The sequence below is a fragment of the Novipirellula caenicola genome (genome assembly GCF_039545035.1).
GTDB lineage: Bacteria > Planctomycetota > Planctomycetia > Pirellulales > Pirellulaceae > Novipirellula > Novipirellula caenicola.
The window spans coordinates 1-41822 of record NZ_BAABRO010000034.1 but is presented as its reverse complement, the minus strand read 5'-3'; the positions used below and the strand labels follow the sequence as shown (position 1 = coordinate 41822).

18 protein-coding genes are annotated in these 41822 nt (G+C 55.8%); 10 read left to right on the top strand and 8 right to left on the bottom strand.

The window, feature by feature from the left end:
* Positions 1-380 precede the first annotated feature (380 nt).
* The 3 genes from ABEA92_RS30375 (at position 381) to ABEA92_RS30365 (ending at position 2984) form a co-directional block, all read left to right on the top strand.
* Complete coding sequence (locus ABEA92_RS30375; RefSeq protein ID WP_008690868.1) at positions 381-797, top strand: bifunctional nuclease family protein; 417 nt, start codon at positions 381-383, stop codon at positions 795-797.
* 256 nt (positions 798-1053) lie between these two features.
* On the top strand, positions 1054-1908 hold the full coding sequence (gene panC, locus ABEA92_RS30370) for a pantoate--beta-alanine ligase (protein WP_345689475.1): 855 nt from the start codon (positions 1054-1056) through the stop codon (positions 1906-1908).
* Positions 1909-2015: 107 nt separating this feature from the next.
* A complete protein-coding gene (locus ABEA92_RS30365) occupies positions 2016-2984 on the top strand; it encodes a UDP-glucuronic acid decarboxylase family protein (protein WP_345689473.1) in 969 nt (322 codons plus the stop codon).
* A gap of 345 nt (positions 2985-3329) precedes the next feature.
* Here the strand turns inward: ABEA92_RS30365 and ABEA92_RS30360 are convergent, their stop codons facing one another.
* The 3 genes from ABEA92_RS30360 to ABEA92_RS30350 all read right to left on the bottom strand — a co-directional run bounded on the left by ABEA92_RS30360 (position 3330) and on the right by ABEA92_RS30350 (position 14128).
* The gene (locus tag ABEA92_RS30360; protein ID WP_345689471.1) at positions 3330-4550 is read right to left on the bottom strand and encodes an HD-GYP domain-containing protein; all 1221 of its coding nucleotides are present in this window, start codon (positions 4548-4550) and stop codon (positions 3330-3332) included.
* Positions 4551-4721: 171 nt separating this feature from the next.
* Complete coding sequence (locus tag ABEA92_RS30355) at positions 4722-7676, bottom strand: ATP-binding protein (RefSeq protein WP_345689470.1); 2955 nt, start codon at positions 7674-7676, stop codon at positions 4722-4724.
* 17 nt (positions 7677-7693) lie between these two features.
* On the bottom strand, positions 7694-14128 hold the full coding sequence (locus tag ABEA92_RS30350) for a DUF4347 domain-containing protein (protein ID WP_345689468.1): 6435 nt from the start codon (positions 14126-14128) through the stop codon (positions 7694-7696).
* A gap of 479 nt (positions 14129-14607) precedes the next feature.
* Here ABEA92_RS30350 and ABEA92_RS30345 point away from each other — a divergent pair, with 479 nt between their 5' ends.
* From ABEA92_RS30345 to ABEA92_RS30315, 7 genes are all read left to right on the top strand, one after another.
* Entirely contained in the window at positions 14608-16425 is a 1818-nt protein-coding gene (locus tag ABEA92_RS30345; protein WP_345689466.1) for a TolC family protein, read from the top strand.
* Positions 16422-18341 (top strand): preprotein translocase subunit SecA, encoded by a 1920-nt coding sequence (locus ABEA92_RS30340; protein ID WP_345689464.1) that lies wholly within the window; start codon positions 16422-16424, stop codon positions 18339-18341. Before ABEA92_RS30345 ends, ABEA92_RS30340 begins: the two co-directional genes overlap by 4 nt.
* A gap of 198 nt (positions 18342-18539) precedes the next feature.
* Entirely contained in the window at positions 18540-19457 is a 918-nt protein-coding gene (locus ABEA92_RS30335; protein ID WP_345689462.1) for an efflux RND transporter periplasmic adaptor subunit, read from the top strand.
* Positions 19458-19477: 20 nt separating this feature from the next.
* The gene (locus tag ABEA92_RS30330) at positions 19478-20983 is read left to right on the top strand and encodes an efflux RND transporter periplasmic adaptor subunit (RefSeq protein ID WP_345689460.1); all 1506 of its coding nucleotides are present in this window, start codon (positions 19478-19480) and stop codon (positions 20981-20983) included.
* A 3-nt stretch (positions 20984-20986) separates the two neighbouring features.
* The gene (locus ABEA92_RS30325) at positions 20987-23158 is read left to right on the top strand and encodes a site-2 protease family protein (RefSeq protein WP_345689458.1); all 2172 of its coding nucleotides are present in this window, start codon (positions 20987-20989) and stop codon (positions 23156-23158) included.
* Between the two features lie 541 nt (positions 23159-23699).
* On the top strand, positions 23700-27059 hold the full coding sequence (locus ABEA92_RS30320; RefSeq protein ID WP_345689456.1) for a mechanosensitive ion channel domain-containing protein: 3360 nt from the start codon (positions 23700-23702) through the stop codon (positions 27057-27059).
* Positions 27060-27969: 910 nt separating this feature from the next.
* Positions 27970-28350 (top strand): endonuclease domain-containing protein, encoded by a 381-nt coding sequence (locus ABEA92_RS30315; RefSeq protein WP_345689454.1) that lies wholly within the window; start codon positions 27970-27972, stop codon positions 28348-28350.
* Positions 28351-29981: 1631 nt separating this feature from the next.
* Here the strand turns inward: ABEA92_RS30315 and ABEA92_RS30310 are convergent.
* From ABEA92_RS30310 to ABEA92_RS30290, 5 genes are all read right to left on the bottom strand, one after another.
* Positions 29982-31394 carry a DUF1501 domain-containing protein gene (locus ABEA92_RS30310; protein ID WP_345689452.1) on the bottom strand — a complete coding sequence of 471 codons (1413 nt, stop codon included), beginning with the start codon at positions 31392-31394 and terminating at the stop codon, positions 29982-29984.
* Positions 31395-31557: 163 nt separating this feature from the next.
* Entirely contained in the window at positions 31558-34695 is a 3138-nt protein-coding gene (locus ABEA92_RS30305) for a DUF1553 domain-containing protein (RefSeq protein ID WP_345689450.1), read from the bottom strand.
* A 377-nt stretch (positions 34696-35072) separates the two neighbouring features.
* Positions 35073-35921, bottom strand: coding sequence for a peptidase (locus ABEA92_RS30300; protein ID WP_345689448.1), 849 nt, complete (start codon positions 35919-35921; stop codon positions 35073-35075).
* A 76-nt stretch (positions 35922-35997) separates the two neighbouring features.
* Positions 35998-36708 (bottom strand): PEP-CTERM sorting domain-containing protein, encoded by a 711-nt coding sequence (locus tag ABEA92_RS30295; RefSeq protein WP_345689477.1) that lies wholly within the window; start codon positions 36706-36708, stop codon positions 35998-36000.
* Positions 36709-36759: 51 nt separating this feature from the next.
* On the bottom strand, positions 36760-41822 hold a 5063-nt coding region (locus ABEA92_RS30290; protein WP_345689446.1), incomplete at its 5' end, for a beta strand repeat-containing protein.

Here is a 41822-nt window from a genome sequence, read left to right as displayed (position 1 = left end):
TCACGTCACCTAAACACAAATAATCCACAAGCCGATATTTAAGGCCTTGTCCATAAGAGCCATCGCTATCGGTCTGCCCGCACCCAGCAAATTACCGGATGCCGTTTTCGGAGCAGCGTAGCTACAGCAAGTAAATGTTGTGATTTGCATCAATCTTAGGGTGCAGGGGACCGTCTGGCCGAGTCAAAAATCTTTGCGAATTCACCGTTGGACACGGTAACACGCCGTGGCCTCGCCAAGGTATATTGCGTGTGGATAGGAAGCTTGCGAACGCCACAACCGTTTAGGCCGAGGCCAATCGTCGGCCAGTGAGTTATTGGAAACCCATTGGCCCCTTTTCCTTTTCAACTTCGACACTTTTCGTTCTCGTGTGTTTACCCATGCCTGTCAAAATGCAGCTCGCTCGGATCATCATTTCCGAACTCACTGAAAACCAAGTGATTTATCTTCAGGAAGAAGATGGAGATCGCGAGTTCCCGATCCTGATCGGCATCTTCGAAGCGACCAACATCGATCGCCGCGTGAAGGAAGAATATCACCCACCGCGTCCGTTAACGCACGACTTGATTGTCCGCGTTGCCGATTCGTTAGGCGCGAAGATCGAAAGTGTGGTGATCACCGATCTGAACGACCACACGTACTTTGCCCAATTGAACCTTCGCAAGCAGGACGGCGAAGTGATCACGATCGATTCACGGCCAAGCGATGCGATTGCGGTCGCCGTGACGTTCACTCCGGCGCTGCCGATCTATGTCAGCGAAAAGGTGCTCGAAGAAGCAACGTCGACGCCGTTTTAGTGCTTTGTCCAAACTGAAAATGAAGGTTTGACCGTCGCGGAAGCTGTCAACGGCTTGTTGATTTAGTGAAGTTTCCTGCGGCAGGGGGCGTATGATGGACTTCCTAGTCCGGCATTGGTGTATTCGACGGACTAGGAAGTCCGTCGTACGACTAAATCAACAAGTCGTCAAGGTTTTCGACATTCTCCCTTCCCAACGAAACTTCACACACAAGTTTCGCTACGCTAAAAACACATCTGGACCCAGCACTCGCAACATGGATCGACTCGATACTCCCGAGGCCGCACGCGATTACGTGCATGCTGCTCGTCGCAAAGGGCAACGCGTTGGCATCGTTCCCACGATGGGCGCGCTTCATCAAGGTCATTTGTCATTAGTCGCTGAGTCACAGAAACATTGCGATACGACCATCGCAACGATCTTTGTGAATCCGACTCAATTTGCGCCGCATGAAGATTTGCAGAAATACCCGCGAACGCTTGAACAAGATTGCGAGCTGTTAGCGTCGCAGGGAGCATCGGCGGTGTTCGTTCCCGAGACGAGCCTGATCTATCCGCCAGGCTTCAGCACCTACGTGGATCCGCCCGCAGTGGCCGCGTCATTGGAAGGCGAGTTTCGCCCCGATCATTTCCGAGGTGTTGCCACGATTGTATTGAAATTATTCCAGATTTTGCCGGGCACGCATGCGTTTTTTGGACGCAAGGATTATCAACAACTCAAAGTCATCGAAGCGATGGTGCGTGACCTGAACGTCGGCATCGACGTGGTCGCCTGTGACACCGTTCGTGAACCCGATGGCTTGGCGCTCAGTAGCCGCAACCGTTATCTGGATCCCCAGCAGCGTCAAATTGCCTTGCAAATCTCAAGGGCGTTGCAGAGCACACAGCGGCGGGTCCAGGCTGGCCAGACGGACGTTGCGACGCTGCAAAACGAAATGCGTCACGAATTGCTTGGTGGCGGCGACCCGGCCAAAGCGGTTGACAAGATTGATTATGCCTCGATCGTCGACGCCGATTCCCTAGCCCCGCTAACAGAACTGGATCGGCCCGCGGTCGCGTTGATTGCCGCATTTGTGGGTCCGACGCGGCTGATTGACAATTTGCTACTGTAGACGCGTCTTTTCTGAACGTGTCTTTTCGGACTGGGGCTCGCCCAACGCTCGGCAAATAAGTTAGGCTTTGACAACGAATACCCGTTCACTTTCAAAGCGTAATTAGCATGATTCAACGAATTCTTGTCACCGGGGGAGCCGGCTTCCTCGGTTCGCACCTGTGCGAACGATTGGTTAACGACGGACACGACGTCATTTGCTTGGATAACTTTTTCACCAGCCAAAAATCCAATGTGGCTCACCTGTTGGACCGTCCCAACTTTGAACTGATTCGACACGACATCACGCTGCCGATCTTTCTCGAAGTGGATCAGATCTACAACATGGCCTGTCCCGCAGCACCGGGGCACTACCAATACAATCCGATCAAGACGATGAAGACCAGTGTGTTGGGGGCAATCAACATGTTAGGCGTCGCCAAGCGATGCGGCGCACGGATCTTGCAAGCCAGTACCAGTGAAGTCTATGGCGATCCGGAAGTTCATCCACAAACCGAAAGCTACCGTGGTAGCGTCAATCCGATTGGTATCCGCGCTTGTTATGACGAGGGCAAACGTGCAGCGGAAACGTTGTTCATGGATTATCACCGCAGCAATAATGTGGACGTACGAATTGTTCGTATCTTTAACACGTACGGTCCTCGGATGCATCCTTATGACGGACGCGTCGTGTCCAATTTCATTCGCCAAGCCCTCAGTGGCGAAGACATCACGATCTTTGGCGAAGGATCCCAGACACGATCGTTCTGTTACCGCGATGACCTTGTCGATGTCATCATCGCAATGATGAACAAAGACAATTTCACTGGACCGGTTAACATCGGAAATCCCGACGAGTTTACGATCCGCGAACTGGCTGAAAACGTAATGTCGCTGGTGGGATCAAAAAGCAAATTGGTGACGCGTCCGCTGCCGTCGGATGACCCGACCCGCCGTCGTCCTGACATCAGTTTGGCGAAAGAGCAGCTTGGCTGGGAACCAAAGGTGCCGCTTGCTGAAGGACTCAAGCACACGATCGATTGGTTCAAGACGATCAAGTTATCCGACTACCGTCCACCGACACCCAACTTTAGTTAACCTCAGCGGGAGGGGAAACTAAATTCACCTCCCCTTTGGGGAGGTCAGAGTCGGCGGCAGCCGGCTCTGGGTGGGGTTCGCAGTGTTAGAGATGGAACGTTCCAGCATGGTTTCACCAGCCCTCCCCGACCGCATCCTGCGGTCGACCCTCCCAGCGGGAGGGTAAAGCAGAGTTTACCTCCCCTTTGGGGAGGTCAGAGTCGGCGGCAGCCGGCTCTGGGTGGGGTTCGCAGTGTTAGAGATGGAACGTGCCAGCATGGTTTCACCAGCCCTCCCCGACCGCATCCTGCGGTCGACCCTCCCAGCGGGAGGGTGAAGTAAATGGCTGTTGCTGACTGAATTGAATTAGGCAGGTGCAGGCGTGCAGAAGTCCATGAACTCAACTTGAACTTGCACGATGTCTCGCGAGGCTCGAAAGAACGCGTCCAGTACCGCGGGATCAAAGTGCTTGCCACGCTGTTGGTCGAGGATCTCGAAGCAGGTGGTCCGCGGTAGCGACTGCTTGTACGGTCGGTCCGAAGCTAATGCGTCATAGGCGTCGGCCACCGCAGTGATCCGACCTTCCAACGGGATCGCTTCGCCAACCAATCCGGCCGGGAAACCGCTGCCGTCAAACTTTTCATGATGGGTCATCGCGATGCTGGCCGCCAATCGCATCAGCGAACTGCCGTCCTGCAACATCTTTGCACCGATTTCAACGTGCCGTCGCATGGTTACCGCATCCTCGCCAGAGTGCGGCTCGATGCTCGGGCCGTCGTTGCGAATGTGATTTTTGATCAGTTCGAATTCTTCGGGTTCGATCCGTCCCGGTTTCAGCAAAATCGCATCGGGAACCGCGATCTTACCGACGTCATGCAATTGGGCCGCTAACTCGACATCTTCGACATACCAATTGGGCAATCCAAGCTGCTCGGCAATCAGTCCGGCAAATCGTCCGACTCGAATCACGTGGTTTCCAGTGTCGTTGTCTCGCAACTCGGCCGCACGCGCCAAGCAATAGATCACTTCGCGGCGTGATCGCTCGAGTTCTTGTGTACGCTGCTGGACTTTTTCTTCTAACTGCGAAGCGTGTTGTTGCAGTTGGTCTTGAAACGATTTCGTCAACAAAGCGTTGCGTACGCGAGGTGCAAGTTCCATGGGATCGACGGGCTTGACCAAAAAGTCGGTCGCGCCCAGGTCCAAACACTTCAGCTTGACTTCCGCCTCGCTGTTGGCCGTCAGAATCAGCACCGGCAAATGGCGAAACTCAGGACGCTCGCGTAATTGGCGAAGGATCGTGATCCCATCGACGTCGGGCATGTTGATGTCAAGCAGGACCACATCGGGACGGTTTGCACAGATCAAGTTGAGCGCAACCGAAGAATCCGTGGTCATTTCGAACGAACTGTACCCAGCTTGCTCGAGATGCTTTTTGGCGACCAAGACGTTCGCAATTTCGTCGTCGACGATCATGATTTTGCCCGACAAGTGCGTCGCATTCTTTGCGGCAACATGCGTACCAAGTGGGACCGTTGCGCCGGAAAGCGGGTGGGCGTGCGTGGGCGAGGAAGCGGTTGGGCTGATCATGGCCGGGGTCACAATGCGTAAAAGAAATTTTAAGCTCTTATAGCATGGCTTACACCTAAGCACGCCTCGGCGATGCAGACGCGGTGGCGTCGGATTCGTCGTTGGATCAGGTTAAATGAAGCGGTGGTTCTGATTATGCCGACCGCCAACGCCGCGGCGTCGCGTAACAACTCATTCCAACACGGGGACCACTAATCGCTGGCGAATCGACGCGATCACGTCGATGCACTTTTCGCATTCGGTTTGGCTACCCGATCGTGCGGCTTCGGCCAAAGCGGACGCAGGCGATGTGAACTCGCTGTATCCGACGGTTCCTCCGGCTCCCTTTAACCAGTGTGCCAGATCGACCAATTCATTCATCGCGTCGACTGCCGCCAACCGCCGCATCTCGGCAATCTGAGGATCCAATCGCCGTACAAAATCGATGATGATTTCACAAAACTCACGATCATCCAGCGGCAGTGTCGAATAGATCGGATCCCCAACCGGTTGGTCATCCGGGGATTGAGGTTCAGGAACGGCCAATTTTGCTGGTGGTTGCGGCGGATCGGCACAGTCCACGGCCGGGATCACGATTCGCCGCTGCAAATCACGAATCTCGTCAAGCAGACGCTCCAACTGAGAACGCTCGAATTGGCCGGCTCCGTGTTCGAGCTTTGCCGCAGATTCGGTGAACACCCCCAAGCCAACGGTTCCACCGGAACCTTTCAACCAGTGTGCTTCGGCTCGGAGCGTTTCGAAATCGTCGTTGGCAATGGCGTCTTCCATCGCCTGCAACCGTTTGTCCAGCCGCGAAACGAAATCAGTGGTGATCGCCCGATAGTCGGGATCGTCCATCGGCAACGTGGGATGGATTGGTGATGCGCCATCGTATCGCAATTTCGTTGCCTCGGTCGACGATTCGGCCGATGATGAATCCTCGGTCGACGCTTCGCTAGTCGGCGGAACCGATGGTTGCTGATCCGTTGACACTGCGTCCGCGATCAGCGGATGGGCCGCGGTTGAGGCGTCGGTGAATGAGGATGTCTCTGGATCGTCGGCATCGCACTCGCCAAGATAAGCTTGCGCGTGGCTGAGCAGTTCGTCGATGTTGACCGGTTTGGTCAAGAAGTCGTCGCAGCCCGCTTCGAGACATTTCTCGCGGTCGCCCTTCATCGCGTTTCCGGTCAATGCGATGATCGGTGTCGTCACCCCACATTCACGCAAACGTCGTGTGGCGGTGTAACCATCCAGCACCGGCATTTGCATGTCCATCAACACAAGCGAGAAATCAGATTCACTGATCAATCGGATCGCTTCAAGACCATTTTCGGCACTTGTCACCACCGCGCCGGCACGAGTGAGCACCAATTCGATCAGTCGCCGGTTGGCTTCGCCATCGTCGACGACCAGCACCGGCAATGCGGGCAGCCGGATCAGTCCATTGGCCGATACGGCCGCAGCACTCTGGTTTGCTTGTGACAGGATTTCTTCCGGAGTGATCACATCCTCCATCGCATCAGGCTCGACTGGCAACGTGATCGTGAACGTGCTGCCGACATTGACTTCGCTGGTCACGGTCAGATCGCCTCCCATCGCTTCGGTCAAGCGGCGGCTAATCGACAATCCCAATCCCGTACCGCCATATTTACGCGTGGTCGAACTGTCGGCTTGGACAAACGATTGAAAAATCTTGCTTTGCTGTTCGGGCGTCATCCCAATGCCGCTGTCGACGACCGCGATTTGCAGTGTCGGCGTCGATCCATCTTGGTGCACCACTTCGGCAATGATTTTCACTGCGCCTTCGTCGGTGAACTTGATCGCATTGCCAATCAAATTGGTGATGACCTGCCGCAACCGTGTCGGATCGGTTTGCATGGTACGAGGCATTGGTGAATTGAATTCTACTTGCACTTCCAAGTTCTTCTCGAGCGCACGCTCTTGCAGCACACTCGCCACTGTCGAGATCGTCTCGTGAATATTGGTGTCGATCATTTCGACCTGCAAACGACCTGCTTCGATCTTGGAAAGGTCGAGGATGTCGTTGATTAACTTCAGCAGATGCTCGCCGCTGTTGTGGATCATGTTCAGGTGTCCGATCGCTTCGTCCGAATTGGTAACCAATCCACGACGCAGCACGTCGGTAAAACCGAGTACGGCGTTCAGCGGCGTCCGAATCTCGTGACTCATGTTGGCCAAAAACGCACTCTTGGCTTCGTTGGCGTGCTGTGCTTCGTCGCGAGCATTCGCCAATTGGACCTTGTTCTCTTCGATCAACGTGATGTCGTCAAACGTCGCCAAAAAACCTTGTCCCGTGATCGGCGTGCAGTTCACACTGAAGGTCAACATGCGACCATCACGTTCAAAATGCAAAATTCGATCATTCACTGAATCATTGGATTCCTTGGCATCGTTCCAAGGCAGCGTTTGTGACGAATCCGACGGCAGGATCCACTGCAGTTCGTTGGTTCGTTTTCCGACCAATTCGTCCGACGTACAGCCCAGAAGCGTCGCTAGACGCTGGTTGGCAAACAGCACACGATCGCGTGAATTCAACAAGAACAATCCGACCGTAAACGTATCCAACGCCTTTTCGACATGCGTCGGCACCGCTCCGGAGGGATCAAGGTTCTCGAGTGTTTTACGCAAGAAAAACGAAAATTGCAGCAAACATGCGGGGATCAAAACGATCAACAACCAAGCCGGTGCCCAGTGATCCAACCCCAATAAACCGCCGGTCGGTTCAAAGGCAACTTGCAATTCGCCCCACTGTTTGCCATAGCGAAAGATCGGCACCTGCATTTGGTTCATCCCGTTTTTAACTTCGGGATCCCACGTTTCATCGTGCGGGCCTGCGGAAACCACCGTTTGGCCATCGATGTTTTGCAATCCAATCGATAGCACTTGCGGGTCCCTTTGGACGATCGACGCCAACGTCACATGCAGCGAATCGACTTGCCCCGACGCCGCCATTGCGGTACCGCTAATCGCAAGCGATTCACACAATTTGGCACGGCCTCGCAAGATCTCTTCCTGTTCATTGGGAAAGAAACCGACGGCGCTGGCGACTAGCAGACTTCCGGTCATCAGTCCGACAAGACCGAACGAGATGCGGATACGGATTGGTATACGTTGTAATAGGTTCATGTTTTTCCCGTGCTTTCCTACTCGTCAATCTCTTGGTTACGGCGGTCCATCAATTCTTCGAGTGATTCCCCATCGTCACTGACCCCGACGCCTTGCATGATCAGCAAAGGGTCGACCGCTCGCCATGCCGGCATGTGTGCAAGCAGTCCTGAAACCAGGAAGCCGCTGCGAAGTGCCCATGCCACAATCCCGACCGTAAAGCTCGATGCCGCCGCTCCGGCGGTTCCTACGACAATCAAGTCGCCTTGGATTTGGCTATCGAGTTGCTTTTGATAGTTGTCTAGCTGATCCCACATCTCACCGGGGCGAGTCAGCAACGCATAGTCGGCCACCGAAATCGGCTGGATCGCCAACTCGCTGAATTCCGCATCGGTGCCGGTTCGTTGATTTAGCGTCGATGCATCGGTGCGATACTGGCCACCCTCGTCGCCTTCGGCATCGATCATGATTTGGTTGGTGGACTGAACCGTAAACACGGCAACATTGTCCGATGGTTCATCGTCGGTTTGCAAAAACTCGATCACGTTTTGCGTTTCACTCGTGTCGCTGAACCGCTCCTCTTGTTCGCTCTGCATTCCCGCCATGTCAACGTTGCTGACATTGGCCGTTTCGCTTTCGGAATCGTTGTCTGCGTCGTTTTCGCTATCGCTATTACCATCGTCCACTTCGGGTTCCGGCCGGGTGTCTGGTTCGGGCGTGGTGCTCGGCGGCGGTGGCAACGGAATCGCTGCGGGAAGCACGTTGATCACCACCGTCGCAACGTTGCTGTCGCTGGCTCCATCGTTCGCCTTCCACTGAAAACTGACCGTTCCGGTAAATCCCGAGTCCGATGTGTAAACAAATTGGCCACTCGGATCGACGGTCAAACTGCCGCTTGCCGGCGGCGTCACCAACACGGCCGTCAATGCATCGCCATCAATGTCGACGGCATTGCTTCGGAACACGTTGGATCCAAATTCCGATCGCTGGCCCGAAACCACAGTGACGTGCGTATTGGTCATCACCGGAGCGGTGTTGACGCCCACCACGTTTGCGGTCGCGTTGCTGACCAACGGTCCTTCGGCGGATCCGAGGGCGTCTGTAAAACTAACCGAAACTCGCATCGCATGACCAACATCCGCAGCCGAAAGGGTGTAGGTGCTTGCGGTGGCACCGGCAATCGCGCTGCCGTCACGCGTCCATTGATAGACAAAGCTGCCTAAGCCATCTGCATCGGCAATGCCGCTGGTGTCGGCGGACAATGTTTGTCCCTGAGCTGCGACTCCGACGATGGCAGGTTTTCCCGTGGCGACATCGTTGATGGAAGTGGCGTCCACGACAATGTTTTTCGAGTGATCCGTGGATGCATCGGCCACGGTAATGTTGATTGTGGTGGAGGTCGCGGTGCCGACGGCCGCTTGGTTTTCGGTCGGATCAAATACCAATTGGCGAATCGCGGATTGGGCCGCTGCCGCCGTGGAAGCGGTTCGCGAGTAGACGCCGCCACCATCATCGCTGAATCCGCTGACCACCAGTGACGCTGTGGTAAAGGATCCATTGGTGTTTCCGCCGCTTAGTGTGATGGCGATCGTCACATTGTCGCCGTCCACATCGGTGATCGTGAGGCTGTCAAACACCGCCTTGGTGGCGTTGTCGTTCATCGTATGGTTGGCCGTTCCGCCGATCACCGGTGCGTCGTTCTGGTTGGTGATCGATACCGAATAGGCGGCAAAGTCGTCTGGATTTCCCGTGATGGACGTGTCATCGACACGCACGGTGACATCAAGCGAGGGATTGGTTTCAAAGTCGAGCGTCACACCCGCTTTTAAGTGCAATTCGTTACCGCCGACGATCTCAAACATGGCGGCATCGTCACCCGTCAGCGAAAGATCATTCGTACCCGTTCCATCATCGGTGATGGCAATGTCGGCGACTTTCGTGCTGCCCGAACTGGTGTCGGTATTCTCGCCCATTGTTGTGACGACGGGAGTCAGCGTGACCGTGGGCGCTTCGTTGACATTCGTAATCGAGATGGAAAGTGAATCCGAATCCTCAAACGTGACGCCAATTTGCGAATCATCCACTTGGACCGTTACCTCAAGCGAGGGATTGGTCTCGAAGTCGAGCGTCACACCCGCTTTTAAGTGTAATTCGTTACCACCGACAATCTCAAACATGCCGGCGTCATCCCCCGTCAACGAAAGCACATTGGTCCCGTTGCCGTCGTCGGCGATCACGATATCCGAAATCTTGATACTCGAGCCGGTGTCGGCATCTTCCGCCAACGAGGCGAGTTTGTTGGTCAGCGTGACGGTGGGAGCGGTATTCGTCCCTGCGGTTCCATATTGCCGAGCGAAGACGCCGCTGGAGTCAACTTCACCGGTTTGATCCCCAGCCCCACTCCATGCGACGACGAAATTGTTGACATCCAGCATCGCAACCGAAGCCCTGCTCTGCGTGCCAGAAGTACTCTCGTTCACTCGGAATTCGTTACCAATTTCTGTGCCATCGGCAAGGTACTTCTGGCCGAAGACTCCCGACGAATCGGATTGTCCGGACTGCGATCCGTAGCCCTCCCAAACGACGATGAAGTTTCCATTTTCGTCCATCGCGATCGAAGGATCTTCTTGATCAAAGCTAGAGGTGGTCGCGACCGTTTGCGTCGAGCCAACCGTGTTTCCTGCACTGTTGTACCGCTGCAGATAAACATCGTTAGGAGTCAGGGTGCCTGATTGCCGCCACACGATGACAAACGACCCGTCGCTGTGCATCGCCAAGGCAGCGTTGCCAGCGTAGGTGCTACCTGATACCGTTTCTTGGCTGCCCTGTTCACTGCCGCTGCTGTCGAATCGTTGGAAATGAACTCCCGACGAATCGTCCCAAGCGATGACGAAGTCGCCGTTGGTATTGACCGAAATCGCAGCATCGTATTGGGTTCCGAACGTGCTGCTGTTGACCCGGAATTCGCTGTCGACTGCGGCTCCGTCGGCATCGAACCGTTGAGCAAAGATGCCCGCCGAATCGCTCTCACCGCTCTGGGTTCCGTTGCCCTGCCAAGCGATCACGAATTCGCCGGTGAGGCTGTTCATGTCGATGATCGAATTCTTTTGAGTTCCCGATGTGGTGGTGTTAGCAACCAGTTCGCCTGTCAACGCCGTGCCATCGGCAGCGAATCGCCGGTAATAAATGTCGTCCCCGGTCGCTCCTTGATTGCTTGTCCACGTCACCACAAACGTGCCGTCGAACGCCGATGCCACGCTGGCCCATTGTTGATCGTTAGTGATCGTTTCGTTGACGCGAAACTCGGACGTGATCGCCGATCCGCTTGCGTCAAATCGCTGGGCATAGACCCCCTTGCCTGATCCGTCTTGGTTCAGACTGGTCCACACGACGACGTAACTGCCATCGGCGGCCATCGACACCGCCTGTTGATTGCCACGGTCTTCGGCGCTGGTGATCTGTTGATCGCCGACTTCGTCGTTGACCAAAAACTCATTTGATGCCGACAATGTTTCGTCGGCATCGGTCACGGTCACGGTGATCGCTTGGCTGTCCGAATGGGTGCCATCACTGACCGAAACCGTAACTTCGTACACATTGTCGCCGCCAACGTCCCCGGGAACTTCATAGTTGGGTGGTGTCACGAAGCTCAATTCACCCGTCGAGCTGTTGATCGTAAATTTCGTCGCATCCGCTCCACCGCTGATCGAATACGTCAACGTTTGCGCCGGAACATCAGAATCCGTTGCTGCGACGGTTGTCACCGCGACGGTGTTTTCGATGACGTTGATCGCTGCCGTTGCACCGCCTCCGTTGCTACTGATCACGGGAGCGGTGTTCGCATCCGCCATAGGTCTCGACAATGAAAAACCATAGATCTTCTCGGACGACGTATTCAACCCCACATCCGAACCATCCATGACAAGCGTGGCGGTAAAGTTGGATGACGGGGATCCCAAGTCGGTGGTAGTCACCGAGAGCGAAAAAATGTCGTTGCCAGTCACTGCAACGTTGTTGCTGCCTACGGTGCCGCCATCTCTGAGCGAAACTAAAATTTCACCCGCGCTAAGCGTATGCCCGCCGACATCAACGCTCTGTTCGATTAGTTCCAGCCCTTGAATCTCGCCGTCCAAAATCGATGTTTCGCTGATCAGCGTTTGTAACGTTCCCGACGTGGATCCGTTTCCGACGTTATCCGGAGTGTAGTATCGAATTTTATGTTCATGATCCTCATCGGAATGCGCCAATAGGAAGCTCCCTTTGGCGAGCATGACGTCACCGACAAGTGTGTTCTGGGTAATCAAGGTGACCGCGTGGAAACTGTATCCCGTCGGATTGTCTAGCAGGATTTGGAATGTCCCTTGACTGTAATCGCCGACAACGTCAGGACGAAAGATCACCAAATCTCTGCTTGAGACCGTTAATGAATTCGTGCTAACGAGATTCTCGGTGTTGGCTGTGGCAAATAGAACGTCGCCTGCTTGCAACGTAATCGTGGTGTTTTGGCCAATCGTGATGTCTTCGGTCACGTAATGCAGCGCCTCGATATCGGCGCTGCCGGTGACGAACGAGGACAGATTGAAGTAGCTTGAAAAAGTGCCGTCGGTCGTGCCTGCCACAGGATCGAGGCTATTGATGCTTCCAAAATCAATCACCTCACCCGCATCCCAACCGGATAACCCGGGGGCTCCGCTGCCCGACACGGTTTCATCGGTGCTGAGCAGGATGCTGGAAACCGCGATGTGCTCATAGGCTCCGATATCAATCGTCCCATTCCGGGATACGCCGCGCTGATCGACTGAAGGGGCACCGGTTGCGGTGCCTGCGTTGTAGGCGGCACTGCTTGTACCAATTGCATGCGTGTTTGTCGGCCCGCCGTTGTTTGCGAGCGCGGCGAGATTGGGATTCACTCCAGTGATATCGGAACCGAATCCAGTCGCCGAACCCACCGTTTGAATCAAGTTGAATCCGTTGCTGGAAAACGCCCCCATCACATCGGCATTGCCGTTGACTCCGGTGTTTCCCGCCACGATCGTGTTGGATATCGTTACCACCGCACCACTGTTGAAGATCCCTCCGCCTTTATCACCTGTGTTCAATGTGATCGTTGAATTGGTGATCGTGATATTGGTATCGGTGTACAGGCCACCGCCATCGCTGCTAGCCGTATTACCACTGATGGTAACGTTGGTTAACGATCCACCATCGGCGCCGTGGAAATTGATCGCCCCCCCTTTGCCCGAAGCATTGTTATTGAACAACAATACACGTTGTAAGTTGGCAGTTCCATGGACGTGAATCGCACCGCCATCATTACTTGAATTGTTCTGCAGCACAGCGTCCGATAGATTCAACGTGCTTGAATCATTGACGTAGATCCCGCCACCGTTGCTCTCATCGCCACCTTGGATCGTCATCGACGACATCGTGACCACACTGGTTCCTTGCAGTTCAAAGACGCGTTTGCCTAACGCACTGCCGTCGATGATTGTCGAACGCGCATCCGCGCCGGTAATCGTCAAGTTCTTGTTGATCTCAAGCGTGTCAATGGTCAGATTGTAAGTGCCTGCACCGAGCACAATGGTGTCCCCGGCGGTCGCTAATGTGATCGCTTCGCGAAACGAGGTCAGACCATTGGCGATTTGCTCGTCGACCAATGTGTCGACCGTGATCGTGGCCAACTTGCCGACCCAATTCTGTTGCACTTCGGCACTAAACGCGATATCTGACTCGATCGCCCCGGTGCGATATTCCAAGTCCCAATCGGCACCAAAGTCGGCATATCCCGTGTCGTCATCGCTGGCGGCGACATCGGCCCCGGTTAAGGTGCTGACTGCGTCAATCAAGCTGCGGCCGCTCTCACCGGATGCCAAGTCACATCCATAAAACAGGATGTCGGCATCACTGGTCAACGCGGAGTGCCATCCCGCAATCGTTCCGGCATATCCGTCTAAATTCTCGCTGGCCAGCCAAGTGTTGCCCAACCGCACGGCAAAGTCTTCGGCGTGCGAGACGATGTGCAGCGACGATACATTCGTACGCGAACCCAGGATGTCGCTGATTTGATCGACGCCGTCACGCTCGGCGTCCAACACAAAAAATTCGATATTTCGCTCGGATTGCCCCAAATCCTGGAGCAGTTGGTCTAGATTCTGGACTCGTGAATCCAGAACCACGATCTCAAACGCGGTTTGAGTGGTTTGATTTTGCGATGCCCCATCCGCAGCGGCTGAATCAGTCGCCCCGGCGTCAACCTCGGCTACCATCACCGCGGAATCGTCGACCGATTCCATTGCAGCCACGTCCATGGGCGCAGCACTAAACAAAATACGGGGTTCCAGCGGCGCTAGATCGATTCCACGCTGCCACGAGCGGCGAGACACCGGCCCCTTGATGATACTCCGAGTCCCATCCGTCAACTGATCAAGCGTCAACAGCGTTCGCTGCCACCAATTGCGGGTTGATAGGGACATCAGGTGTGACTCGTATCGGTTACGTGAAAATTCAAGCATTGATTTGTAACGCTAACTGACCATTGGAAGGCTACCCGATGGCTAACGGTCAGGACGGATTTGCTCGACAAGATAAACATGGGTGGATAGTTAAGGTGTGACGATTGTGCCGGCTAATCAGGTGTTAACGCCATTCAGAGCTCGTCCACCGATTTTCGGTGCATCCGTCTGTTTCCAATCTGCATGTTGTGCCGATCCAAAGGGATGGTGGGATCATTCCGCTCCACTGCCGATGGCAGCGACAGCCACTGCCGCTGGCGGTGACTGCAGCGGTGGAAACGATCCCCACACAAACCGATATCCATTCCCGGGCGACCCGCGTGCCGCAGACTCGTATGAAACGGTTCAACGAAACGACTGGACAACGGAGCATCCGATCCCTCGGCCGTCTCCTGTTGCCTCGGATTGCAATGCGATCCTGGGGGCTGGCGTTCGCTGCGATGACATGCACCCTGGCGCACGCACAATATCCGGTCGATGCGCGAGTCGATGCACTGCAAAGTGCGACGGAAAACCATGCCGTCAGCTCGCTGGATCCCTATCGAGCCCGGGCGACGCTGCTGCCCGATACCGTACCGAATCAATTTGCTAGCGACACGTCTGACATTCCTGTTCAACCCGTGGCGCCGATGTGGTGGGAAACGCCGGTGGGTGATTCGATCGGGTTGGCCGAGAACACGATGCCCGTCGACATCCACTCGCTGATCGAGATGGCGTTGGTCTCGTCGCCCTACATCCAAGCCATTCTGACCGAGCCGCAGATTCAGCGTACCGAAATCACCATTGCGGACGCCGAATTTGATTCGCTCAGTTTTGTCGAATCCAAGTTCGCGGATACCAATGATCCGGTCGGCAGCCGATTGACCACCGGAGACAACTCGGACCGATTCCGTGACGAAACGCTCAGCGGCGCCGCAGGTCTTCGCCGGAAAATGCGAGCGGGCGGGCAATTCGAAATGTCACAACAGGCCGGTTACCAAGCAAACAACTCAACCTTTTTGACGCCAAACCCGCAAGGCACAACACGGCTTGAATTCAGTTTTACGCAGCCGTTGATGAAAGATCGCGGAACAACGTTCAATCAGACGCGTATTCTGTTGGCGCAATTGGAAGTTGGCGAGATCAATGCCGAGGTCCGAGCTAATCTCGAAAACCATCTTGTCGATGTGGCTCGCGCTTACTGGGACCTCTTTCAAGCTCGCGCCGATTGGTTGCAGCGCAGCCGACTACTCGAATCGGCGAACCATCTGTACCAAATTCTGTTGTCGCGAAAAGGCGTCGATTCACAACAACGTCAAATCTTGCGCGCCGGTGTCGCGGTGGCGGGACGTCGATCCGATTTGATTCGAGCCGAAGCTCGCATTCGCAATGCTCAATCGCGGCTGCGAATGTTGACCGGCAGTGAGCAACTACGATTCGCCGACCAGCAAGAACTGACACCCCAGGATCATCCCTTCACGATCCCGGTGGAATTGTCGCTGCGTGAATCGGTCTTCACCGCGTTAGAGCACCGAGCGGACATCAATCAGTCGATTCGCAAGATCCAAGCCACTTCGGCACGTGTGGGAGCCGCTCGCAATCAAGTATTGCCGCGATTGGATTTGATCCTTAGCAGCTATGTCGCGGGACTTGATGGTGATCGCAGTTCGCTGCGAGCGTTTGAAAATCAGTTTAGCGATGGCCGACCCACGTACGCAGCCGGATTCTTGTTTGAATTGCCGGCCGGAAATCGTGCCAGTCGTGCTAGGTTGAATCGCAGCCGGCTGGAAATGACGCGGGCGATGTACGAGTTCCAACAAACGACCGAGGTGGCGTTTGCCGAGGTCGAGATCGCCGCGCGTGAAACGCAAACCGCGTTCGCCGAGATGGTGGTGAAACAGCAATCGATCGTTGCGCAAAAACGCGAGGTCGATTATCTGCAGCAGCGATGGGAATTGCTGCCCGATCCCAACGAATCCGCCATCTTGTTAATCGATGACCTGCTTGATGCTCAAGAGCGACTTGCCGATGAAGAACGTGCCTATGTCAACGCCCAGGTTGCCTATGTGATGTCATGGGTGAATTTGCGAAAAGCCATGGGGATGTTGCTGCGATTCGACCATTTTTCCACCCAAGATGTCACGGGTGAAATCGGCGCGGCCGACTCGTACCTTGACCGTGACTCCGCGGACCAACTGTATGGCAACGAATCGTTTGACGAAGAGACGTTGATGGGCAGTTGGTATGAAACGAGTGGTCCGTCAGAGAGGGCGCCATGATCGCTTCGTTTTGGAATCCCACCAGTCGAGCGAAGCAGGCGGAAGCGACGTCGCGACGGATTGGCTGCGAAAATTGGGTGCGGCAACACATCGCCGCCGCACGTGAACGATCGCTCGAATTGAAGGATGCTTCGCGCGAGGACTTGATCGCGTTGACCGATCAGCTTCGCTGGGCTGCCCGCTCACAACCGATCGAAACCTTGTTCACCCCCGCCGCCGCAGTGGTGATCGAATCAATTCGCCAAACCTTTGGTATCGAACTGTTTGACGTCCAACTGCATGCGGGATTGGTGATCGCATCGGATGCGGTTGCTGAGATGCAGACCGGCGAGGGGAAAACGCTGTCGGGCGTCTTGCCTGCGTTTTTGAAATCGCTGACCGGACGTGGCGTTCACGTGATCACCCCCAACTGCTATTTGGCCCAGCGAGACCAAGAAAAATTGAACCCTGTGTTTTCACGTTTAGGAGTCACCACCGGAATCTTGACCGAACAAGCGGACTCGTCGGCCAACCGTAAAGCGTACCAAGCCGATGTCACCTATGGTCCCGCTCACGCATTTGGATTCGATTATCTGCGTGACCAAATTGCAATCGGGGATGGTTCGTTTGCGGTGTATGACCGGATTCGAAACCGGTTGCCAATGAGCGAAAAGATTCAGCGACCGCTGCATGCCGCCATCATTGACGAAATCGACAACGTGTTGATCGACGATGCGGTTTCCCCGTTGATTCTTAGCAGCCGTAGTGATCAACCGGCGACCGATGCCGAACTGCACCGGATCGCCTGTGTCGTTGCGAAACGACTGGAATGCGATCGTCATTATGTTGTCGATGCGTCGCAGCGGATCGTCCAGCTAACCGAATCCGGATTTCAAACGGTATACAAAGACCGCGATTTGGCGGTGCATCCACATCTCGTTCGTCCTTGGCACGAATACGTCACCCTTGCGATTCGCGTCAAATCTTTTTTTCGGCGTGATGTCGACTACGTCGTCTGTGATCGAAAGATCAAAATTGTCGACGCATCCACGGGCCGCATCTTTGATGACCGAACGTGGTCTGGCGGATTGCACCAGGCGGCCGAGGCGGCCGAGCGACTTCCGATCACCACCGAAACACGGTCATTGGCGCGTATCACTCGGCAGCGTTACTTTCGCTATTACCCATCGATCGCGGGCATGACCGGTACCGCGCGGGGTTGTGAACGTGAATTTGCATCGGTTTACGGATTACCCGTCCAACCCATTCCGCTGCGAATCGCCACCCGGCGTGTCATGCTGCCTGACTGTGTGACCCGCACGATGAAGGAAAAATGGCAGGCGATTGCCAAGGAAACGCAACAACTGCATCAGCTCGGACGACCTGTGTTGATCGGCACTTCGGCGATCAGCGAGAGCAATGCGGTGGCCAACGCACTAGAAAATCTTGACTTGAAGTTCGAACTGCTCAATGGCGTCCAAGACGCAGACGAAGCCAGCGTTATCGGGCGTGCCGGACAAACCGGGGCGATCACCGTGGCGACGAATTTGGCGGGACGAGGCACCGACATCGCCCTCGACTCGGTTTCACGCGAACTCGGAGGGCTTCACGTGATTGTGTCGCAACGAAGTGAACTCGCTCGCGTCGACCGGCAATTGATCGGACGTGGTGCCCGTTGTGGTGACCCCGGTTCGGCTCGGATCTACATTTCGGCCGAAGACGATTTGATTCGGCTGCACGCCCCATGGATCGCACGGTCACTGTTGCGATCCGACCCCAACGCACCGCACTGCATGCCCAAAATCAAGCGACAACTACAAAAAGCCCAAACGAATCAACAACGCCGCGACGCCATGCTGCGATTGCGATTGCTGCAACAAGACAACCAAACCGCCACCCTATTACGGCGACAAAGAAATCGTAGTGGATCTTGCTAAAGATCCCCAAGCCCCGACGTAGTGGATCTTGCTAAAGATCCCCAAGACTCAGCATCGCCAATCCCAATAAACGATCCCAAATCTCCTCCACGACCTCACAGCCGACCGACAGCGAAAAACACTTTAGCGAATGATTCGGCGTTTCAAACGCATCGATAACGTTTGCAAATCGTCTTCGTCAGAAATGGAATTTTGACCATGAACCTAACTTCCCACCGCATTTCATTTGCACTGATGACCACGTGGATGGTGTCGTCGAGTTTATTGACCGCGGGCGTCGTGATGGCGGGCGAAGCCGAGAGTTTCACCGAGCCCTATAAACGCGTCGACGTGCCGGCAGCCGAGATCGGGGTGCTCGCCGAGATTCGGGTCACCGAGGGCGACGAGGTCTATCCGACTCAATTGCTCGCCCAGCTCGACGACTCGGTGCTAAGAGCATCTTTAGAGGTCGCGAAGTCGGCCAAAGACGCAACCGGCTCACGACTGGGGGCCACCTTGGAACTCGAAAGTCGTCAAAAACAACTGGCCAGCTACAAAGAGCTGCGTGAACGAGGCAACGCTTCGGTGCGAGAACTTGACCGCAGTGAAACCGAATACCAGCAAGCCAAATCTCGATTGCAATCGATCAACGAAGAACTCGAGGTGCGAAGGCTTGAGTACGAGCGAGTCAAGGCACAGATCAAACAACGTCGCATCGAATCACCAATCGCGGGTGTCGTGGTCGAAATTCGCAAAGACCAAGGCGAATTCGTCTCGCCCACCGACCCGGTGGTCATGCAAATTGTGCAGCTCAATAATCTGAAAGCGGTCTTTTCGATTCCGCTCGATGCGGCATCACAGCTTGCAGTCGATCAACAAGTCACGTTGTTGGTTGGACACAACTCAGTCCCCACGGCCGCAGTGATCGAATATGTCTCGCCCGTCGCCGACGCAGAGAGCGGTTCGGTGCGTGTCAAAATCCGCATTCCCAACCCGGACCGTCAATTGCAAAGCGGGGTTGTGGCTCGCTGGCACTACCCTGACACCGCCGCTGGGAACAACGGGGTGGTTGGCGACCGGACGCCCAGTATTAGCCATTTCGATGCGTCACCATCGATGGGTTATTCTCCTCGCTAGTCTTTGCTGGACCCGTTTTGATGCCGGTTAAACCGCCGAACCAGCCGTACGTATCGACATCGCTTGCGGGCGATTCGGGACCGCTGCGCGATCACGAACGATCGTCAAGTCAAAACGATGGCGGGGCGTTCGTTAACAGTACCAACGCGGCTGGTTTGATCGATGACCGACTGCGCGTTTTGTCCGTTGCGATTGAGCTGCAGTTGCAATTGGATTCTCGCGCCAATTTAAACGAAGCCGCCGACGATGTTGCAAACCAGCTTGGTCAGACGCTAGCGGCATCACGCGTGTATGTGGCATGGCGTCCCGTCGGTGCGGATAACGATGCGACACACCCGATGCAGATCGTGGGACAGTACCCTTCGCGGGACTCATCACGCGAAACGGAATCAGACCGACTGCTGACCGCCGCGATTGACGAAATCGCAATGCGAGGCGATTGGAGTCACTGGCCGATCCATGATCATACGAATCGCCATTCGCTGATGGCGGTGTCGCAATTCGTCAACGCTGCTGATGTCCATCGTTTGACAGCGGTCTGTCTAAGCGACGATGATGGTGACATCCGCGGCGTTTTGCTTGTGCTGGATGATGACGTCGATCGCTCGGTGACCACGCAATTGATGGATGTGTTGCGGTTTCCCGTGCTCAGCAAATTTCAATCGATCGAGCGTTCGACCCCGAGTTGGTTGGAGCGGCTCGTTCGACGCATCGCCGAACTTGGCGACCGAGTTCGCGGTCCAATCGCGTTGTACGCGGCGATCGTGATCGGCGGGATCATGTGTTTTCCGGTTCACTACCACGTTCGCTGCGATTGCGAGTTACAGCCGATCGCACGACGCTACCTCGCTTCGCCGATCGATGGTCCACTGGAAAAAACATTCGTTCGCCCCGGGGATCGTGTCAGCGAAGGCGATTTGGTCGCTCGCATTGACGCACGAGAGATCGAGTACAAATTAGCCGGACTTCGTGCCGAATGGAGTGGTGCCAAACAGCAGCGGAATCGGCATGTCGTCCAGCACGATTTCGCAGCCAGTAAGATTGCCGAACTCGAGTCGGATCGCCTGAAACTCGAGATGGATCTGTTGGAATATCACCGAGGAAACTTGGAAATCCGCAGCCCGATCGATGGCATCGTCGTCAGCGGTGATCACCACGAAAGTGTCGGTGCGCCATTGCAACAAGGAGACACGCTGTTCGAAATCGCGCCGCTGGGCGAGATGATGGTTGAAGTTGCCGTCGACGAACGCGAGTTTCCCTATGTCGATTCGGGGATGCCGGTCCAGGTGACACTACATGCGCTGCCCGGACACCCGGTCGAGGGCAAGATTCAACGGGTTCATCCGCAAGCGGAATTGAAGAACCATCAAAACGTATTCATTGCCGAGTCCAAGATTCAAGATCCCGAGAATGTGATGCGTCCCGGGATGCGGGGGCATGCTTGGGTCAAAAGCGATCGTCATCCGCTAGGTTGGGTTTTGTTCCATCGGTTGTACGCGTCCCTTCGCTCGATGATCGGGTGGTAACCGATGTCGCGACGAGATCCCAATACCATTGATTTGGCCGAGCAACCGATTCGGCTAGCTTCGGATCTGCGTTTCTGGCCAATCCAGCAGCGCGGCCAGACGGTGTATCGCATCGAGATCCCTTCGCGACACCAATTTTTCCACGTCGGTTACCACGAGTACGTCTTTTTGTCGCTGTTGGATGGCAATACGACTGTCCCGCAAGCGTGTGGACTTGCCGCGGCAACGCTGGGCAGCCAAGCACCGACGACCGAACAAGCCCAATCGATCGTCCACTGGTTGCTCGAAAACGAACTCGGGTACTTGGTCGAGGGTGATTCGCCGCCGCGAACCGATGATGGCGAATCGCGAGCGACCGAGTCCCGCTTTTCGCTTGCCTCGCTAAATCCCTTTTGGATGAAAGTGCCGCTGCTGACATCGCAGCGCTGGATTGCGGCGATCGCAGATTCGCTGCGCGGGGTGTTTTCTCCCGCTGCGATGGTGTTGGGAATCCTGCTGATGGTTGCGGGGATCGCCTGCATGGCGTTTCAGTGGGACCGTTTCTGGGATCAGTCGGCGCAGGTTTGGAGTCGCTCGAATTGGGTTTGGCTGATATCGTTCTGGGTGGCGCTGAAGTGCGTTCATGAATTGGCCCACGCGGTCGCGTGCCATCGACAGGGTGCTCATGCACGCGAAGTCGGCGTGGTCTTTGTCCTGTTCGCTCCGTTGGCCTACGTGGATGTCACCAGTTGTTGGCGATTGAATAGCAAGTGGTCGCGGATCGCCGTTTCGGCGGCCGGAATGTACGTCGAACTGGTGATCGCATCGGTCGCTCTGATCGTGTGGTCCTTGGTGGATTCCCCGTCGCTCTCGTTCTTACTGCACCGCTTGGTCTTTACCGCCGGAATCTCGACGATCTTGTTCAACGCAAATGCATTGATGCGTTTCGATAGCTACTACATGTTGTCGGATTGGTTGGAAATTCCCAACTTGTATTCGGTTTCGTCGCAAGCGGTCGAGCAGTTGTTTCGCCGAATGTTGGTGGGGACGGCACCGCCGATCAGTTCGCTACGCGGATGGCGTCGGTGTTTTGTACTGGTCTATGGGATTGCCGCACTGCTTTGGCGGATCGTCATTTGTGCGACCTTGCTGCTTGCCGCGTCGACGATGTTTTCCGGAGCCGGAATCGTATTGGCGGCATTAGGAATTTGGATGTTTTTCCTGCGTCCGCTGAAACGCTATGCTCGCAGTGCACTGAGTTTGCTGCAGACGGATCTCGCCGCGTTTTGCCGAGCCTGTGTCGTTGGCGGTGGATTGGCCGCTGCAACGGCTGCATTGGTTGGCTGGATGCCGATTCCCACATCGTCTCATGCCGCGGGCGTGGTTCGCTTTGCTCCTGAAACACGGGTTCGCAGCCGCGTCGATGGCTTTGTTCGTCACGTTTACGTTCGCGACCAAGACTCCGTGGCCCAGGGCGATCTGTTGATGGAGATCGAAAACCGTGAATTGACCCATCATCGCGATCGACTGCAGATCGAAAAACAGCAGATTGAAATCAAAATTCGGCAAGCAATCGACAAAAAGGAAACGAGCGAGCGGATAGTTTTGCAGGACCATCTAAAATCGGTTCAACAACAATACGACCAAATTGCACAGCAATGTGATTCATTGCGAGTCACCGCGCCTCGCGACGGCGTCGTGATGACTCGCGGCCTTGATCAGTGTGTGGGCAAGTTTGTTCATCAAGGCGACTTGTTGCTGACGGTCGCACTGCCCGAGGACAAAGAGGTGATGGCGGTGGTCAGCCAATCGCAGATTGAACAAGCTCGTCCCGCCGTGGGAAACAACGTTTTTGTGCGGTACGACGTGCACCGCCACGCGACGGCCTACTTTGAAAAACTCGAACCGCGAGCGACCGATCGGCTGGTCGTTGCATCGCTGGCGTCGATCGAAGGAGGACCACTCAGCGTGCAAAGTCCCGATACGGCTTCGGACTCCGCTTCGGATCGTGACCTGCGATTGCTGGAACCTCATTTTGTCGGCCGTGTCAGCTTGGACGAGCATGCCGCAAACGTGCTGCCCGCCGGATTGCGAGTGGAGGTGGAACTAAACCACAAAACCGACCCGCTACTGCGTCGTGCGTCGGACAAAATCACTCGGTTGTGGCACTCGCTGCAGCAAGAATCGCTGCGATAGTGTTCCGATACGATCGACGTCACTCGCGGTGCCACGCAAGTTTATAGCGGTGCGGCGCAAGCCGCCCGGTCCATTTCGAACGTTTTATCACGCCGCAACCTGACGGGCCCCGCCGGGTGCCGCTACCCAAAGTAAATGGTATCGGGCACACGCCACTTGGCAGTACGTGCAACCCGACCGCTCACTCGCAAGCGGCTCACGGACTCGGCCGCCCGCTCGCGGCGCTTTGCTAACAAAACGCGGCACAAAACCGCCAAGTAACGCTGGCGATTCTTCAGTCCTTTGTGCCTACCGGCCACTCTGCAACGAGCGTGATCGCGGGCGGATTGGCTACAATTCTCTTGCCCTCTTTGGCATCAAGGTTGCACGTCGGCTCGGTATCGATGACAGTTTGTATTCGCGACATCTCTTCCACACGCCAACCCTCATTCGTTCCAATATGCTATTTCCAGTCCGTGGTCGAGCAAACGGCCGCCTTTATCGCTCTCCTGAGGCGGCATGGTTGCCCCTTAGCCGCTTCGCTGTACTGTGTTTGACATGCTTGATCGCGGCTTCAATCACCTGCCCCGTGCTGGCGCAAACCTCGGAAACGAGTGACTCGACCGCCACGGTCACCGATAATCCGCTAGAGAAAACCGACGCCGTTGATGCGAAAACGATCGAGGCGGGGCAAGCCGCACTGGCCGCCAGCGATAACTTGGACGACACATTAAAAACTTCGCTCGAAGATGTGTATCAGCAAGCCAAGCAGAACCTCAGTTCCGCTGAAGCCAGCAACAAGAACATTCAACAGTTCGAATTGATGGCGACCGATGCGCCTGCACGGATGAAAGAGATCCGATCCCAGCTTGACAGCAATGAGGTTGTCAAATGGACGCTTGACCCCGATGCCTCGGTTGAATCGATCAAGCAACAGATCGCGGAAACGCAGCTCGCCCTCAACAATGCGATCAGTGAAGATGGGAAACTGACGGCCGAGCCAGCTCGCCGGCAAAAGCGACTTGCGGAAATTCCCACCGAGATCAGTGCCGCAGAAAAAGAGCTCAAGCAGGTAGAAGAACAAATCGCCGTTCCCGCATTGGCCGGCGAGCCTGCGGTGCAGACGCAAGCTCGGATGACGCAATTGCGTTCGAAGCGTCAAGCATTGAAAAAGAAAATCGAGGAGCTCAAGAAAGAGCAGGCGGCGTATCTCGCCACCAGCGACCTGCTGCCGTTGCAACGTCAACTGTCGGAACGGAAAACGGCTCAACTTCGTAGCGAGCTTGATGCAATGCAATCCGCATTGACCCAGCGTCAACGCAGCGAGGTTGCTGACACAATGCAGGGGTTACGCGATGACTTGAAGCAAGTTCCCGAAGAACTAAAACCGCTGGTCCAAAGCAATATCGAAGTCACCGAGCGACTTAACAAATTGGTGGGTGAGTCATCCCGAGCACGGATTCGGAAGACCGAAATCGAACAAGCTTATGACGAGGTCAAAAATTCTCTGGAAGTATCGCAAGATCGGCTGGAGGCCGTCGGGCTGACCGACGCGCTGGGATTGATGCTGCGAAACAAACGGCGAGATTTCGAAGAGCTGAGTGCCAAGTATCGTCCGCGAGCCGATTTGCAAGAAAAGATCCAAGAACACCAAATCAGCGTTTTTGAACTGGAGGACGAAGCGGCCAAGGTCGAGCAACAAATCGCGGAGATGCCTGCGGATACCCCTGAAAGTGATACCGAGCTCACCTTGCTGAAAAAACGCAAGGAGTTATTGGCGTCAACCATTCAAGCTCAAAACGAAATCCTCGACACGATGTTGACTGCCGATACGCAGCGACGGCAGTTGCGGTCAGTCATCGATGAGTACATCGATTTCGTGGATCAAAACGTATTTTGGATCCGTAGCTCTCCCATTTTTTCGGTTTCCGAATTGCGTTATATCGCTCCTGCTGCCGCATGGTTGGCCGACATTGATAACTGGAAATCGGTTTTTGATCAATTGCTGCGAAGCTTCCTGACGAGGCCGCTTCGATCGCTGATCGGGGTGCTGGTCGTTTTGACATTGGTGTTCTATCGGTCTCGTTTGCGGCGTTGGGTACGCGAATTCGGTGACGAGGCGTTGCGGACCGATACGACGTTTAGTTGCACCGCGTCGGCCCTGTTGTTTTCGATCGTCTTGGCTTGTATTTGGCCTGCATTTTTTGGCTTTATCGGTTGGGCGCTGCTTGGGAATCTCGCGGTGGATCCGTTCGTGACCGGCATTGGCAATGCCTTTGCCGTTACCGCGATCTTCGTCGCGTCTCGCGAACTGATCAAAGAGGTTTGTCGTGATAAAGGTTTGGCGCAGGCCCATTTCGGCTGGGACGACTCGATCCGCAAAATGCTACGTTTCCATTTGCGTTGGTACACCGTGCTGGGTGGTACGCTGATCTTCTTGATGATGACGCTGTACGAACATCCCGACGAACAAATTCGTGCAACCGCATCCAGGTTGACGACGATCGCTTTGTTTTTGGTGACCGCGGCATTCAATAACGTCATCTTTTCGGTCAACAGTCCAATCTTTACCCAAGTCCGCCGCGATAATCCCGATTCCAAAGTGTATCGTTGGCGTCGTTTGATCTGGCTCGTCTTGACCGGATTTCCGATCGTCTTCACCGGCCTTGCCCTCGCCGGATTTCTGGATACGGCGTTCAACTTGGGCAGACTGATGCAAACGTCATTCTTGATGCTGGTGATGTTGCTACTCGTCATGGCACTCGCTTTCCGTTGGCTGAGTCTTCGCTACCGTGACGTGGCGAGACGACAAGCACGCGAGTTGCGTGAGAAAAAATTGGCAGCGATGCAAGCTTCGGCTGCCGAAGGTCTACCCACCGACATCGGTATCGAACTTCAAGAAGAAGACAAAGCCGATCTGCCCAAGCTGGACCGGCAAACACGTCAATTGGTCTATGTGATGGCCACGGTGATCGCAATTAGTGGTCTGGCGTTGATCTGGAGCAATGTTTTGCCGGCGATCGAAATTTTTGATCGCATCGAACTTTGGCAAGTTACGGTCGGTGAGAACATGGAGATCGAAACCGTCACGCTTCGCGATCTGATGTATTCGATCATGGTGATTGTGGTCTTGGTCTATTCAGCGCGGAACTTACCAGGCTTACTCGAGCTCTTCGTGCTGCGAAAAACGTCGCTCGACAGCGGAGCTCGGTATGCATTGACCACGATTTTGCGTTACACGTTAACCGTGGTTGGGGCGTTTATTGTTTTGAACATTCTCAGCGTGCCGTGGACCCAGCTTGGTTGGTTGTTGGCCGCGGCATCGGTCGGTCTCGGTTTTGGTTTGCAAGAGATTGTCGCCAACTTCGTCTCGGGGATCATTCTGTTACTCGAGCGACCGGTTCGCGTCGGAGACATCGTCACCATCGACGGCACCACAGGAGTCGTATCACGCATCCAAATGCGAGCGACGACCGTGACCAGTTGGGAACGCAAGGAGTTGGTGGTGCCCAATAAGGATTTGATCACGGGCAAGATCCTCAATTGGTCGCTCTCCAACGTGATCAATCGTTTGTCGATCGAAGTCGGAGTTGAATACGACGCAGATCCCAATCAAGTCCGCGAGATTCTGGAACGCGTGGTCCGCGAGCACCCAGACGTGATGGATGACCCCGCGCCATTGATTAATTTCGAGTCGTTTGGTGACAGTTCATTGAATTTCGCGATCCGCTTCTACTTAGCGACGCTTGATCGCCGAGTCGGAGTCACTCACGAAGTCAACACCGCGATCATCAAGGCATTCCGCGAGGCGAATATCTCGATCCCATTCCCACAACGCGACGTCAACTTCAGCGTGAAAACGGAAACAATGCCCCTCGGAGTCCAGCTGGACCGCAGCAGCCGCAACGGCGACCGCAAGTAGCGGAAGACCTACCTTTCCGTAGTTCACCAAGCTGTCAAACCTCGCGCAGGCGAGGGGCTTGCGGCATGTCACCTCTCCCAAACAAAGTTTGGGAGAGGTCGAGCAGAGCCTTCAGCGACTGCTCGGGTGAGGGCCGTCCGAGCCAACCCCACCGAACGCCGCTTCGTGTATGCACACCGCGGCCCTCACCCAAACGAGGCCTTAAAGGACCCGTTCGACCTCACCCCAGCCGCGCTCTGGCGAGGTGAATTGCGGCATGTCACCTCTCCCAAACAAGGTTTGGGAGAGGTCGAGCAGAGCCTCCGGCGATTGCTCGGGTGAGGGCTGTCCGAGCAATCCGCACCGAACGTCGCCTCGCGTGTGCACACCGCGGCCCTCACCCGGACGAGGCTTAAAGGTCCCGTCCGACCTCACCCCAGCCACGCTCTGGCGAGGGGCTTGCGGCATGTCACCTCTCCCAAACAAAGTTTGGGAGAGGTCGAGCAAAGCCTCCGGCGATTGCTCGGGTGAGGGCTGTCCGAGCCATCCCCACCGAACGCCGCCCTGTGGGCGCGCGGTTGGCCCTCACCCGAACGAGGCCTAAATGTCTCGTTCGACCTCACCCCAGCCACGCGCAGGCGAGGTGTTGCGGCGTGTCACCTCTCCCAAACTTGTTTGGGAGAGGTCGAGCAGAGCCTCCGGCGACTGCTCGGGTGAGGGCCGACCGAGCCATCCCCACCGAACGTCGTCTCGCATATGCGCAGCCACCTCTCACCCGCCCAAGCCCCACTTTCTGCTCCCCCTTCAAGTTTCGCACATGCGAAGCGCCTTCTCCGATCTCTCCTCGCCCTATCATTTTGATGTGCATCCAAATCGAAGACTCGGTATGATCTGGGGTGGCGATACAAACCGGCGAGGAGGGGCAATGGTGATGGCGATTCGAGAAAACCCAAACACAACCATCAAAGCTCGCGAACTTCGTGCGAGGCAAACAAAAGCAGAGTCACTGTTATGGCGAGTGCTTCGCGGCCGGAGACTTTGCGGGCTTAAGTTCCGGCGGCAACACCCGATCGAACCCTTCATCACGGATTTCGCATGTATTCAGCGGAAGCAAATTGTGGAAATCGATGGAGGATACCACGATGCGATCTACGAAGCGGACGAATCACGCCAGCGATACATCGAGAGTCGAGGCTGGGACGTGTTACGTTTTTCAAACGAAGACGTGCTCGCCGATGTCGAAGCGGTAGCGATCGGGATCGCTAAACACTTGCAGCTCGAACCAGTGTTTGAAGGAAGAAAGCCAAGATAAACCTCGGTCGCAGAAACCTCGAGGCCCCACGCAGTCGTCACTCGCCCCCGAGACAACTTAATCGAGGTGGCTTACCGCGTGTCACCTCTCCCAAACAAAGTTTGGGAGAGGTCGAGCAGAGCCTCCGGCGACTGCTCGGGTGAGGGCTGTCCGAACAATCCGCACCGAACGCCGCCTCGTGTGTGCACACCGCGGCCCTCACCCGAACGAAGCCTATAGGGCTCGTCCGACCTCTCCCCAGCTGCGCTCGGGCGAGGTGGCTTGTGTGACATCAACTCGCCGTCAAACCTCGCGCAGGCGAGGTGTTGCGGCATGTCACCTCTCCCATACAAAGTTTGGGAGAGGTCGAGCAGAGCCTCCGGCGATTGCTCGGGTGAGGGCTGTCCGAGCAATCCGCACCGAACGCCGCCTCGCGTTTGCACACCGCGGCCCTCACCCGGACGAAACCTATAGGGCTCGTCCGACCTCTCCCCAGCTCCGCTCGGGAGAGGTGACTTGTGTCGTGTCACCTAGCTGTCAAACCTCGCGCAGGCGAGGTGTTGCGGCATGTCACCTCTCCCAAACAAGGTTTGGGAGAGGTCGAGCAGAGCCTCCGGCGATTGCTCGGGTGAGGGCTGTCCGAGCAATCCGCACCGAACGCCGCCTCGCGTATGCGCGGTCGGCCCTCACCCGGACGAAACCTATAGGGCTCGTCCGACCTCTCCCCAGCTCCGCTCGGGAGAGGTGACTTGTGTCGTGTCACCTAGCTGTCAAACCTCGCGCAGGCGAGGTGTTGCAGCATGTCACCTCTCCCAAACAAGGTTTGGGAGAGGTCGAGCAGAGCCTCCGGCGATTGCTCGGGTGAGGGCTGTCCGAGCAATCCGCACCGAACGCCGCCTCGCGTTTGCGCGGTCGGCCCTCGCCCGGACGAAGCCTAAAGGGCCCGTTCGACCTCTCCCCAGCTTCGCGCAGGCGAGGTGTTGAGTCATGTCACCTCTCCCAAACAAAGTTTGGGAGAGGTCGAGCAGAGCCTTCAGCGATTGCTCGGGTGAGGGCCGTCCGCGCAATCCCCACCGAACGCCGCCTCGCGTGTGCACACCGCGGCCCTCACCCGAACGAGGCCTAAAGGGCCCGTCCGACCTCTCCCCAGCTGCGCTCGGGAGAGGTGGCTTGTGTCACATCAACTCGCCGTCAAACCTCGCGCAGGCGAGGGGCTTGCGGCGTGTCACCTCTCCCAAACAAAGTTTGGGAGAGGTCGAGCAGAGCCTCCGGCGATTGCTCGGGTGAGGGCCGTCCGCGCAATCCCCACCGAACGCCGCCTCGTGTGTGCACACCGCGGCCCTCACCCGAACGAAGCCTAAAGGGCTCGTTCGACCTCTCCCCAGCTCCGCTCGGGAGAGGTGACTTGTGTCGTATCACCAAGCTGTCAAACCTCGCGCAGGCGAGGTGACTTGAGTCATGTCACCTCTCCCAAACAAAGTTTGGGAGAGGTCGAGCAGAGCCTCCGGCAATTGCTCGGGTGAGGGCCGTCCGAGCAACCCGCACCGAACGCCGCCTCGTGTATGCACACCGCGGCCCTCACCCGAACGAGGCCTCAAGGGTCCCGTCCGACCTCTCGCCAGCTGCGCTCGGGAGAGGTGGCTTGCGTCGGCTTACCCCACAACTTTCTTAAACACCCGGCCTTCGTTTTCGTCGATCCGCTCCGGCCGTCCTTTATTGACGTAGATCAGTTTTTTATGGTCGATGCCCATCAAGTACAATATCGTGCTGTGCAAATCATGCACATGCACTCGGTCCTCCACTGCGTGCAGTCCGACCTCGTCGGTCGCGCCGAATGCTTGTCCTGCTTTCACACCACCGCCTGCCATCACCATCGTGAAGCCTGTCGGGTTGTGGTCGCGGCCGTTCCCCTGCTCGCTCATCGGCGTGCGTCCAAACTCGCCGCCCCACACGACCAACGTTTCATCGAGCAGCCCGCGACGTGCCAAATCGGTCAGCAAACCGGCTACCGGTTTGTCCATCCCGCGGCACATCTTGGTATGGTTCGATTCGATGTTGCTGTGCGCGTCCCATTGACTGCCCGCCCCATGGTAAAGCTGGATGAATCGCACTCCACGTTCGACCATTCGACGCGCCAATAAGCAATTGCGTCCAAACTCGGACGTCTCCTTCTCGTCCATTCCATACAGCGATTTGGTTTCGGCTGTCTCCTGTGACAAATCGACTGCCTCGGGAGCATGGCTTTGCATTTGATAAGCCAGCTCGTAGCTGCGAATCCGTGCTTCCAGCTCGCTGTTGTCGCTTCGCGTTTGCATGTGCCGGCGGTTGATGGCGGCAAGGTAGTCCAGCTCGATCCGCTGTTGCCGAGGGGTAACGTGTTTGGGGACGTCCAAGTTCGCAAACGGAGTTCCTTCGATCTGCATTTGGGTCCCCTGGTAGATCGCTGGCATAAAGCCGGTGCCCCAGTTCCGCGGTCCGTTGACCACCGTTCCCTTGTCTTGCATCACCACAAAGGCCGGTAGATTTTGGTTCTGCGTTCCCAGTCCATACGTGACCCAACTGCCTAGCGACGGACGGCCCGCGAATTGAGTTCCCGTGTTCATTTGGCAGACGCCTCCGGAATGGTTGATTCCGTTGGTCCAGCATGACCGGATCACCGCCAAGTCGTCCGCGCGTGTCGCCATGTGCGGCAACCAATCCGAAATCCACAGCCCGCTTTCGCCGTGTTGTTTCCATTTCCGTTTGGACTCCAGCACCGGTGAATCGAATTCACCCATCGCCGTGATCACGCGGCCAAACGAATCGGGCAGCGGTTTACCGGCCAGCTTTTGGATCGCGGGCTTCGGATCAAACGTGTCGATGTGACTAGGGCCGCCTTCCATGAACAGAAAAATCACGCTCTTGGCTCGCGCCGGATGATGCGTCAATTTGGACATCAACGGCGATGCCGCATCGGTCGCCTCCGATGCCGAACCGACACCGCCAAGCATTCCCGCCAGCGCAAGGGCGCCAAATCCAGTCCCACTTTGCAGCAGCATTTCGCGTCGCGAAAAAGTCGATGTCATTGCACGTTTCCTCTTTCGGTTTACTTGTCGTTGATCGCTCCGCGATCTCAACGCCTTGGTTCTTAACGCCACCTCGACTCGCTAGCCGCTCGGGACGTCGAATGAAGCTGTCTCGTCATCGTTCCACACGCGGGATCTTTAGCAAGATCCACTACGCCACTTGTTAATCGACATAAATAAATTCGTTCGAATTCAACAACGCGTGCACCAACGCCACGCGAGCCCGGTCGCTTGGCGGAGCAACTGTCGAATTTTTGATACTTGCCCAAGCGTGATGCTTGTTACCCGATGAATCAAAACCGATGCTGTCTTTATTCTCGAACTGCCAATCAATCACATAGTTCGGAAGCCCCTCGGGTGAATCGGCCTGAGCGACTTTGGACAAATCGCGTGCTCTGGCTTCGATGCGAATACTGTCGATCAATCCATCCCATTGATGTTTGCCGAATCGATCCCCGATCGTCAAATCGTTCTCAGGCCGAATCTCTTTGATGACCGAATGTTTCGCGTGTGCGACCTGTAGCTTCGCGTTTTTGTCTGTCAAATCACGCATGTAGAACGTGATCCCCTTTTCCGACGTGTCGTCAAGCTTGACGCTGGCGGCGACGTAGTACGGTTTATTGAGTTCGGGACGCAAATTCGAAGCGACAACTTCGTAATGAAGCTCGTCACCCGTGGCAGTCTTGCCGACCAATTGCAGGATCAAATTGCGAGGTTTGTAAGCGCTTTTTGCCGATGTGACTCCAAAAGACCAACCTGCACGTTTCGGACTGCCGTTCCAATGACCGACGATCGTGCGGACGTTGGCGTCTTTGTACAGCGATCGCAACAACACGACCGCTTCGACCGTAAAATCACCATCGGGCAGCTCTTTCGACGTCGCCAAACTCATGCGGATCGGACCGCCTGGTTTCAAGTCGACCGCGGTGCCGGTTGTGGTGGGCATCGATACCAAGGTTTCGATCTTTTCACCCGGTTCGTCCTCGGTGGCAGCCGCATAGTGGTCGAGAAACTCCATCGCCATTTGCACTTCGTCCAGGCTCGGTGGGCGATTTAGCAACGATTGATAGACATTGGCGATCAACATTTCGTCGTCACCGCTACGCGCAAAGCGTTTGCTGATCGCCGCTGCCCGGTCGTGCGACCATGATCCATTACTCAATAACAATGCTTGCGGCGACGTCGTGGTACGGTGGCGTTTGCCGACGCTGCGGATACGATCCGGAGCGTCAAAGGCCGCCAGCAACGGATCCGGCGAATTGCGGCGGACCGTTTTGTAAATCGCTCGCTTCTTCGATTTTAGTTCACCGCTGGCAATCAACACCGCGTCGTTGATCTCCTCACCCGACAACCGCCGCGGGTTCATCCGCCATAATAGTTGATTGTTCGGGTCGGCAGCGGCAAGTGCATCATCCAGCGGACGCAGCGACGTTTGGCGGTAGGTCGCGGACAACAGGATGCGGCGGTGCAGCTTCTTCAGGCTCCAACCTTCTTCGATGAACCGCGACGCGAGCCAATCCAACAGTAGCGGATGCGTTGGCGGGATCCCTAATCGTCCAAAGTCGCTGGATGTTTCAACCAGTCCAGTGCCAAAGTGCTGTTGCCAGATACGGTTGACGATCACGCGAGCGGTGAGCGGGTTATCGGGACTGGCAATCCATTCGGCAAGCGCCGTGCGGCGTCCGGTCGAACGCAGCGATGCAGGCGGCGGCGTGATCTCGGCGTCACTTTCGTCCAGCAAGGTGATGAACCCAGGAGCGATCGGCGTTTTGTCTTTGTCGTCCAGAATGTACGTCACCGGAGCGACCGGACCGACGTCGCTGCCGACGAAGTCGATGGTCGGCAGCGGTTTGGGTTTCAGCGAATCGAACTCCGCCAACTGTTTTTGCAGTGCTTGCCGTTCCGCTTCCTGTTCTTCGCTGAGCCACTGGGACAACTTGTCGTAGGGTAAATCAAATTGCCGCTCGGCGAGCGATGCGATTTGGTGTTCATAGGGAGTCCGTTCGTGCGGCCGTTTGTGGATCATCGCTTTGATTTCGTCGATGAATTTGTCCGCCTTCTCGCGTGTCGCGTGTTGAATCGCGACCGGGTATTCGATCTCCCTCAGTCGCTCGCGAATGTCGGCCGTCGCCGCCTCCCACTTGGCGTATTGCTGTTGATAGATTCGGCGTGTCTCGGCGTCGGCGACCGGATGATCCTCGGCCGGTTGAAACGCAGCGAAGAAGGCCTTCATGCGAAAGAAGTCTTTTTGCAACAGCGGATCAAATTTGTGATCGTGGCATCGAGCACACTTCAATCCTTGAGCGAGAAAGACGTCGCTGGTCGTTTCGGTGATGTCGTGCAGAATTTCATGCCACTGCGTCTCGACATCGCGTTGGTTGTGTTCATAGATCCAATGTCGCATGTACATCGTCGCGACGTGGGCATCACGATTGCCAGGGTCAATTTCGTCGCCAGCCAATTGTTCGCGAATGAAGCGATCGTATGGCTTGTCTTCGTTAAACGATCGAATCACATAGTCGCGGTAGTGATGGGCATCAGGCCGTGCATGATCGGCACGGTAGCCATCGGAATCAGCATAGCGAACCAGGTCCAACCAGAACCGTGCTTGGTTCTCTCCGTACGCTTCGCTTTGCAGCAAATCATCGACCATCGCCACGTAGTCAAAATCGGGCGAACTGGCCGCTTGCATCGCCGCGGCGTCGGGTGGCAAACCCGTGATCGCGAAATGGATGCGGCGAACCAATGTGTGTGGATCGGCTTCGAAAGCGGGACCGATGTTCGCATTTTCAAGTCGTGCCAGGATGAAACGGTCTAGATCGCCACGGCACCACTGATCATCTTTGATGGCGGGAGGTTGAGGATCGGTGATCGGTTGGTAACACCACCAAGCACGGTCCTCATCGCTGATTTTCGGCGGCGGTTGCAACACGACGCCCGCGGGCCAAGTGGCGCCATCGGCGATCCAATCCACCAGTCCGCTGATCAGCTCGTTTTCGAGTGGTTCTTCAGGCGGCATCTCGAACGACTCGTACCGCAGAGCCTCGATCAGCAAGCTTTCGTCGGGGTTGCCGATGACGATGGCTGGCCCCGAATCGCCGCCCTCGAGTAAATCCTCGAGCGACGTCAACCGCAGCCCACCTTCTTGCTTGGACTCGCCGTGACACGCAATGCAGTGCCGCGTCAGTGTCGGACGCACATGGATTTCAAACCGATCGAGTTGTTCGCGAGAGGGCGGTTGAGCAACAGCACTTCCGCAGACAAGCAGGCCAACAAAGAGGGCAAGCGGAATTCGATACACAGGTAGGAACCGTTAAAGGTGGGCATGGACGTTGATCGCTCCGCGATCATCACGTTTTTGCAATCACATGGTCGTTGCTCGCTCGGTGATCGAAGCGTTTCCAGGCGTCACCGCGTATGGATCGCAAAGCGATCAACTACCATCTTTTGCACGATGGAAAGGCAGGAACGGCCGAGGCCAGCCAAACCCGCCAACTCCGCCGCCCCCGATTATACACAATCTATAGAGCCAAAGTGCAAGCGTGCTGTGTGGGGCCGTAAGTCGTACGCCCGCAATGATTTGCGTTGTTTTTCGGTGCGGTGCGGTGCCGTCCCCGCGGCGTTCTCGTCGCGGGTTTGAGGCGATCGCCTCGTCATGGTGGACGCATAGCTGATTGATCACTCGGTTCGAAGTCGTCGTTGACGCCGTCTGACACCGACGATCACGATGGTAACGGCCGACATCCATCCAGCCGCAGCCGGTTCAGGAACCGAGGTCGCCTGCGCCGAAAATCCAATATCCCGAAACGAAGCCACCGTCATCTCGCTAATGAACGAACCTGGGTTCAGCCATCCGGTCATCAGCTCGAACGTCAAGTCGCGGCCCATCGCATCGGTGATGCCCGACAATGCTCCGCCTCCGTCCGGCTCGTTCCAGTGGCCGTTCGCGGTACCGGCACCACCGCCAAGTTCCACATCCGGAGTCCCTACTTGTCCGAACTCCGATTGCCAAGCCGCCGTGGCATTAGCGCCGGTGAATTCACCAGAACCATTGACGTATACGCCGTTACTTGTCCACAGCGTTCCGAAGCCAAGCACGTGAGCCATCTCGTGCAGAATCAGACTATCAATTTGGCTTTCGGAGAGTCCACCGATGTCGGCAGAATCAAACCTCATCAACCCATCGGTAGCGAGTGTAAAGCCGGATGAGTCGACGCCGATGGCAGTTGGGCCAGCGCTTCCTAGGACCGAACCCGATCCATCAATGTATTCGACCGACGCATCAATAAAGACGTTGCTCAGAGCTTGGTTGTGGGTGGCAGAACTACCCTGGCTTGTGTTGAGAATAAAGCCATCCTGGTAGCCAACCAGCAGCGACTGCCAGGTCATTGCCGCGCGGTCAAATGCCGCCTGATACTGGGAATCACCGCTGAAATCAACCTCGATCACCAGCCCCGCATCCGCTCGCGGCGCAATCGCCGCGACGCATAGAACGACCAGGACGATTCGAGGTGCAAAACGGAGCAAGGGAGTTCAGACAAGGAGAGCGAAGTAGTGAAGGATCTCAAGCTTACTCCGCCACTGTCAAATTACCAGTCTCGTGTTAACAAGCAGCCGGCTCCGCGGCTCCCCGTCTCTTCTTCCGCCACTGCCGTACGCCACCGACAGCGAACACCCCGGCCAAAGCCAGCATGGAACTGGGTTCAGGAACCCCCGAGGCGTTCTGAACCTCAAACTGACCACCTTCTGCGATAAGGGATACAGCATCTACTGAGGTTCCATTAACAACGTTAATGTTGTCAGATCCTCCAAATGCACCGGGGTGCGATGCGTTTGGTTCGAAAACAAAATCATAGAAACCTGGTGCGGCGAGTGCAGAAGCCTTGAAAGTCAAATCAAACAAGTGAAAGGTGTTTGTCGGTGAATTGTACGGGAAAATATCCACTCCAGTGTTACCTGAAGTCACGAATTGGAAGTCAAAGTTCTCAGCATCCGGGTCCGGCAGTAACGCACCACTATTCGCAGCGAAGGTAGGATTAAAAACAACGCCGAAATCCGTAAATACACCACTATACCCAACGCCAGTAGTATCAAAGTCAAAACCCAAGTTGTAGCCCGTCAGCGTACGTGGCCCCGATGCTTCAGTGGAGTAAATTGAGACTGGAATCACAATTGGTGCGCCACCTGCTTGGACAGCTGGGATCACCTGTGGGTCTCCTGTACCAATCTTCACTACGAACGCAGCATCCAACTGATGCACATTAAGGGTCACCAAAGCTAATAGTAGAAGCACTGATTTGTATATCGACAACATTTTAAACACCGAAAGAGTAACTATTTGTGAAGTCTTGAATTTATTGGGCTACTAAAACAGTTTGGAGCCTTCCCGTTCCAAAATACGGGTCTTGTCGGTCGTATCCTGCTTAGCATCTCCATTGACATCACGGAAAATCGAATAGTTTGTATTACCGAAGCTATAGCTAAATCCAGAGATTGAATCCGAGTCCGTCGAATTCACTATGCCGTCCTGATTGACGTCACCCGGCAAGATGTTTAAGCGGAATGAGAAATCCCCGCCCGCGACACCATTACCAGATACCAATTGCCCGGCCGACGCTTGAGTCCATTCGCCGTCAAGTGTATTGCCTTGAGCATCGGTAATACCCGTGGACACCGCAGTGATCGTGAACTGTGATGCGTCTAACGCTTGGTTGAGGCGAACCCGAACAATGGTTCCTGACGCAGAAACTGATTCAATTTGTGGAATCACACCTGGTGTCTCATCTGTTCGTACGCCAGCAATACCCGAAACACGGAAATCGTTGACGCTGATACTCGCACTAACGTCCGCATCGAACCGTAGAACGACCTCATTCAGATTAATCCAAGGTAAGGGCATTAACTGATCGCTGTCCATCGGTACCACATAACCTCGGTCCGTATTGTTGTTGAAGTTACCGTCGTCCAGGATATCAGCCAATTCTGGATGCCACGCGGTCGAGCGAACATAAACCCCAGTCACCGTCGGTCCAGCTTCAGCCACATCGGTGAGGGTCACCTTGACCGACTGCGTCGTCGAAAGCGGGCCTGGGTTGGAGCCATCGTCGGTCACCATCACTTCGAACTCGTACTTGGGTTTAATTTCGAAATTCAAGTCTCCAGCGATAACACCAGCAGCAACCTTGATCTGCCCCACGGAATCAATCTCGAACAACGCTGCGTCTGCACCGATCAGAGTATAACTCAAATTCTGCGGAGGGCTATCAATATCCGTCACCAGGACGGTTCCTACAACTGTACCTCCCACCGAGTTTTCAGCAATACTGAACGTCGATGCAGTAACTTGTGGCGCGTCGTTGGTTTCGACCACCGTGAAGTTCACGGTGCCGATCGCCGAGCCACCACGGCCATCAAGCAAACGATAGGTCAAGGAGTCCGTGCCAACAAAATTGGCGTTCGGCGTGTACGTCAATCGCCCATCGGCCAATAACAAGGCCGTGCCGTTGCTTGGCGGCGTCAACAACACCGGTGTAAGCGTGTCTCCATCAGCGTCGATGTCGTTAAACAAGACGCCGTTGTCACCCGGATTGCCGGGCGTCAACGTCCCATCAGGATCGTTCGCTATCAGCACACCATCTTCGTTGACCGTGTAGCTGTCCGTGTTAGCAACGGGGGCGGTATTACCCGAAGTGATATTGAGAGTCACCGTCGCCGTATCGATTAACGTTCCGTCACTGACGGTGTACGTGAATGTCGAGCTTCCGGTATAGCCGGCGTTGGGCGTAAAGTTAAAGTTGCCCGGCCCAACTAGATCCAATGTTCCCACGCCCGGCAATGGAATCGAAGCAGGGAACGTCACTGACGCCCCGTTAATCATAGTCACGGTGAGATTATCACCATCGACATCAAAGTCGTTGACACGGACGTCGAAAGCGTGAACCGCAGTGTTGATGCCATTGACCGTATCATCATTGGCGACGGGAACTTCATTGATATCCGAAACATTGATCCGCACGGTGGCCGTTGTGCTTGCTGGCGTGGGAGACGCGTTGTCGGTCACCGTCACAGTCAAGTCATAGGTGGCCTGCGTTTCGTAATCAAGCAACGAACCGTTCAGAACAGTGATTTCACCGGTCGACGCGTCAATCGCAAACACATCATTCGCCGGGTTGGTATCACCATCGGAGATCGAGAACAGCAGGTCGTCACCATCGATATCGGTTGCCTGGCTGAAGTAGAAGTCAACCGAATCACCGTTCATCGCGTTCTCAGCTACGCCGAACACCGCGTCAATAGCGACTGGAGCGTCATTAACCGGATCAATCGTGATGTTGACCGTTCCCGTCGCATTCCCACCGCGTCCGTCAGACAAGCGATAGGTAAACGAGTCCGAACCGTTCTGATTCGCAAACGGGGTGTAGGTGAAGTCACCATTGGCCAGGATCGTAACCGATCCCTTGCTTGGTGTACTCAACAACGCCGTCGTTAACGTATCGCCATCGGGATCCGAATCTGCTGTCGTCGGGTTCGCATCCAGAAGATTGCCCGTCAAGACGGTGTCTTCAGCGGTCGTGAACGTATCATTCACCGCGACAGGCAATTGGTTTACCGCACCTGCCCCGACTACCGAAATCGTAACCGTCGCGGTCGACGCAGCTCCGCTCGGATCCGCAGCCGTGTAAGTAAAACTGGTAACTCCCACGAAGCCCGGCGTGGGCACAAAGGTAATCATGCCGTTGGGATCGTACTGCACCTCACCACCCAAGATGAATGCGTTGCCGGCTTCTGAGATCGTTGTCGACTCGATCTCTGTGATCGTCAACATATCACCGTCGACGTCGGTATCGTTACCGAACGCATTAAAGTCGACGGGAATGTCCTGCGTCGTACTGATGTGGTCGTTGACTGCCACCGGGGCGTCATTGACAGCAGCGACAGTGATGCTGACCACCGCCGTGTCCGTACCACCCTGACCATCACTAAGGATGTAAGTAAACGAGTCCGTGCCGTGGAAGTTGGCATTTGGTGTGTAAGTGAAATCACCGTTGCCAGCCAAAATCACCGATCCATGCTGCGGTCCGCTGCCAGGAACCAGCGTCGATGTAATGGTGTTGCCGTCGGGATCGCTATCGGCACCGCTACCATTGTCGGCGAGCACATTTCCAGTCAGTGGGGTATCTTCGACTGCCGACGTGAACAGGTCATCCACGGCAGCCGGATTGTGGTTGATCGCATTGACAACCAAGCTAGCCGTGGTGCTGATTGGTGATGGAATCACTCCGTCAGTGACATTAAAGTTGATCGTTACCGGACCCGTGAAACTAGCCGCTGGAGTGAACGTCCACGGTCCGCTACCGCTGATCGTACCTTCCGCCGCTGACACCGTCACGTTCGATACAGCCAAGGTATCAGCATCGACATCGCTTGAATTCGCCAGCAATTGCGTGGCGGTGAAGATACGCGTCGAGCCTTCGTTGATCGTTCCCAGATCGACCGGATTGACTACCGGAGCATCATTTACACTGGTAACGGTGATGTAGACGACCGCTTGACTGGTCAATCCCCCTGCATCGATTGTCGTGTAGGTCACTTGATCGACACCATGGAAGTTCGCCTTCGGAACGTAGGTCAGAACACCGGTCGCAGAGATCGTGACGCTGCCGCCGCCAATCGTGGTCGTGGCCATACCGAAGTTCGTCGCACTACCGTTGACCTTCGAAACCGTTGTCGGCGTCCCGTCTTCGGCGTCCGTATCATTAGCCAGCACATTAAACGTGCCGCTGGCGGGGAACGTTGTGTCTTCCGTCGTGGTAATCGCATCCTCTTCAGCCACTGGAGCATCGTTCACTGGTGTGACCTCGATACTCACCACGGCGTCAGCCGAATCGACTGTGCCGTCATTGACTTTAAACGAGAAGCTGTCGCTGCCGAAGTAGTTCGCGTTCGGTGTGTAAGTCGCCACGTTGCCTGCAATCGTTACCGTGCCATTGGTCGGTCCGCTGACGATACTGTACGTCAGCGTATCACCATCGATATCGCTAGCACCCAGCACGATGACCTTCGCCGTATCTTCGGCAGTCGTGACACTCTGGGCGTTTGCAACAGGAGCGTCATTGACTGGGGTAACGCTTAGCAGGAAGGACGTACTAACCGTTCCACCATTACCATCGTTGGCTGTAACAGTGATCGTACCACCGACATCGCCGTTGGCAGGCATGCCGGTAAAGGTCGTGCCATCGAAGCTCATCCAGCTCGGTAGACCGGTGGCCGTGTAGGTCAACGGACCGCCATCGACATCGGCAAACGCATCGATCGGGACTGCAACGCTGAAGGATACACCTTCGGTCGCGGTCTGAGTCGCAATCCCTTGATCCACAGTTGGAGCGTCGTTTACCGCGGTGACGTTGATCGTCACGGTCGCCGAACTGGTCGTCGTGCCGTCGCTGAGCGTATAGGTCAGCGTGATTGGGACGGTACTATTGGCCGCCGGGGTGACCACGATGTTGCCAGCCACAATCGCGGCAGTGGCACCGTTGTCCGCACTTACACCGGTGATGCTCAGCGTGTCACCATCGATATCGCTATCGTTGGCCAACAGCAAGGCAGGGTTGATTGTCAAAGTGGTGTCTTCAGGAGTGCTCAGCGCCGCATCACCGACCGCCACGGGAGCATCGTTCGCACCCGTCACCTGGAACGTCACCGTGCCGGTGTCGCTCAGTCCTGCTGCGTCTTCCACTACGAACGTCACCACCACATTGACTATCTCACCAGCGGCCAAGCCTTGGTAGGCTCCCACCGTCGTGTCAATTGTGATATCGCCTGATCCATCGACACTGATTCCCGCTGCTGCAGGACTGATCGCAGGTCCGCCATCAATCGAGACACCCGTTATCGTAAAGTGATCTGCCTCGAACGTTGCCGGTGCGTCATCCACATCCGTGACCAACTCCGTCGGGATCATGCCAAAGTTCAATCCTGTCGTCGTTGTGTCTTCATGAAGAGGAGCAAGTGGAGCTACGTAGTCTTTCGCGACCGGAGCATCATTGACGCTGGTGACCGTGATGTTCACGACTGCCGAGTCAGCCGCCGCCCCATCGCTACGCTCGTATGTGAACGTGTCACTGCCGGTGTAGTTGGCGTTCGGTGTGTAGGTAAACGTGCCATCACTGTTGAACACTAGCGTGCCGTTGGTCGGGCCGGTCGTCACGCTGTAGCTGGCCGAAGGACCATCGACATCGCTGTCGTTACCCGCCACCGAGTTGCTCAGTTGAACGTCTTCGTTGGTGGTGAAGGCGTCGTCATTGGCGACCGGGGTATCGTTGACTGCGGTCACGCTGATTTCAACCGTAGCCACGTTGCTGGTCAGGCCGTCGTTGTCCTTGACCGTGTAGGTGAAGCTGTCACTGCCGTTGTAGTTGGCTGCCGGGA

What these genes read in the sequence shown, in the direction of transcription:
- ABEA92_RS30375 (WP_008690868.1), top strand. Translation starts at nt 381, where the DNA reads ATGCCTGTCAAAATGCAGCTCGCTCGGATCATCATTTCCGAACTCACT.
- panC (WP_345689475.1), top strand. Translation starts at nt 1,054, where the DNA reads ATGGATCGACTCGATACTCCCGAGGCCGCACGCGATTACGTGCATGCT.
- ABEA92_RS30365 (WP_345689473.1), top strand. Translation starts at nt 2,016, where the DNA reads ATGATTCAACGAATTCTTGTCACCGGGGGAGCCGGCTTCCTCGGTTCG.
- ABEA92_RS30360 (WP_345689471.1), bottom strand. Translation starts at nt 4,550, where the DNA reads ATGATCAGCCCAACCGCTTCCTCGCCCACGCACGCCCACCCGCTTTCC.
- ABEA92_RS30355 (WP_345689470.1), bottom strand. Translation starts at nt 7,676, where the DNA reads ATGAACCTATTACAACGTATACCAATCCGTATCCGCATCTCGTTCGGT.
- ABEA92_RS30350 (WP_345689468.1), bottom strand. Translation starts at nt 14,128, where the DNA reads ATGTCCCTATCAACCCGCAATTGGTGGCAGCGAACGCTGTTGACGCTT.
- ABEA92_RS30345 (WP_345689466.1), top strand. Translation starts at nt 14,608, where the DNA reads ATGACATGCACCCTGGCGCACGCACAATATCCGGTCGATGCGCGAGTC.
- ABEA92_RS30340 (WP_345689464.1), top strand. Translation starts at nt 16,422, where the DNA reads ATGATCGCTTCGTTTTGGAATCCCACCAGTCGAGCGAAGCAGGCGGAA.
- ABEA92_RS30335 (WP_345689462.1), top strand. Translation starts at nt 18,540, where the DNA reads ATGAACCTAACTTCCCACCGCATTTCATTTGCACTGATGACCACGTGG.
- ABEA92_RS30330 (WP_345689460.1), top strand. Translation starts at nt 19,478, where the DNA reads ATGCCGGTTAAACCGCCGAACCAGCCGTACGTATCGACATCGCTTGCG.
- ABEA92_RS30325 (WP_345689458.1), top strand. Translation starts at nt 20,987, where the DNA reads ATGTCGCGACGAGATCCCAATACCATTGATTTGGCCGAGCAACCGATT.
- ABEA92_RS30315 (WP_345689454.1), top strand. Translation starts at nt 27,970, where the DNA reads ATGGCGATTCGAGAAAACCCAAACACAACCATCAAAGCTCGCGAACTT.
- ABEA92_RS30310 (WP_345689452.1), bottom strand. Translation starts at nt 31,394, where the DNA reads ATGACATCGACTTTTTCGCGACGCGAAATGCTGCTGCAAAGTGGGACT.
- ABEA92_RS30295 (WP_345689477.1), bottom strand. Translation starts at nt 36,708, where the DNA reads ATGTTGTCGATATACAAATCAGTGCTTCTACTATTAGCTTTGGTGACC.